This window comes from Flavobacterium sp. FlaQc-49 (genome assembly GCF_044005985.1).
Classification (GTDB): Bacteria; Bacteroidota; Bacteroidia; order Flavobacteriales; family Flavobacteriaceae; genus Flavobacterium; species Flavobacterium cupriresistens.
This window is the reverse complement of sequence record NZ_JBIPCS010000003.1, coordinates 173,015-230,685: the sequence shown is the minus strand read 5'-3', so window position 1 is coordinate 230,685 and position 57,671 is coordinate 173,015. Positions and strand designations below refer to the sequence as shown.

The 57,671-nt window shown below is 35.6% G+C and carries 57 protein-coding genes, 2 tRNA genes and 1 riboswitch (2 of these 60 running past the window's edge); of the genes, 28 read left to right on the top strand and 31 right to left on the bottom strand.

Annotation, left to right across the window (positions count from 1 at the left end):
* Positions 1-529 carry the beginning of a TAT-variant-translocated molybdopterin oxidoreductase gene (locus ACHRV3_RS07385; RefSeq protein ID WP_395433822.1) on the bottom strand. It extends 2,531 nt beyond the left edge of the window, so the window shows 529 of its 3,060 coding nt (coding positions 1-529); it begins with the start codon at positions 527-529; the stop codon falls past the left edge of the window.
* 32 nt (positions 530-561) lie between these two features.
* A complete protein-coding gene (locus ACHRV3_RS07380) occupies positions 562-1,887 on the bottom strand; it encodes a cytochrome c3 family protein (protein ID WP_395433821.1) in 1,326 nt (441 codons plus the stop codon).
* Positions 1,888-2,107: 220 nt separating this feature from the next.
* Here ACHRV3_RS07380 and ACHRV3_RS07375 point away from each other — a divergent pair, with 220 nt between their 5' ends.
* Entirely contained in the window at positions 2,108-2,497 is a 390-nt protein-coding gene (locus ACHRV3_RS07375; protein WP_047773085.1) for an SPOR domain-containing protein, read from the top strand.
* Between the two features lie 93 nt (positions 2,498-2,590).
* Here the strand turns inward: ACHRV3_RS07375 and ACHRV3_RS07370 are convergent, their stop codons facing one another.
* The 7 genes from ACHRV3_RS07370 to rimP form a co-directional block, all read right to left on the bottom strand.
* On the bottom strand, positions 2,591-2,767 hold the full coding sequence (locus ACHRV3_RS07370) for a hypothetical protein (protein ID WP_395433820.1): 177 nt from the start codon (positions 2,765-2,767) through the stop codon (positions 2,591-2,593).
* Between the two features lies 1 nt (position 2,768).
* Positions 2,769-3,011: a hypothetical protein gene (locus tag ACHRV3_RS07365; protein WP_395433819.1), complete on the bottom strand. Its 243-nt coding sequence runs from the start codon at positions 3,009-3,011 to the stop codon at positions 2,769-2,771.
* 637 nt (positions 3,012-3,648) lie between these two features.
* A complete protein-coding gene (locus ACHRV3_RS07360; protein ID WP_395433818.1) occupies positions 3,649-3,882 on the bottom strand; it encodes a hypothetical protein in 234 nt (77 codons plus the stop codon).
* Between the two features lie 176 nt (positions 3,883-4,058).
* Positions 4,059-4,568 carry a DUF4920 domain-containing protein gene (locus ACHRV3_RS07355; RefSeq protein ID WP_395433817.1) on the bottom strand — a complete coding sequence of 170 codons (510 nt, stop codon included), beginning with the start codon at positions 4,566-4,568 and terminating at the stop codon, positions 4,059-4,061.
* 156 nt (positions 4,569-4,724) lie between these two features.
* Positions 4,725-7,634: a translation initiation factor IF-2 gene (infB, locus tag ACHRV3_RS07350; protein ID WP_395433816.1), complete on the bottom strand. Its 2,910-nt coding sequence runs from the start codon at positions 7,632-7,634 to the stop codon at positions 4,725-4,727.
* A gap of 48 nt (positions 7,635-7,682) precedes the next feature.
* Positions 7,683-8,936, bottom strand: coding sequence for a transcription termination factor NusA (gene nusA / locus ACHRV3_RS07345; RefSeq protein WP_017498147.1), 1,254 nt, complete (start codon positions 8,934-8,936; stop codon positions 7,683-7,685).
* Between the two features lie 13 nt (positions 8,937-8,949).
* Positions 8,950-9,414, bottom strand: coding sequence for a ribosome assembly cofactor RimP (rimP, locus tag ACHRV3_RS07340; RefSeq protein ID WP_230004514.1), 465 nt, complete (start codon positions 9,412-9,414; stop codon positions 8,950-8,952).
* 176 nt (positions 9,415-9,590) lie between these two features.
* Between rimP and ACHRV3_RS07335 the strand changes: the two genes are divergently transcribed.
* Positions 9,591-10,415 (top strand): universal stress protein, encoded by an 825-nt coding sequence (locus tag ACHRV3_RS07335; RefSeq protein WP_395433814.1) that lies wholly within the window; start codon positions 9,591-9,593, stop codon positions 10,413-10,415.
* Positions 10,416-11,039: 624 nt separating this feature from the next.
* On the opposite strand, the gene ACHRV3_RS07330 is transcribed toward ACHRV3_RS07335, so the two are convergent.
* Positions 11,040-11,110 (bottom strand) — tRNA-Gln (locus tag ACHRV3_RS07330).
* A gap of 108 nt (positions 11,111-11,218) precedes the next feature.
* Positions 11,219-11,289 (bottom strand) — tRNA-Gln (locus ACHRV3_RS07325).
* A 245-nt stretch (positions 11,290-11,534) separates the two neighbouring features.
* Between ACHRV3_RS07325 and ACHRV3_RS07320 the strand changes: the two genes are divergently transcribed.
* A complete protein-coding gene (locus tag ACHRV3_RS07320; protein ID WP_395433813.1) occupies positions 11,535-14,816 on the top strand; it encodes a DUF2723 domain-containing protein in 3,282 nt (1,093 codons plus the stop codon).
* A 92-nt stretch (positions 14,817-14,908) separates the two neighbouring features.
* Positions 14,909-15,550 (top strand): polysaccharide deacetylase family protein, encoded by a 642-nt coding sequence (locus ACHRV3_RS07315; RefSeq protein ID WP_047773072.1) that lies wholly within the window; start codon positions 14,909-14,911, stop codon positions 15,548-15,550.
* 23 nt (positions 15,551-15,573) lie between these two features.
* Here ACHRV3_RS07315 and ACHRV3_RS07310 read toward each other — a convergent pair whose 3' ends face one another.
* The 7 genes from ACHRV3_RS07310 to ACHRV3_RS07280 all read right to left on the bottom strand — a co-directional run bounded on the left by ACHRV3_RS07310 (position 15,574) and on the right by ACHRV3_RS07280 (position 21,792).
* Entirely contained in the window at positions 15,574-15,876 is a 303-nt protein-coding gene (locus ACHRV3_RS07310) for a co-chaperone YbbN (protein WP_047773070.1), read from the bottom strand.
* A 74-nt stretch (positions 15,877-15,950) separates the two neighbouring features.
* Complete coding sequence (locus ACHRV3_RS07305; protein ID WP_395433812.1) at positions 15,951-17,186, bottom strand: metallophosphoesterase; 1,236 nt, start codon at positions 17,184-17,186, stop codon at positions 15,951-15,953.
* A 194-nt stretch (positions 17,187-17,380) separates the two neighbouring features.
* Positions 17,381-17,566 (bottom strand): hypothetical protein, encoded by a 186-nt coding sequence (locus tag ACHRV3_RS07300; protein ID WP_047773068.1) that lies wholly within the window; start codon positions 17,564-17,566, stop codon positions 17,381-17,383.
* Positions 17,567-17,671: 105 nt separating this feature from the next.
* Positions 17,672-19,009 (bottom strand): sensor histidine kinase, encoded by a 1,338-nt coding sequence (locus ACHRV3_RS07295; RefSeq protein WP_395433811.1) that lies wholly within the window; start codon positions 19,007-19,009, stop codon positions 17,672-17,674.
* Positions 19,010-19,021: 12 nt separating this feature from the next.
* A complete protein-coding gene (locus ACHRV3_RS07290; RefSeq protein WP_047773066.1) occupies positions 19,022-19,696 on the bottom strand; it encodes a response regulator transcription factor in 675 nt (224 codons plus the stop codon).
* Positions 19,697-19,871: 175 nt separating this feature from the next.
* A complete protein-coding gene (locus ACHRV3_RS07285; protein ID WP_395433810.1) occupies positions 19,872-20,087 on the bottom strand; it encodes a hypothetical protein in 216 nt (71 codons plus the stop codon).
* Between the two features lie 169 nt (positions 20,088-20,256).
* Positions 20,257-21,792, bottom strand: coding sequence for a DUF4394 domain-containing protein (locus ACHRV3_RS07280; RefSeq protein WP_395433809.1), 1,536 nt, complete (start codon positions 21,790-21,792; stop codon positions 20,257-20,259).
* Between the two features lie 183 nt (positions 21,793-21,975).
* Here ACHRV3_RS07280 and polA point away from each other — a divergent pair, with 183 nt between their 5' ends.
* On the top strand, positions 21,976-24,813 hold the full coding sequence (gene polA, locus ACHRV3_RS07275; RefSeq protein WP_395433808.1) for a DNA polymerase I: 2,838 nt from the start codon (positions 21,976-21,978) through the stop codon (positions 24,811-24,813).
* A gap of 117 nt (positions 24,814-24,930) precedes the next feature.
* On the opposite strand, the gene ACHRV3_RS07270 is transcribed toward polA, so the two are convergent.
* Positions 24,931-25,956 carry a LacI family DNA-binding transcriptional regulator gene (locus ACHRV3_RS07270; protein ID WP_047773056.1) on the bottom strand — a complete coding sequence of 342 codons (1,026 nt, stop codon included), beginning with the start codon at positions 25,954-25,956 and terminating at the stop codon, positions 24,931-24,933.
* A gap of 232 nt (positions 25,957-26,188) precedes the next feature.
* On the opposite strand from ACHRV3_RS07270, the gene ACHRV3_RS07265 reads away from it, so the two are divergent.
* From ACHRV3_RS07265 to tsf, 6 genes are all read left to right on the top strand, one after another.
* Entirely contained in the window at positions 26,189-26,938 is a 750-nt protein-coding gene (locus ACHRV3_RS07265) for a ferritin-like domain-containing protein (RefSeq protein ID WP_047773054.1), read from the top strand.
* Positions 26,939-26,966: 28 nt separating this feature from the next.
* Positions 26,967-27,779 (top strand): ferritin-like domain-containing protein, encoded by an 813-nt coding sequence (locus tag ACHRV3_RS07260; RefSeq protein ID WP_395433807.1) that lies wholly within the window; start codon positions 26,967-26,969, stop codon positions 27,777-27,779.
* Between the two features lie 197 nt (positions 27,780-27,976).
* Positions 27,977-28,432: a 50S ribosomal protein L13 gene (rplM, locus tag ACHRV3_RS07255; RefSeq protein ID WP_047773051.1), complete on the top strand. Its 456-nt coding sequence runs from the start codon at positions 27,977-27,979 to the stop codon at positions 28,430-28,432.
* On the top strand, positions 28,432-28,818 hold the full coding sequence (gene rpsI / locus ACHRV3_RS07250; protein WP_007808909.1) for a 30S ribosomal protein S9: 387 nt from the start codon (positions 28,432-28,434) through the stop codon (positions 28,816-28,818). The genes rplM and rpsI overlap by 1 nt, the downstream gene beginning before the upstream one ends.
* Positions 28,819-28,994: 176 nt before the next feature.
* Positions 28,995-29,789: a 30S ribosomal protein S2 gene (gene rpsB, locus ACHRV3_RS07245; protein WP_047773049.1), complete on the top strand. Its 795-nt coding sequence runs from the start codon at positions 28,995-28,997 to the stop codon at positions 29,787-29,789.
* A 137-nt stretch (positions 29,790-29,926) separates the two neighbouring features.
* A complete protein-coding gene (gene tsf, locus ACHRV3_RS07240) occupies positions 29,927-30,889 on the top strand; it encodes a translation elongation factor Ts (RefSeq protein ID WP_047773047.1) in 963 nt (320 codons plus the stop codon).
* 181 nt (positions 30,890-31,070) lie between these two features.
* Here the strand turns inward: tsf and ACHRV3_RS07235 are convergent, their stop codons facing one another.
* On the bottom strand, positions 31,071-33,194 hold the full coding sequence (locus ACHRV3_RS07235; RefSeq protein WP_395433806.1) for a M3 family metallopeptidase: 2,124 nt from the start codon (positions 33,192-33,194) through the stop codon (positions 31,071-31,073).
* 174 nt (positions 33,195-33,368) lie between these two features.
* On the opposite strand from ACHRV3_RS07235, the gene ACHRV3_RS07230 reads away from it, so the two are divergent.
* The 11 genes from ACHRV3_RS07230 to ACHRV3_RS07180 all read left to right on the top strand — a co-directional run bounded on the left by ACHRV3_RS07230 (position 33,369) and on the right by ACHRV3_RS07180 (position 42,492).
* Complete coding sequence (locus ACHRV3_RS07230; protein ID WP_047773045.1) at positions 33,369-34,055, top strand: queuosine precursor transporter; 687 nt, start codon at positions 33,369-33,371, stop codon at positions 34,053-34,055.
* Between the two features lie 129 nt (positions 34,056-34,184).
* The gene (locus tag ACHRV3_RS07225) at positions 34,185-34,565 is read left to right on the top strand and encodes a hypothetical protein (protein WP_230004504.1); all 381 of its coding nucleotides are present in this window, start codon (positions 34,185-34,187) and stop codon (positions 34,563-34,565) included.
* Between the two features lie 70 nt (positions 34,566-34,635).
* Positions 34,636-35,193, top strand: coding sequence for a DNA-3-methyladenine glycosylase I (locus ACHRV3_RS07220; RefSeq protein WP_395433805.1), 558 nt, complete (start codon positions 34,636-34,638; stop codon positions 35,191-35,193).
* Positions 35,194-35,319: 126 nt separating this feature from the next.
* Positions 35,320-35,417, top strand: a riboswitch (TPP riboswitch).
* Positions 35,418-35,503: 86 nt separating this feature from the next.
* Positions 35,504-35,710, top strand: a complete 207-nt coding sequence (gene thiS, locus ACHRV3_RS07215) for a sulfur carrier protein ThiS (RefSeq protein WP_047773278.1) — start codon at positions 35,504-35,506, stop codon at positions 35,708-35,710.
* A gap of 162 nt (positions 35,711-35,872) precedes the next feature.
* Positions 35,873-37,696, top strand: coding sequence for a phosphomethylpyrimidine synthase ThiC (gene thiC, locus ACHRV3_RS07210; protein WP_047773040.1), 1,824 nt, complete (start codon positions 35,873-35,875; stop codon positions 37,694-37,696).
* A 128-nt stretch (positions 37,697-37,824) separates the two neighbouring features.
* The gene (locus ACHRV3_RS07205) at positions 37,825-38,415 is read left to right on the top strand and encodes a thiamine phosphate synthase (protein ID WP_395433804.1); all 591 of its coding nucleotides are present in this window, start codon (positions 37,825-37,827) and stop codon (positions 38,413-38,415) included.
* Positions 38,382-39,137, top strand: a complete 756-nt coding sequence (locus tag ACHRV3_RS07200; protein WP_395433803.1) for a bifunctional hydroxymethylpyrimidine kinase/phosphomethylpyrimidine kinase — start codon at positions 38,382-38,384, stop codon at positions 39,135-39,137. The genes ACHRV3_RS07205 and ACHRV3_RS07200 overlap by 34 nt, the downstream gene beginning before the upstream one ends.
* On the top strand, positions 39,127-39,765 hold the full coding sequence (locus ACHRV3_RS07195) for a thiamine phosphate synthase (protein WP_395433802.1): 639 nt from the start codon (positions 39,127-39,129) through the stop codon (positions 39,763-39,765). Before ACHRV3_RS07200 ends, ACHRV3_RS07195 begins: the two co-directional genes overlap by 11 nt.
* Entirely contained in the window at positions 39,746-40,522 is a 777-nt protein-coding gene (locus ACHRV3_RS07190) for a thiazole synthase (protein WP_047773034.1), read from the top strand. The genes ACHRV3_RS07195 and ACHRV3_RS07190 overlap by 20 nt, the downstream gene beginning before the upstream one ends.
* Positions 40,523-40,625: 103 nt before the next feature.
* Positions 40,626-41,747: a 2-iminoacetate synthase ThiH gene (gene thiH / locus ACHRV3_RS07185; RefSeq protein ID WP_395433801.1), complete on the top strand. Its 1,122-nt coding sequence runs from the start codon at positions 40,626-40,628 to the stop codon at positions 41,745-41,747.
* Positions 41,748-41,781: 34 nt separating this feature from the next.
* Positions 41,782-42,492 (top strand): HesA/MoeB/ThiF family protein, encoded by a 711-nt coding sequence (locus tag ACHRV3_RS07180; protein WP_395433800.1) that lies wholly within the window; start codon positions 41,782-41,784, stop codon positions 42,490-42,492.
* Here the strand turns inward: ACHRV3_RS07180 and aat are convergent.
* From aat to ACHRV3_RS07165, 3 genes are all read right to left on the bottom strand, one after another.
* Positions 42,476-43,120 (bottom strand): leucyl/phenylalanyl-tRNA--protein transferase, encoded by a 645-nt coding sequence (gene aat / locus ACHRV3_RS07175; protein WP_395433799.1) that lies wholly within the window; start codon positions 43,118-43,120, stop codon positions 42,476-42,478. The two genes, ACHRV3_RS07180 and aat, sit on opposite strands and share 17 nt — an antisense overlap.
* A 640-nt stretch (positions 43,121-43,760) precedes the next feature.
* Entirely contained in the window at positions 43,761-44,132 is a 372-nt protein-coding gene (locus tag ACHRV3_RS07170; protein WP_047773029.1) for a DUF3127 domain-containing protein, read from the bottom strand.
* Between the two features lie 30 nt (positions 44,133-44,162).
* Positions 44,163-45,038 (bottom strand): flavin reductase family protein, encoded by an 876-nt coding sequence (locus ACHRV3_RS07165; protein ID WP_047773028.1) that lies wholly within the window; start codon positions 45,036-45,038, stop codon positions 44,163-44,165.
* Between the two features lie 160 nt (positions 45,039-45,198).
* On the opposite strand from ACHRV3_RS07165, the gene ACHRV3_RS07160 reads away from it, so the two are divergent.
* Complete coding sequence (locus ACHRV3_RS07160) at positions 45,199-46,350, top strand: PAS domain-containing sensor histidine kinase (protein WP_047773026.1); 1,152 nt, start codon at positions 45,199-45,201, stop codon at positions 46,348-46,350.
* Between the two features lie 40 nt (positions 46,351-46,390).
* Here ACHRV3_RS07160 and ACHRV3_RS07155 read toward each other — a convergent pair whose 3' ends face one another.
* Together ACHRV3_RS07155 and greA are read right to left on the bottom strand one after the other, a co-directional pair.
* A complete protein-coding gene (locus tag ACHRV3_RS07155) occupies positions 46,391-46,777 on the bottom strand; it encodes an HIT family protein (protein ID WP_047773024.1) in 387 nt (128 codons plus the stop codon).
* Between the two features lie 66 nt (positions 46,778-46,843).
* On the bottom strand, positions 46,844-47,320 hold the full coding sequence (gene greA, locus ACHRV3_RS07150; RefSeq protein WP_029271926.1) for a transcription elongation factor GreA: 477 nt from the start codon (positions 47,318-47,320) through the stop codon (positions 46,844-46,846).
* Positions 47,321-47,475: 155 nt separating this feature from the next.
* Here greA and ACHRV3_RS07145 point away from each other — a divergent pair, with 155 nt between their 5' ends.
* Complete coding sequence (locus ACHRV3_RS07145; protein ID WP_047773023.1) at positions 47,476-47,892, top strand: hypothetical protein; 417 nt, start codon at positions 47,476-47,478, stop codon at positions 47,890-47,892.
* 56 nt (positions 47,893-47,948) lie between these two features.
* On the opposite strand, the gene ACHRV3_RS07140 is transcribed toward ACHRV3_RS07145, so the two are convergent.
* From ACHRV3_RS07140 to ACHRV3_RS07120, 5 genes are all read right to left on the bottom strand, one after another.
* Positions 47,949-50,198: a TonB-dependent receptor gene (locus tag ACHRV3_RS07140; protein WP_395433797.1), complete on the bottom strand. Its 2,250-nt coding sequence runs from the start codon at positions 50,196-50,198 to the stop codon at positions 47,949-47,951.
* 261 nt (positions 50,199-50,459) lie between these two features.
* Positions 50,460-50,864 carry an alternative ribosome rescue aminoacyl-tRNA hydrolase ArfB gene (gene arfB, locus ACHRV3_RS07135; RefSeq protein WP_395433796.1) on the bottom strand — a complete coding sequence of 135 codons (405 nt, stop codon included), beginning with the start codon at positions 50,862-50,864 and terminating at the stop codon, positions 50,460-50,462.
* Positions 50,864-52,978 carry a DUF4301 family protein gene (locus tag ACHRV3_RS07130; protein ID WP_395433795.1) on the bottom strand — a complete coding sequence of 705 codons (2,115 nt, stop codon included), beginning with the start codon at positions 52,976-52,978 and terminating at the stop codon, positions 50,864-50,866. Before ACHRV3_RS07130 ends, arfB begins: the two co-directional genes overlap by 1 nt.
* The gene (gene pnuC, locus ACHRV3_RS07125; protein WP_047773018.1) at positions 52,939-53,562 is read right to left on the bottom strand and encodes a nicotinamide riboside transporter PnuC; all 624 of its coding nucleotides are present in this window, start codon (positions 53,560-53,562) and stop codon (positions 52,939-52,941) included. Before pnuC ends, ACHRV3_RS07130 begins: the two co-directional genes overlap by 40 nt.
* Positions 53,563-53,598: 36 nt before the next feature.
* The gene (locus ACHRV3_RS07120) at positions 53,599-54,327 is read right to left on the bottom strand and encodes a geranylgeranylglyceryl/heptaprenylglyceryl phosphate synthase (RefSeq protein ID WP_395433794.1); all 729 of its coding nucleotides are present in this window, start codon (positions 54,325-54,327) and stop codon (positions 53,599-53,601) included.
* 94 nt (positions 54,328-54,421) lie between these two features.
* On the opposite strand from ACHRV3_RS07120, the gene ACHRV3_RS07115 reads away from it, so the two are divergent.
* The 3 genes from ACHRV3_RS07115 to ACHRV3_RS07105 all read left to right on the top strand — a co-directional run bounded on the left by ACHRV3_RS07115 (position 54,422) and on the right by ACHRV3_RS07105 (position 55,802).
* Positions 54,422-55,018, top strand: coding sequence for a Crp/Fnr family transcriptional regulator (locus ACHRV3_RS07115; protein WP_395433793.1), 597 nt, complete (start codon positions 54,422-54,424; stop codon positions 55,016-55,018).
* Between the two features lie 80 nt (positions 55,019-55,098).
* Complete coding sequence (locus tag ACHRV3_RS07110) at positions 55,099-55,386, top strand: hypothetical protein (protein ID WP_047773013.1); 288 nt, start codon at positions 55,099-55,101, stop codon at positions 55,384-55,386.
* Positions 55,383-55,802: a group III truncated hemoglobin gene (locus tag ACHRV3_RS07105; RefSeq protein ID WP_395433792.1), complete on the top strand. Its 420-nt coding sequence runs from the start codon at positions 55,383-55,385 to the stop codon at positions 55,800-55,802. The genes ACHRV3_RS07110 and ACHRV3_RS07105 overlap by 4 nt, the downstream gene beginning before the upstream one ends.
* Here the strand turns inward: ACHRV3_RS07105 and ACHRV3_RS07100 are convergent.
* Positions 55,784-56,434 carry a 4'-phosphopantetheinyl transferase family protein gene (locus ACHRV3_RS07100; protein WP_395433791.1) on the bottom strand — a complete coding sequence of 217 codons (651 nt, stop codon included), beginning with the start codon at positions 56,432-56,434 and terminating at the stop codon, positions 55,784-55,786. The genes ACHRV3_RS07105 and ACHRV3_RS07100 overlap by 19 nt on opposite strands.
* 345 nt (positions 56,435-56,779) lie before the next feature.
* Here ACHRV3_RS07100 and ahcY point away from each other — a divergent pair, with 345 nt between their 5' ends.
* Positions 56,780-57,671, top strand: the 5' portion of a protein-coding gene (ahcY, locus tag ACHRV3_RS07095; protein WP_047773007.1) for an adenosylhomocysteinase. Its footprint extends 425 nt past the window's final position; only the first 892 of its 1,317 coding nucleotides appear in the window; the start codon lies at positions 56,780-56,782; its stop codon lies beyond the right edge, outside the window.

Here is a 57,671-nt window from a genome sequence, read left to right as displayed (position 1 = left end):
CTTTCGCAGCAGCAATCCCTGATTTGATTCTTAAATCAACAGCAGACCAGCTACTATTTTTTCCATCCAATTTAGGTTCTTTCAAACGCATACTGTCATATAATGACAAGATAGACGCGTGAATTCTTGCATTGGCTGAAAACTTAGCTCCGGAAATAGTATTGTTTTCAATTTTAATTGGACGACCTTCACGAGTTTTCACTAAAAGGTTAGCAAAATCAAAACCATCAAAAACAGTAGTTGCATAATAATCTGCAACACCAGGAATGATTTGTTCTGGTTGTAACACATAAGGTATAGACTTGTGAACAGGGCCTTCGCAAGCTGCTAGCGTTACGGCTGCAGTACTAAACCCTACGTACTTTAAAAAGTCACGACGTGAAGTTCCAGATGAAGCTAATGCATCAGCATTACCTAAGAATTCATCTGTTGGAATTTCTTCAACAAATTCGTTATTTCTAAGCGCCTCAACAATAGAACTATTTTCTAGTTCCTCAACACTTTTCCAGTATTTTTTGTTTGATGACATTGTATATAAATATTAAAATCTTAATAATTCGATTAATAGTGGCATTTACCGCATTCTAAACCTCCCATTTGCGCTGCAGTCAATTTCTCTACACCGTATTTTTTAGAAAGTTCAGCATGAATTTTATCATAGTAAGCATTTCCTTCCATCTTAACATCAGTTTTTCTATGGCAATCAACGCACCATCCCATTGTTAATTTAGAGTATTGCTTCATGATTTCAAATTCTTGTACTGGTCCATGACAAGTTTGACACTCAACACCTGCAACAGAAACGTGCTGTGAGTGATTGAAATACACAAAATCAGGTAAATTATGAATACGAACCCATTTTACTGGTTGTGTTTTTCCGGTATAAGCTTGTTTTGCTTTATCCCATCCAACTGCATCATATAATTTTTGAATTTGAGCATCGTAGAAAGCCTTGCTGTACTCAGGAGTAGCAGTAGTTTCAGCAACTTCAGAAATGTTTTTATGACAGTTCATACAAACATTCAAAGAAGGAATACCAGCCGTTTTACTCACACGAGCAGCAGAGTGACAATATTTACAATTGATCTCATTATCACCTGCGTGAATTTTATGAGAATAATGTATTGGTTGAATTGGCTCATAATTCTGATCAACACCCACCTGCATCAGGTAACCGTATACAAAATAACCACTTGCCAATAGCAAAAATATAGAAGTTACTAAAACCAAAAATTGGTTTCTGGCAAATGCTTTCCAGATTGGAGTTCTTGCTTCTTTTGGAGCTACTACAATACCATTATTACTTGCTACTTTAGTTAAGACTTTATTCACCATGAACAACATCACAACCAAGATAGCCATTACAAGAGCAAGAGCACCTAAAATAATATTATTTGAAATTCCGCTTCCACCATCTTGAGGACCTGATGGCAATGCACCAGTAACCTTAACCGGCTCTGGTTTTACTTCAGAAGTATACGCTAAAATATTATCAATATCACCTTCTGATAATTGAGGAAAAGAAGTCATTACAGACTTGTTGTTTTCTTCAAAAAGTTTTACTGCTACAGCATCACCTGACTTAATCATGTCAGAACTGTTGTGCACCCACTTGTAAATCCAAGCTTTATCATGCTTATCGGCAACTCCCCTCAAAGCGGGACCTGTTGATTTGGCATCTAATTTGTGACATGCAGCGCAATTTGCATTAAAAAGTTCTTTCCCTTTTACTGGATCACCACCTGCAGTTGCAGCCGGAGCAGCAGCTTCAGGCGCTGCAGGAGCAGCAGCATCTTGAGCAAATGAAGTTAGGGAGAAAATCAGCGTTAGCGATAAGCTAAGCATTAATTTTCTTGAGATCGAATTATGGTTACCCACCTTTTTCATATAGTATAAAATTATCTACTAATTTTTTGGTATGATTTTTTCTGTAACAAAAACAGCAAAAACCGAACACCTTCTTTTAAAACTTGCACAAAAATACGACTTATGAACTATTCTCAAAACCTTAAAATACCCTTAAATACCAATTTATATCAATTCTAAATAAAATTAAAATTTTCCACACAAACATTAAATACTATTTTTGCATAAAAACTATCACATTATGAGAATTTTAACTCCCTCCAAAAGAGTCTACCTAACACTAACAATGATCACTTTAGCTTATAACATTAATGCTCAAGACCAAAATTTAACCTTAAATCAGGACCCGAAATTTGAGCAATTACTGAATGACAAACGCAAAATTAACACATCAATAAGTACAAACGACACCTATAGAATTCAAATTTTTAGTGGCAAAAGTGATGAGGCTAAAAAAACACTTACAGATTTCAAGAAGGAATACAACACTATTGACGGAACGATAATTTTCAACACGCCAAACTACAAGGTAATCGTTGGGAACTTCAAAACAAAAATTGAAGCCGAACGCAATTTGGCAGAGATCAAAAAACGATACAAAAGTGTCTTTTTAATCAAACCGGGAAGATAGTAACAGCTAAACAGAAAAAACAAAAACCACTTTTTAAGTGGTTTTTTCTTTATAATCAAAAAACGGATCTTATAGGCTATAGAATAGTCTCTTTTATTTCAAATTATTAAGTTCGTCTTGCATTCGATCATACATCACTTCTTTCCGCACACAATCAAATAGAGGCCTTAAATCCATAATTAAATAAAAATCTTTGATAGCTTCCTTTTTATTATATATATCAATGTAATCTGTTTGTACTGGTAAATAAGGAAAAACAACTGCTTCCATATTAAAAGAATTCTTTGGCAGATTTCGGGTCCTGTAAGAGTATTCCCCTTACATTTGTTGTATGAAATTTAAAACAACCATCTGTCGTCTGCGCATTACTTAATGACTTACCTGTTCTTACATCAAAAATATGCCCACGGATTGCAACACTCTTTGCTTCTTTCAGCAAAGTATCAACGGTTTCTCCTTTACTTTCCAATAGACCTTTAGTCACCGTATAAGCATCTTTGTTATTGGTCGACATAGTTTGTTTTTTGAAGAAGAAAATCCAACCAGAACCAAAATAAGCAACCTTAAAATAGTTTTACATTGCTTCATAATAAAAATAATCAACAACCTGCCTTTTTACCCTTTTGAGCTTTTGACTTTCCTTTCATATCTGTACCCTATAACCCGATGTTAACGGCATCGAAAATTCTTTTTCTTTCTACTTCAGGCAATGCCAAAAAAGACTGCCGTTTCTTCAAGACCATCCCAAGCCATACCTTGGCAAAACTGATTCTCTAATTCATATCCTACGAAGACCATAAAGTTTGTAAAGCAGCACCTACTAGACTTACAGCTTTAGTAGTTTCAGCATGTTTCCTTGGTTCAAAGAATGACATTTATCCCATATTTCTATCATTATTGGATAAGTTACATTTCGTATACAAACTATTGTCAAATGGGTGTGAATTGACTCCTGTTGCATTGTTTTTTACCCAAGACAACTCCGTAGCATTAGAAATAAAGAAACACCAAACACTGCTCTAATACCTCTCGTTTCGTTATAGAAACCAGCTAATGTATGTCCGGGAACATCAGGACTTGTCAATCCTTGCTCCATGGTCGAACTATTATTCTGCGATCTTACATATTGATAATTCATCCTTTGGTATAGATCATTTCCAAGAAACTGAACAGGTCTTACGACCGGGTTTGATAACCTCTCTTAATAGTATAGGATCTGTTGCACCAGCCTGCTCCAGATCATAGACTCCGGAAACAGTCCCTTCATCAATTTTAAAACCACTCAGCATCTCACCTTCCAGATTCGTAGTGGCATTGGCAATGTTTAATTTGGTAGTTGTATTCGTTAAATCAATTTGATCTAATAATATCAGATCAATTTTCAAATTACTACACAATAAGTATTTTCTGATAATCAATATATAAACGAGGGACAAAACATTATATGTATCACAAAATCGGCAAAATCAACACAATCATCATACAACATTAAGCAAAAAAAAGTCTCAATTTTCATTGAGACTTTAAAATATAAAAGATGCTTTTAAACCAAAAAACGAAATTAGTTGACTACCCTAATTCCATCAGCCAAAAAACGAATTTCCTCTTTTGGAGCCGTAATAGCATCTATTTCCGATTGTGCTTTTTTAGCATCTTTTGCATAATGTTTCAGTTCTTCCACCGAGGTTATTTTCTTCTCAGCAACACCTTCTAAAACAACATTTTTACCTTTCAGACTGGTTGGCACAAAAAAAGCATACTCTTTCATTTTTACAAAAAAGGGAGAGCCGTCTTCTGTTTTAATGGTCAACCAACATCCTCTTTTTTCGCAGACATCAGTCACCAACCCTTTCACAGCAATATTCTCAACCTTTTTCATATTCTTTAATCCGCTTTCGAGTTTCTCAACCGAGATAGCTTTGCCCTCAGACACTTTAGAAACATTAGCTCCATAATAATCCCCAACTAAAGCATTTCCTGCCGGTGGAGCTTTTTTTTCTACAGCTTCCTGCGAAAAGCACAAACTGGAAAGACACAAAGAAAGTAGTACTGAATATAGTAATGGTTTCATAGTTAAATAATTTTAGTTAAAAATAACACTAAAATCTGACATAAGGCAAGTATTATTTTAACTAAAAACCAACTTCAAAAACCGGATTTCTCTTCGGTAAACGCCAAAAAAAAAGTCCCAACAAAAGTTGGGACTTTAAACTATAAGTATTGAATTTTATTTCAATTTCTTTTTGATTGCTACCTCATGGTAAGCTTCAATAACATCTCTTTCTTCGATATCATTGTATCCTTTAATCTGGATACCACAATCGTAACCTTTAGAAACTTCTCTTACATCATCTTTGAAACGTTTCAATGCTACAAGTTCACCTGTATGCACTACTACACCTTCTCTGATAACTCTAATTTTAGAAGTTCTCATGATCTTACCATCCATCACCATACATCCTGCAATAGAACCAACTTTAGAAATTTTGAAAATCTCACGGATTTCTGCAGTTCCTAAAATCTCTTCTTTCATCTCAGGAGCTAACATTCCTTCCATCGCATCTTTCAAGTCATCGATAGCAGCGTAGATAATAGAGTAGTAACGGATATCGATTTCTTCTTTATCTGCAAGTTGTCTCGCATTTCCAGCAGGACGAACGTTAAATCCAATAATGATCGCATCAGAAGCAGAAGCCAACATAACGTCAGTCTCTGTAATGGCTCCAACACCTTTATGGATAATGTTAATTTGAATTTCTTCTGTAGAAAGTTTAGAGAACGAATCTGATAATGCTTCAACAGATCCATCAACATCTCCTTTAAGGATTACGTTTAATTCTTTAAACTGACCAAGAGCAATACGACGACCAATCTCATCAAGAGTAATATGACGTTGTGTACGTACCGATTGTTCACGCATTAATTGAGAACGTTTAGAGGCAATTTGTTTTGCTTCTTTTTCGTCTTCAAAAACGTTGAATTTATCACCGGCCGTAGCTGCACCATCTAAACCTAAAACAGAAACCGGAGTTGAAGGACCTGCTTGTAAAACAATATGTCCTCTTTCATCATGCATTGCTTTAATCTTACCGTGGTGTTTACCAGCCAACATATAATCTCCTACTTTTAAAGTTCCGTGTTGAACTAAAATGGTAGAAACATATCCTTTTCCTTTATCTAAGAAAGCTTCTACTACAGTTCCCTGCGCTGCTTTGTTAGGATTAGATTTTAAATCTAAAATTTCTGCTTCTAATAAAACTTTTTCTAATAGTTCTTTTACTCCTGTTCCTACTTTTGCAGAAATATCATGTGATTGAATTTTTCCACCCCAGTCTTCAACAAGTAAATTCATACTAGCCAAACGTTCCTTGATCTTCTCAACGTTCGCATTTGGTTTATCAATTTTATTGATTGCAAATATAATTGGTACTCCCGCAGCTTGTGCGTGAGAAATTGCTTCTTTTGTTTGTGGCATGATATCATCATCTGCCGCCACTACGATAATCGCGATATCGGTAACTTGAGCTCCACGTGCACGCATCGCGGTAAACGCCTCGTGACCCGGTGTATCTAAGAATGCGATTTTCTGACCATTATCAAGAGTTACTCCATAAGCTCCAATGTGCTGTGTAATACCTCCCGACTCACCAGCGATAACATTTTCTTTACGGATATAATCCAGTAAAGAGGTTTTACCGTGATCGACGTGACCCATTACTGTAACAATCGGCGCTCTTGTAACTAAATCTTCTTCTTTATCTTCAACAACTTCTATAGCCTCTTCGATATCAACTGTGATAAACTCAACTTCGTAACCGAATTCATCAGCCACAATAGTTAATGTTTCAGCATCCAAACGTTGGTTCATGGTAACCATGATTCCAAGTGACATACAAGTTCCAATTACTTTGGTAATCGGCACATCCATCATGATTGCAATTTCACCTACTGTAACGAATTCTGTAACCTTAATTGTTTTACTTCCTTCGTCGATAGCTCTTTGCTCATCATCAGATTTCTGACGGTGCGTTTCTCTTTTATCTCTTCTGTATTTAGCAGCTTTCGATTTCCCACCTTTCCCTTGAAGTTTTTCAAGAGTCTCTCTAATTTGGTTTTTTACTTCCTCTTCAGTAGGCTCTACTTTAGCTACAATTGCAGGACGGTTTCCTTTTACGAAACCAGGTCTTGCACTTCTGTTAGCATTAAAACCTCCTCCACCGGTATTTGGTGTAATTTTATTAGGATTTGGTGTTCCCGGTGCATTACCTGTTGCAGGTTTTGGTGCTCCCGGTGTACCTGGCTTAGGTGCAATTCTTTTACGCTTATTTTTGTTAGCGTTATTTCCTGCACCCGGAGCTCCCGGTTTATTAGGTGTTATTTTCGGGTCTTCTTTCTTCTTCTTAGGTTTGTTAAATTGAGATAAATCAATTGTCTGACCTGTAAGTGTCGTTCCTGATAACTTTTGATATTGAGTAGTGATTGTCTCTTCTGCAGTAGAAGGATCCGTTGATATAATCGGCTCCTGAGCTACTTTCGGAGCTTCCACTTTCACTTCTTTCACTTCTTTTTTCTCTGTAATAATAGGTTTTTCAACTTTGTTCTCAGAAACTACAGGAGGAGCCACTACTACCGGCTCAGGCTGTACTATTTCTTTTTCTTTCTGAACAGGTTTTTCCTCTTGAGATGGAGTAGCAACAACAACTTTAGGTTCTTCAACTTTCACTGGTTCCTCTGAAGGAGCAGAAACAATTGCAGGTTTCTCAGGTTTTTTTGGATTCAAATCAATTTTACCCACTTGAACAGGTCCTGTCACAACAGCTCTCGCTTTAATGATCTCTTGTTGTTTTTGACGCTCTTCGTCTTGTCTGCGTTTGTCTTCAATTTCTTTCTCACGCTCTACACGTAATGCTTCTTTCTCTTTTCTCTTCTCTTCTCCTACCTCTTTAGAAGCTTCCTTATTCCCCTTATCGCCCGCAAATTGGCTTTGTAGGATATTAAATTCGCTATCAGAAATTTTTGCATTCGGATTTGCGTCAATAGCAATTCCCTTATCTTTTAGATAATCAACAGCTCTTTCTAACGAAATATTTAATTCCCTTAAAACCTTGTTTATTCTTATTACTCTCTCTTCAGACATATAACCTTTTTATTATTACCTTTTTCGTTGTGTTGTTAGAGCAGATAACTAGCTATCAAACTCTTCTTTTAGTATTTTCATAACATCAAGAATAGTTTCCTCTTCAAGATCTGTTCTTCTTACTAAATCTTCTACTTCTTGTTTCAAAATACTTTTTGCAGTATCTAAACCTATTTTAGCAAATTCTTCAATTACCCAGCCTTCGATTTCATCTGAAAATTCTGTTAATTCAACATCATCTTCATCTGCTGTTGCACCTGCAACGTCTCCTTCACGAATAACATCCAATTCGTAACCTGTCAACTGACCCGCTAATTTTATATTATGACCACCTCTACCGATAGCTTTAGAAACTTCTTCTAATTTCAAGAAAACTTCAGCTCTTTTGTTTTCTTCATCAATTTTGATAGAAGAAACTTTTGCAGGGCTTAATGCTCTTGTAATAAACAATTGAATATTGTTTGTATAGTTGATTACGTCAATATTTTCGTTTCCTAATTCACGAACAATTCCGTGAATACGAGATCCTTTCATACCAACACAAGCTCCAACAGGATCGATTCTGTCATCATAAGAATCTACCGCTACTTTTGCTTTTTCACCAGGAATACGAACTACATTCTTAACTGTAATCAAACCGTCGAATACTTCCGGAATTTCTTGTTCAAATAATTTCTCTAAGAACTTTTCAGAAGTTCTTGACATGATAATTTGAGGTTTATTTCCTTTTAATTCAACGCTTTCAATAATTCCACGAACATTATCTCCTTTACGGAAAAAGTCAGATGGAATTTGTTTTTCCTTTGGAAGTACAATCTCATTTCCTTCATCATCCACCAAGATTACAACTCTTGGACGTACGTGATGTACTTCTGCGGTGTAAATATCGCCAATAATATCTTTAAATTGCTTATAAAGATTCGTATTATCGTGTTCGTGAATTTTAGAGATCAAGTTTTGACGCAAAGCCAAAATAGCTCTTCTCCCTAAATCAATCAATTTAACCTCTTCAGAAACTTCTTCACCAATTTCAAAATCCGCTTCGATCATTCTAGCTTCAGTCAAGGTAATTTCTTCGTTCTCAAAGTCCAGATCTTCATCAGCAACGATTACTCTTCTTCTCCAAATCTCCATATCTCCTTTGTCAGGATTAATGATAATATCGAAGTTATCATCAGAACCGTATTTTTTCTTTAATGCATTTCTAAACACGTCCTCTAAAATTGCCATAAGCGTTACACGATCAATAAGTTTATTATCTTTAAACTCTGAGAATGAATCGATTAATGCTAAATTTTCCATGCGAATTCTTTAATTAAAATGTTACTGTAACAATTGCCTCTTTAATTTCTGTATAAGGTATTTGTTGCTCTTTTTGAACTGTTTCTTTTCCTTTTCCTACTTTTTTCGGTTCTCTTGCTTCCCAAGACAAAATTATAAAAACATCGTTAGCTTCCACTAATTCTGCCTCAATTTTTTCATTATTTGTAGTAACAATCAACGTTCTACCAATATTTTTCTTGTATTGTCTTGTCATTTTCAAGGGTGATCCAACACCAACCGATGCTACTTCAAGAGAAAAATCCTGTTCTTCACGATCCAGATTATTCTCGATTGCACGACTAACATCAATACAATCCTGCAACGCTACTCCATTATCCCCGTCTAAACCTACACTAACCTTGAAAGAATCCGAAATAGACAAATCAATCAAAAAGATTGATGGCTTTTCCTGAAGAGCTTCTGAAATTAATGTGTTTACTTTTTCTTTAAATGTCATAATTTTATAAAAAGAGGGGACACTTAGTCCCCTCATTATTTAGATTTTAATAAATAACGGTGCAAATATAGTGTTTTTTTTATAAATCAAAATAAATAGATTGCTCTAAAAATATTTCTTATCTTTATGTAGCATAAAACACAAGAGATTATTCCTACTATCTAACCCAAAAAACTATGAAACGAATTTTAGTACCTACCGACTTCTCAGAACATGCAGAAGACGCTTTAAAAGTCGCTGCACAAATTGCCAAAAAAAACAATTCGGAAATCATTGTATTACACATGCTCGAGCTGCCGCATCAAATGAATGACGCAATTACAGGGGGCGCAAGCATTCCCGAAACCATGCTTTTCATGAAAAAAGCAAATCAAATGCTCGATGAAATCTCCAACAGATCCTACCTTGACGGAGTTAGTGTGACCGAAATTGTAAAAATGGACAGACCCATCCACGGCATCACACAAGTAAGCAAAGATCACGAAATAGACCTAATCATAATGGGATCACACGGCTCTTCAGGTGTCGAAGAATTACTAATAGGATCCAACACCGAAAAAGTAGTACGCAATTCCGAAATCCCTGTTTTAGTCATCAAAAAAGACATTTCAAATTTTAATGCAGCAAACATTGTCTTTGCTTCTGATTTTTCTGAAGAGACCAAAAAACCTTTTGAAAAATTCTTAAATTTCACCAAATTCTTTGACTCAACCATTCATTTAGTCACTATTTGTACTCCAAACAGCTTCAGACCAACTCATGTTATTCAAAAAGCGATGAACGAGTTTATCGCCGAATTTAATATGACCAATTACTCCACAAATATCTACAACGATACCAATATTGAAAAAGGAATTTTAAACTTTTCGAACACCAAAAACGCAGATGTTATTGCAATGTGCACACACGGAAGAACCGGATTTGCTCATTTTTTCAACGGAAGCATCAGCGAAGGACTAGTCAATCACGCTGTCAGACCTGTTATAACTTTCAAAATCTAAACAGCTCAAAAAAACTAAAGCTGACAGGTTTTAAAAACCTGTCAGCTTTGATCCATAATTTCTATTATGATTTATTTCGCCTATTCACTTTCGCTCGAATCTCCTTCATCAAGAGAACAAACGAAGCATCTAATCTTTTTTAAACTTTCCAGCTTTGCGACTTTGCGAGATTTCCACTAAATTTAAACACAACACTAAAAAACTTCTCACTTGAGCGTTTTTTTTTGAATAAAAACTACCTAAACACCTCAAAAACTAAAGCTGACAGGTTTTAAAAACCTGTCAGCTTTGACGTATAAAAATAATAGTAAACAATTTTGCCGTACAATATTATTTTCGGAAAGAGAAATCACACTGACGTCTCGACAAAAACTAGTGCCTTTCTACACAGAATTCCTAGTGTGATTTCTCCTTCGCCGAAAGGACAAACCGGGCGTGTATAGCACAAACAGTGCGTTTTTTTTAAACAGACTAGCCCCCCTCCTATTCCAGACTTGGAATTTGGAATTTGGAATTTCAAAAATTGGAATTTGAGAAAGATTTGGAATTTGGAATTTTGAGACTTGGAATTTTGAGAAATTTTGTTGCATAAAAAAAGCCTCTCAAATTGAGAGGCTTCTTATGTTGGTCTACAAGGACTCGAACCTTGAAAGACTGCACCAAAAACAGTTGTGTTACCATTACACCATAGACCAGCAGTGCTGTTAAGCGAGTGCAAATTTAAAACTTTTTTTAGTTTACACAAACTTTTTTTGAAAAAATTTATTCTATAAAAAAAGCCTCTCGATTGAGAGGCTTTTATGTTGGTCTACAAGGACTCGAACCTTGAAAGACTGCACCAAAAACAGTTGTGTTACCATTACACCATAGACCAGCAGTGCAGTTAAGCGAGTGCAAATTTAGAGCTTTATTTAGTTTGCACAAACTTTTTGGGCAAAAATTTTCATTTTTTTTCGTTTTTTCTCCTTTAAAACCGCTAATGTTTTCGCAAGTATTTCACCAACAACAGATTACTTTAACCAAATAGTTTTCTAGATTTTTTTGTTAATGCTCTATTCTTTACACAAAAAAACATTTTCTTTGTAGGATAGAAAACATCTAAAATTATAACACCTAAATATGGCACAATTCAATTTCAATAAATGGAATACAATTATTGGTTGGTTTGCATTTGCAATCGCTTTAATCACCTACACACTGACTGTCGAACCTACCATGAGTTTTTGGGATTGTGGCGAATATATCGCTACAGCAGCTAAACTAGAAGTTGGTCACCCACCCGGAGCTCCTTTATACCAAATGATGGGTGCATTTTTTGCCATGTTTGCAACAGATAACCAACATGTAGCCTTAATGGTCAATATGATGTCTGTTTTCTCCAGTGCATTCACGATTCTATTTTTATTTTGGTCTTCTTCTATGGTCTTGAAAAAAATCATAGCCCGTTTTTCCGAAATCAATCAAAATAATTCAATTGTTATTCTAGGAAGCTCTTTTATAGGAGCCCTGGCTTTTACTTTTTCAGATAGTTTTTGGTTTAATGCTGTTGAAGCCGAAGTTTATGCAATGGCCTCTTTGTTAATTGCCTTACTTTTTTGGCTTGGTCTGCGTTGGGAACAAGACATGGACAAACCTAAGGGAAACAAATGGTTATTGGTTATCTCTCTTGTTATTGGTCTTTCTTTTGGAGTCCACTTTATGGCTTTATTAACCATTCCGTCAATAGGATTTCTATACTATTTTAAACATTACGAAAAAGTCACCATCAAGAACTTCTTAATTGCCAATGTTGTAGTTATTGGAGTATTGTTGTTTATTTTCAAATTACTCCTTCCGCTAACCATGGCGTTCTTCGGTAAAACCGAAATATTCATGGTAAACAGCATGGGACTTCCTTTTAACTCCGGAACCATTTTTGTTGCTTTACTTTTAATTGCTTTCTTTTATTTTGGGTTAAAATTCACCAAACAAAAAGGCCTGATTTTCTATAACACTATCATTCTTTGCATCTTGTTTATTTTAATAGGATTCTCAACCTGGATGATGTTACCGGTTCGTGCTAACGCAAATACGGTAATCAATGAAAACAAACCATCAGATGCCACCGAAGTTTTGGCATACTACAATCGTGAACAATACGGTGTAAATCCGTTGTTCTACGGACCACAATACACAGAAGTTTTTGCAGGTTTAGACGCTAAAACACCTTATTTAGACAAAAAACCGAACTACGAAAGAGATTATAAAACTGGTAAATATATCATTACCAACAACTATAAAAACGCAGAACAAAATACGGACGATAATCAAAAAACCATACTACCAAGAATGTGGAGTACCGAACCGGGACACATTGAGAATTATATTGGTTTCACGCACCCTCCGGGCTTCAAGATAAACCCAAATTATCCTTACGAAGATGATTTGGCAAAATATGGCATAGACGCCAGTCAATTAAGCGAAGAGGAATACAACAAAGCCACTGCTCAATTGCGCAACGAAGTTGAAAAAACGATTTCTGAATTCAGAAAAGCATATGCTCAAAAACAAATTGACAACGAAGGTTATGTAAAATTCCTGAAAAGCTACGGCGATTACTTAATTATCGAGAAACCAACAGCTTCTGACAACTTCTTTTTTATGTTTGAATATCAATTCGGATATATGTACGGAAGATACCTGATGTGGAATTTTGCCGGACGCCAGAACGATGTTCAGGGGAAATACGACAATCTGGACGGAAACTGGATTAGCGGAATCAAAGCCCTTGACTCCATCCATCTTGGTTCTCAAGACAACTTACCTACAGATGTACTAAACAACAAAGGAAGAAATACGTACTTCTTCCTGCCTTTCATTCTGGGACTTATCGGACTTATGTATCATGCGAACAGAGACCTTAAAAGTTTTTACGTTCTTTTGGCCTTATTCTTATTTACAGGAATCGCATTAAAAATTTACTTAAACGAGAGACCTTTTGAGCCTCGTGAAAGAGATTATGCGCTGGTAGGATCCTTCTATGTGTTTGCCATTTGGATTGGCTTTGGAGTCTATTCGTTGTACGAGACGATTCAGAAATACATAGCTCCAAAAATCGCCGGACCGGTAATTATTGCTGCAACTTTCCTTGCTGCTCCTGTTTTAATGGCTTCTCAAAACTGGGACGATCATGACAGATCAGGTAAATATACTGCTGTAGCAATGGCAAAAGCTTATTTGACTTCCTGCGACAAGAACGCTATTTTATTTACAATTGGAGACAATGACACTTTCCCATTATGGTATGCTCAGGAAATCGAAGGCGTACGAACAGATGTGAAAATTGTCAATACAAGCCTTTTCATGACGGATTGGTACATTGATCAAATGAAAGCCAAATCGTATGAATCTGACCCATTACCAATCTCTTTTACACATGCTGAATATGTAGGTGATAAACTGGATTATGTGGCTCACATTCCAAAAATAGAAACGCGTTGGAATATTAATGACTTCATCAGCTTTATTAAAAATCCAAAATCAACTGTAGGTTTACAAAACGGGCAAACCATTCATTTTTACCCGACTAATAAAATCAGAGTTACTGTTGATAAAGACTTAATTATTAAAAATAAAGTCGTTAATCCAAAATACAATGATTCTATCGTTCCTTATATGGACATTGACATCAAAGGAAGCGCGTTATACAAAAATCGTTTGATGATGTTGGATATCCTGGCTAATAACAACTGGAAAAGACCAATCTACTTTAGCGGTGGTGCTTTTGACAGTGAAGATTACTTATGGCTAAAAGACTATCTACAATTAGACGGAATGGTTTATAAATTAGTTCCGATAAAAAATACTGCTTCAAAAGAAGGCGGACCATTAGACATGGGACAAATTGATGCTGACAAAATGTATGATATTGTAATGAAATGGGATTGGGGCAACAGCGAAAGCGACAAAATCTATCACGATCCTGAAACAAGAAAAAACAGCATCACATACCGCACAAACTTATCTCGTTTAATGAACCAATTGATCGCTGAAGGCAAAATTGACAAAGCGAAAAAAGTCATTAATTTAGCTATGACAAAAATGCCGATCGATAAATTTGGTTATTATTCCTTAGTTGAACCTTTTGCCGGTGGCTATTATAAAGTTGGTGAAACAGCAAAAGCACATGATTTGCTGAATAAGCTAGTACAGAAATACAAAGAAGATCTGAACTATTATGCCACATTAAGCGCTTCTGACCAAACGGACTTAGCTATTGATATTATCACTGATATCGAGCGTTACAGAAGCTTATTGGAGGTTATGAAAAACAACAACGACATCACTTTCTACGAGAAACATAAAGTAACTTTTAACACTTACGTAAATGTTTTCGAACGTTTCGGAAGAGAAAAAGAATAATATACGAAAAATTTAGCAATTAAAAAAATGCAGTGCTGTTTGATAAATAGCACTGCATTTTTTAATTTTACATATCTCTAAATCATTTTACGATGAGCTTTTATTGGGTAAAAACAAATTCATTTATAAAAAGGGTATTTTCTAAATATTGCTGGGACATTCCCAACAACGAAAAGAAGATATACCTCACCTTTGATGACGGCCCTACTCCGGAGATTACGGATTGGGTTTTATCTGAATTGAAAAAGTTTGATGCCAAAGCCACTTTTTTCTGTATCGGAAAAAACATAAAAGCGAATTTGTCGCTATTTGAGAAATTAATCACAGAAGGACACTCCATTGGAAATCACACGATGAACCACGTAAACGGATGGAAAATTCACACGAATGATTATATCGAAAATGTTAAAAATTGTGCACACGTATTAGAAGAACAAGAAAAAACAGGTAGTCGTCTGCTTTTTCGTCCTCCTTACGGGAAAATCAAAAAAGCGCAATCTAAAATTCTACGCAAACTAGGCTATAAAATAGTAATGTGGGATGTTCTGAGTGCTGATTTTGACCGTTCTATTACTCCTCAAAAATGCTTGGAGAATGTTACGAAAAATGTAAAGTCAGGAAGTGTAATTGTATTTCATGACAGCATAAAGGCTTCACCGAATTTAAAATTCGCCTTGCCTAAAACCTTGCATTTTTTAAAAGAAAATGGATATACGTTTGATATTATTCACTAAATAACAGCAAACCGTGTGTAGTATTACATATCGAATTGTTCCTGCACAATACCAATGATAGTATTTGCATCAAGCTCCCCTGACTGCCTCCAAATCATCTGACCTTCTTTATAGATCATCAAAGTCGGAAGTCCCTTTATACGAAGTGCCTCCGCCAGTTCCTGATTTTTATCTACATCAATTTTGATTACTTTGGCCTTATCACCAAGCGCAGCAGCAACATCCTTAATAACAGGATGCATAGAAACTGACGATTCATTCCAATCTGTGTAAAAATCGATTAACACAGGGACCTGAGCATTTATTAGTTCTCCAAATTTTGACATAAAACCAAAAATTTAATTTTTTTAAATCTACTAAAAAGAGATAAATATTTTACAAATGTAGCATTTTTACTTAACTAAGCGACATTGTTACCTTTTTTTAGTTCAATGACCGTTATTTCCGGCATGATACCCACTCTTCCGGGATAAGCATGAAAACCAAAACCGCGGTTCACATAAACATACCTGCCTACCTCTTCATATAAGCCAGCCCATTGTTTATAAATGTACTGTGCTAAACTCCATTTAAAATATCCCGGTATTTCAATACCAAACTGCATGCCATGTGTATGACCTGACAGCGTTAAATGAAAGTTTTTCGGATGATTCTTTATTTCATATTCCCAATGGCTTGGATCATGACTCATCAGGACTTTAAAATCGTTTTGATCTACGTGCTGTGAAGCTTTGTTTAAATCGCCTGCTTTTTTAAAATTCTTTCCCCAATTCTCAACACCAACTAAAGCAATCCTATCTTCCCCTTTCTGAATAAAAGTGTGCTCATTCAGTAAAAGTTTAAATCCGATCTGGTTGTATAATTCTTTTATCGCGTGAAAATTATCCTCCTTTTCTTTTTCGGAAGGCCAAGTCACGTACTCGCCGTAATCATGATTTCCTAAAACCGAAAATTTCCCGTATTTGTAACTTTTTATTTTATTAAAAGTCTCCAGCCACGGATGCATTTCTGTTGCATGGGTGTTCACAATATCACCTGTAAACAAAATCATATCTGCTTCTTGCTCATTGACCAGATCAACCGCATAGCTGATTTTCTCAGGATTGTCAAAACTTCCGCTGTGTACATCTGAAATCTGAGTGATCTTGAAACCATCAAAAGCCTCCGGAAGATCCGGAAAAAAGATCGTCTGTTTGATTACTTTATAATTATACTTTCCTTCGAAAATTCCATAAATCAAAGACAGAAAAGGAACTGCTGCCAGCCCTAAACCAATCTGACTGATGAATTTTCGCCTCGAAGGAAGAATGTTTGTGTCATTTGAATTTTCTACAAAATAATTAACGGCTCCTGCACCTAATCTAAAAACGTCTTCTCCTAATAAAACCAACGTAATTACAATTTTAGGCACATAAATCAACAACATCAGACCTGTTGTAAACATGAATTGCTTCGTTTGTCCAACGGAACGATCTACTTGCGAAAAAGAGTAAATGATAAAAATTAAAAGCAGTAAACTTATAATTTGATAACTAACCAAAACCCATCTTAATTTAATTAAAGTACGGATGGCTTGGTAAGAATAGAACTCAATAAATAAAAAAAGAGCGCAAAGAATTACAAAACGAATGATCATTAGTTATAGTTTTAAGCAAAGTAACAAAGAATGGATTTTTTATTGCTTTTTATTATCAAAAATTTAACTCAAATATAAATCAAAAGGCCGACAAATTTCTTTGTCAGCCTTTTAATCTACTTAAAATTTATCCCTATTAACCATTTCATTAACCAAACCAAAAGCCATGAAACTACAATAAAAACGACTTATTATTATTTCATTTCTGTTTTAGACGCTGCTGGTTTAGCTTCTGTTTTTTTCGCTTTTTTATCTGCTTTTTTGTCTTTTTTAGGCGCTTTTGCTTCTTTTACCGGAGCTGTTTGAGCCGGGGCTGTTTGAGCGTTTACCATTCCTACTGTTCCTAAAACTGCTACTGCTAAAATTGCTAATTTTCTCATGACTTTAAATTTATAGATTATTATTATTTGATTATTTATAGACCAAAGATATAATCACTAAATGAAGTTTAAATGAAGATTTGTAGTGTTAAAAAAAATTAACTTTTAATTAAGTTTTGCAGCCTCAGGCAGTAAAAGCTTAAAAGTTGTTCCGGTATTAATTTCTGAAACAACATCGATTTCTATATGATGAAAAGAAGCAATACTTTTTGCAATAGCAAGCCCCAACCCTTGCCCATCTTGATCTGAACTGATTCGGGTAAATCTGTTAAATACTTTTTCAATCTGAGAAGCATCCATACCAATGCCGGAATCTTTGATGGAGATAAAATACTGCCCATTCAAGAATCCGTCGGAAACAATGATTTCTCCTTTTTCTTTATTGTATTTAATTGCGTTCGTTATTAAATTGTAGATCAGAATATGAATCAGGGTTTTATTTCCTTTAAAACTAAAATCATGCTGCATTTCATTCGAAAAACGAATCTCTTTGTCTTCAATTCTGTCTTGAAGATCTTCCTGCATATCATTTACAATTTCACCAAAATGAATTGCTTCGTCTGTCGCATACTGATTGTTTTCTATTCGGGAAATCAGCAACAGATTATTGATGATTTTTTTGAGCATATCTAAAGTTCTGAGCGAACCCGCAATTTTATCAACCGCCAGATCATCTAAAGACTCATTCTGCAATAGGTTTTCGAACTTATTTTTGAGCAGTGCAATGGGCGTAAGTAACTCGTGGGAAACATTAGAAATAAATTGTTTTTCTTTTTTAAAGAGTTCCGCAATACGATCCATCATTTGATTCAGAACAAAATCAAGCTCTCTGAAATCACGCGAAGTTGCTTTTATCGGGGTATGATCAAAAGCTTCGGGCTCATTGACCCGCCTGATTTTGGTATCTATAATTTTATAAAAAGGCTTCAATAAATATTCAATAAAAAAAGTATCCGCCAAAAAAGTAATTAAAAGAATGATCACAAACACAATAATAATAAAGAACCGGATGATAAAAGTAAGGTCTTTTATTTCGGCAAGACTGCTTCCTATCTCCAGTTTATAATTTTCATTGGCATAAGTAAAATGATGCTGTAGAATTCGATATTCATTTTCTTCGCCTTCGATAACCCTGTAAGCATTGCTAAAAGTCGTTTTCTTTTGATGGGATTTCGTTGTGGTTCTTGAAAGCACCAGAAATTCGCTGTGCAAAGTTGAAAACTGCGAATACGTATCTGTGGTATCGCCCGTATTCTGAATAAAATTATTGATTTCTTCCTTGTCCAAATGATCCAGGAATTTTTTCTCTTTTTCAACTAAACTATTGTTGATATGTCTGTAAACTACTTTCTCGACCAAAATAGGCAACATTAACCACAAAATAAAGATCAGCAATAATCTTGACAGCGCGTTAAAAATAGCCAATTGGTGTTTTATTTTCAAAGTCGTTACTTTTTAAACATTAATTCGATATCCGACATTTCTAACGGTTTCAAACCAGCTAATATCGGTATGTTTGTCTAATTTTTTTCTAAGATTCCGAACATGGACATCAATAAAATTCGAGTCTGAATTTACTTCCAGTATATCTCCCCAAATGTGCTCCGTTAATTGCAATCTGGTAATGACCCGATTTTTATTCAAAACCAAATACTGAAAAATATCAAATTCTTTTTTGGTCAGATTGATCGGAATGGCGTCATAACTTACTTTATAATCCTGCAGTTGCAGTGAGAAACCGTGTACTACTAAATCGTTTAAAGTAAAACCATGCATTCTCCTGATCACCGCATAAAGACGCGCACTCAGTTCTGTTAAAGCAAAAGGTTTGGTCAGATAATCATCGGCACCCAAATGCAAACCATTTATTCTGTCGTCTAATTCTCCACGAGCCGTAATGACGATAACTGCCATTTTGGATTTCGTTTTTCGCACCGCTGTCAGAATTTCGAAGCCATCTCCATCCGGTAAACCAAGATCCAACAGCATCGCATCGTACTCATTACAGCCGATTTCCTCTAATGCATCCGCACAATTATGAACCACTTTACAGACATAACCACCATTGCATAAAAAATCATAGACCTCTACGGCAAGTTCTTTATTATCCTCAACAATTAAAATATTCATAGTTCAAAGTTCTAAAAGCAACTAAATTTAAGCAATTATGAAAAAATTAGCTCCTTATTATTTAAAAAATTATTGAATAAAAAAAGCTGACAAATTTCTTCATCAGCTTTCTCCATAATTATCCTTTCTGTTTTGCCTCCCTTACAATCCTTAAAAAGCAAAACAAAAACAACTTTTATTTTTTCACGTTTGCTGTTTCTGATTTCGGAGCTTCTTTTTTAGTAGATTTCGCTTTTTTATCCGTTTTGTGTTTTGGATGTTTGGTTGCTTTTGTCTCTTTTGTCGGAGTTGCTTTAATTTCTTTAGCGGGTCCCACTTTTACAGGAGGAAAAGCATTTACCATTGCTGTTGTACCTAAAATTGCTACGAGTAACATTAAAAAATTTCTCATGATTTCTATAATTTTGAATTAATAACCTTTTTAATTACAGATCAAATTTACTTCGAGAAAATGAAGAGAAAATGAAGAAACGAGACCACTAAAAAATTTTAACTTTAATTTATAAAAAAGCGGCTGAAATACTCCAGCCGCTTCTTATATATCAATTTTCGCTATCCTTTTAAAAACCTAATCCTAAAGTCATTGAAGTGATGGCCGGAGAAAAATCAACCGTTTTTGTTGCGGCACCGGTTGTCAGGTTTATTTTGTAAATAGATTGCGTAGTACTAACCGTTAATATAGCAAACGCTTCACCGCTATTTCCTCCTATATCAAAACCATTCATTCCTGTAGTCGTTACCCCCAAAGCTCCCACTGGCACCAAAGTCCCATTATTTGGAGGGGTTTGTAGGTACAAATTATTATTTCCTGAATCAATTACAAACAACTGTGTCGAGGAGGCTTGTGCAAAATTATTGGTGTAAGCTGCTGCCGAAACAGAGGGTGTACCCGGATTCAGAAAACTATCTGTACCCACAACTGCTCCTGTATCTGGATGTAAACGAAGATTTTGTCCCAAATTACTCACCAATCTTATTCGGTCTACGGTTGGATTAAAATCAAATCCGAAATTCTGTCCTGACAATATCGGCGATAATACGGAGCCAACCGCTGTTACCTGACCGTTTGAAGTATTAACCGTTAGCAACCTGTTTTGATTGGTCACCGCATAAAGAGCTCCGTTTGAAGGTCTGAAATCCAACCCTACTACTTCCTCACTACTATTCATCCCCATCAAAGCAATCGAATTGGAAGTTCCTGTAACGGGATTTAATCGATACAAGGAATTTGTTGCGCTTGTGGCATAAGCAATAGGTTTTGATTTAAATGCAACTTCAACAATTTGTTGTGTAAAAGTACCAACCCATACAGCTTCTCCATTCGTTAAATTAATCGTATAAAGTCTGGATTCACTGCTTTTATTGTTAACCGCGATTCCTAAATTAGAATCCGGCTGTATATCAAACCCTCCAGTTCCTGAAAAATCTACTTTTAAACTTCCTACTTCCTGAAGTTTCCCATCGTTTGGCGGATTCTGCAGATATAATTTGTCCGTCGTGTAATCAATATCAAATAATTGGGTTGTTGTACTTCCGGAGAAACTATTCGTGTAAGCAATGGCATCAACCTGAGTGCTTGCAACTCCATTGAGATTTCCGTCTGTTGACACAACAGTTCCGAGTTCGGGATGTAATCTCAGATTTTTTCCATTATTAGAAATCAGACGCACACGATCAACCGTTGGATTAAAATCTATAGAAGAGGACGTTCCTTCGATCGCAGGAGAAAAAGAAGCCGCCCCAAGTGGTGTCGCTAATCCTGAATTTTCATTTATACTATACAATCTGCTTGTAGACCCTAAACCATACAACTGTCCCGTTGCCGGTCTGTAGTCAATACTCAGGATACTTTCGCCTGACTGCAATCCTGTTATCGTATAGGAACGAATGGGCATTTTTAAATCTTTAGCATTAAAATAAAAAACTTTATTATCATTGGACAAGGCAGTAAAATCTACCGGAGGTGCTGTACTAGGCATTGGCACGGGTTCTGGTTGCTGCACTGGAGTTCTATCGTCATCATTAGAACAGGCTCCAAAAAATGACATTAATCCCATCAATAAAAAGGATCTCGGCGTAAGTAAGGTATCTTTCATAATGTAGTGTTTTAATTAATTATCTACGACAAAAAAAACCTTTTGGTTTTCAAGCCTTTAAAGTTTTCGAAAACCAACAATCCTTGCTTCAATTATTTTGGATTAACAAATAACAAAGCAATTTCTAACTTAATATTATAGTGATATTCGTAACTTTGAAAATTGAATTGATAAATTGTACTTATGTCGTCACAAAAACGCCTTTTTTTACTTGATGCTTACGCTTTAATATTCCGTGGTTATTATGCCTTCATAAAAAACCCAAGAATCAACTCCAAAGGAATGGATACGTCCGCCATTATGGGCTTCATGAATTCCCTTTTGGATGTTATTAGAAGAGAAAAACCGGACCATCTGGCTGTTGCTTTCGATAAAGGAGGAAGTGCACTTCGTAACGAGATATTTCCGGAATACAAAGCCAATCGCGATGTAACACCGGAAGCTATAAAAATTGCAGTGCCTTATATCTGCGAATTACTAAAAGCCATGCACATTCCTATTATTGAAGTGGCAGGTTTTGAAGCCGATGATTTAATTGGAACGATTGCCAAACAAGCCGAAAAACAGAATTACAAAGTTTTCATGGTAACTCCCGATAAGGATTTTGCTCAATTGGTTTCTGAAAACATCTTCATGTACAAACCGGCCCGAATGGGTAACGGAATTGAAATTTGGGGTGTTCCGGAAGTCTTGGCAAAATTTGAAATCGAAAGACCGGAACAGGTAATTGATTTCCTTGGAATGATGGGTGATGCTGCCGATAACATCCCGGGACTTCCGGGTGTTGGTGAAGTAACGGCTAAAAAGTTTTTAAAAGAATTTGGTACAATGGAAAACCTTTTGGCTAATACCGACAAGCTGAAAGGAAAAATGAAAGAAAACATCGAGGCCAACAAAGAAAAGGGATTACTCTCTAAAACTTTAGCCACTATTTTATTGGATTGCCCGGTTACTTTTGACGAAAATGATTACGAGCTAACACGTCCCGATATCGAAAAAACAGATGCTATTTTTCAGGAATTAGAATTCCGAAGAATGGCGGAACAATTTGATAATTTGTTTAAAACAGGTGGAGCACAAATTACGGAGACAGCCCCTGACGCCAAATTATACAAAAAAGCACAACCTAAAAACGAAGACCAGTTTGATCTTTTCGGAGCCGGTGATACCGCCGAAAATCCGGAAGCTGCAAGAACTTCTTTTTATACTACTTTAGAAAACACACCGCACTCCTATCAGGCAATTGAAGGCGATTTAGGTATTAAATTACTTTTACAAAATTTACAAAAACAGACTGCTGTTTGTTTTGATACTGAAACTACCGGTTTAGATGCTTTGCATGCGGAACTGGTTGGTATTTCGTTTTCTTATGAAAAAGGAAAAGGGCTTTATGTTCCGTTTCCGGAAAATCAGGAAGAAGCAAAAGCTCTGATTGCCAAGTTTATTCCGTTTTTTGAAAATGATAATATTGAAAAAATCGGTCAGAATTTAAAATACGATTTAAAAATTCTTTCTAATTATGGTGTTACGGTAAAAGGAAAACTTTTTGACACGATGATTGCACATTATCTGATCAATCCGGATATGCGTCATAATATGGATATTCTAGCAGAAACATATTTGAAATATTCCCCAAAACCAATTGAAGATTTAATTGGTAAAAAGGGTAAAAATCAAATCTCAATGCGTGATGTTGCTTTGGAAGACATCAAAGAATATGCTGCTGAGGATGCTGATGTAACCTTACAGTTGAAAGAAATCTTCACCACTGAATTAGACAAAACGGAAACCAAAAAACTGTTTGACGAAATCGAAATTCCGTTAGTAAGTGTTTTGGCTGCTATGGAAACAGAAGGTATTCGTCTTGATGTTGAGTTTTTAAAAGCAATGTCTAAAGAAATGGATGTTGAAATTAAAACTTTGGAGCAAAATATTTACGAAACTGCAGGCGAGAAATTCAATTTGGCTTCTCCAAAACAGTTGGGTGATATTTTATTTGATAAAATGAAAATTGGTGGTGCCAAACAAAAGAAAACCAAAACTGGTCAGTACGCTACCGGTGAGGAAGTATTAACTTATTTAGCCAACGACAATCCGATTGTAAAAGAGATTCTGGATTGGCGTCAAATGGTAAAATTACAGAGTACTTATATTCTGGCTTTACCGGAACAAGTAGACAAAAAAACACAAAGAGTTCATACCGATTATATGCAGACTGTTGCTGCAACAGGCCGTTTGAGTTCTAATAATCCAAACTTACAGAATATCCCGATTCGTACCGAAAGAGGTCGTCAGATTCGTAAAGCATTTGTAGCCCGTGACGAAAACCACACTTTGATTTCTGCGGATTATTCTCAAATTGAATTGCGAATTATTGCCGCTCTGAGTGGTGAAGAAAACATGATCAAGGCCTTCCAAAACGGAGAAGACATTCACAAAGCAACAGCTGCTAAAGTTTTTGATGTTCCTTTGGATGAAGTGAGCCGCGAACAAAGAAGTAATGCTAAAACAGTAAATTTCGGAATTATCTACGGTGTTTCTGCTTTTGGATTGAGTAATCAGACTTCCTTATCAAGAAGCGAAAGTGCTGCTTTGATTGAAGCCTATTACAAAACATACCCAAAATTGAGATCTTATATTTCAGAGCAAATTGAATTTGCACGTGAAAAAGGATACGTACAAACCATTTTAGGACGTCGTCGTTACTTAAAAGATATTAATTCTGCCAACGCCGTTGTAAGAAGCGCTGCAGAACGAAATGCCGTGAATGCCCCTATTCAGGGAAGTGCTGCAGATGTGATTAAAATTGCAATGATCAACATTCATAAAAAATTAAAAGAAGAAAACTGGAAATCAAAAATGTTACTTCAGGTACATGATGAGCTTGTGTTCGATGTTCACAATGACGAACTCGAAAAAATCCAGCCTATGATCAAACACGAAATGGAAAACGCTTTTATAATGGCGGTTCCGTTAGAAGTAGAATTAGGATTAGGTAAAGATTGGCTGGAAGCGCACTAAGATTATTGTAGATTTTAGATTAATGATTTTAGATTGTCTGCCGCCTATTACCTAAAGCTGAAACACATAAAAACTAAACAAAAAAAATCCATTCAAACGAATGGATTTTTTTTTGAACTATACTTTGCGGGTTGATTCCCGTTCTTTTAATACTGTTTTGATTACGATGGTTTCATAATCTGACGTTTCTTCTTCGTTTTCTTCGAGTCTTTTGATTAACCTTTTGGCAGCGACTTCACCAATTTCAATACCGTGTTGGCTTACTGTTGTCAAACTTGGCGATAAACGTCTTGAAGCTAAAATTCCATCTGCAAAACCAATAATCGAGATATCTTCCGGAACTCTGTATCCTTTTTTCAATCCTACGCGTAAAGCTGCAACGGAGTCATTTTCATCCAAAGCAAAAATTCCGTCAATTTTTTGTTCAAAAATAGCGTCAATTTTACTTTTCATATCCTCTTCAGAATCGGTTCTGAGGATGATTTTTTCGTTTATCGCAATGTTATTGTTCTCTAAAGCTTTCAAATAACCGTCAGCTCTCAATTTTCCAACACTTAAATTATCAACAGAAGAGATTAAGGCAATATTTTTACAACCTAAATTAATCAAATGTTGTGTCGAGTTTAAAGCAGAATCGTAATCGTCTACAACTACTTTATCACATTCTACACCTTCCGCAATTCGATCAAACATTACGATTGGCGTTCCATCATTTATAATTGCCGAAAAATGGTTGTATTCCTGTAATTTTTGCGCTTCTTCTGAAACTGATAATATAAAACCATCGATGGTTCCGTTACTCAACATTTCCAGTGTATGAATTTCTTTTTCTAAAGATTCATTAGAAATACAGGTAATTACATTATATCCTTTTTTGTCTGCTACTTTTTCGATACCACTAAAAACCTTCGCAAAAAACGAGTTCAATATATTAGGTATAATAACTCCAATTGTTTTTGTTTTACGATTTTTCAAATTCAAACCAATCACATTCGGTTTGTAATTTTTCAATTTCGCGTATTCTTTAATCTTAATTTTTGTTTGCTCACTAATTTCAGGACTATCATTAAGCGCTTTAGAAACTGTTGATACAGAAACATTGAGTTCTTTTGCGATTTGTTTTAAAGTTGCTTTAGCTTTCATTCTATCATGTTTTATGGAATTAATACAAATATAGTAGAATTACTGAAATTACAACAAAAATCATCGCAGACTACATCAAAATCTTATCATGTTTTCCCTTATGTCTTAAGAGAATTATAAAAAAAATAAAAAATAAATCTAATTTCTAAAACTACTCTGTAAGAAAGCCCGTAAGTAACCTAATACGCAAAAATGCAATTCCTATTAATAACCATTTAAAAAAGTAATAATTATGAAAAACGAAGTACGAGTTCAAGAGGTAGACACTTCATTGAACAACAGAAGGAATTTTCTCAAACTAAGCGGACTAACTATTGCCAGTGCCGGATTACTTATGGCCGGATGTAGTGACAACAATGATAATGATGATCCTATAATAGATAATATGTTACCAGGAGTCAAAAACGGAAAATTCGATTTAGGAGCCGGAGATTTTGGCGTTCTGACCTACGCATATGCCTTAGAACAATTAGAGGCTGACTTTTATACCAAAGTGGTAAACGCTTCCAATTTCAACACCACCTTCAATGCTATTGAAAAACAAGTCCTTACCGACTTATATTACCACGAAGTAGTACACAGAGATTTCTTTAAAGCTGCTTTAACTGGTGGACTACCGGATCCGAGTTCTCAACTACTCCCTACATTAGCATTTAATTACGGCGCTTTAAACTTTAATAGTCGCAACGATGTTCTGGCTACAGCCAAAGCACTTGAAGATACCGGTGTAGCCGCATACAACGGGGCAGGAAAACTGATCAAAAATCCGGATTACTTATTGTTGGCCGGGAAAATTGTTTCTGTAGAAGCAAGACACGCCTCTGCCATCAGAAGTTTAATTAATCCGAATTCTAAAGATTTTGCCGGAGATGATATCATCAATATGACAACCGGATTGGATGACGCAAAAGATCCTTCGAAAATTTTAGCCATTGCAGGCGGATTTATCACAACTCAATTTACTGCTAAATATTTACCTTAATAATAACCCAATTTAAAAATTAGAAATTATGAATATACTAAAATTTATAGAGTCTTTTACCAATGAGGGTATTATGACTAGCACAGGTTCAAGAAGAGACAGTTTTACACAATTTGGAAATCTTGGAAAAAATTTAGCATTTGCATCCATTCCATTCGGACTATCCGCATTGGCTAACAAAGCAATGGCAAAAGATATAACCCCTACTCCTGCAACACCAATCGGAGCGTTGCAGTTTGCATTAACTTTAGAATATCTTGAAAATGAATTTTATGCTATGGCATTAGATTCAGGAGTAATTCCCGCATCAGAAAATAGCGGTCGCGATTTGAAAGTATTTCAGCAAATTGCTGATCATGAAGCCGATCACGTAAAATTTCTAATTGCAGGTTTAGGTGGAACAATGAGTCCCAATTTTGTCCCTAAACCTACTTTTGACTTTACAGTTGGAGGCGCTTTTAATCCTTTTGGAGATTATCCGACCTTCTTAGCCTTAGCTCAGGCATTTGAAGATACGGGCGTAAGAGCCTATAAAGGACAGGCTGCAAATCTGATTTCTACACCTGATTTATTAACCGCAGCACTTCAAATCCACTCTGTTGAAGCACGACATGCGTCTGAAGTAAGACGACTGCGTGGTTTAAAAGGATGGATTTCCAATAGTGAAAGAGGTGCAGGAATGCCGGCCGCAACACAAGCTGTCTATGATGGCGAAGGCCTTACGATACAGGCAGGATTTAATACATCAACCTTATTTGGTGCCGCAGCAGGATCTGAAGCTTATGACGAACCACTTACTACACAGCAAGTTGTAGATATAGCCAACCTCTTTATAGTATAATTTACTTTTTTATCTGCCTTACTTGAAACCATCTTTACGTACTTTTGTAAAGATGGTTTTTTTATTGTTTTAGATAAAAAAATAGCTCCTGAAAATCAGGAGTTAAAATAATCTTTTCAGGTATTTGGTTTTAAAATAATTAATTGTACTTTTGCATCCCCTTTATTGGGGATGGAATGTTTAATTAAAATAATATTATGGACGCATTAAGCTACAAAACAGTTTCAGCTAGCAAAGCCACTGTAACTAAAGAGTGGATTGTTGTTGACGCTGAGGGTCATAACTTAGGACGTCTTGCTTCAAAGGTTGCAATGATCTTAAGAGGTAAGTACAAACCAAGTTACACACCGCACGTTGACTGTGGAGATAACGTAATTGTTATCAACTCAGAAAAAATTAACCTTACAGGTACAAAAATGAATGACAAAATTTACATGCGTCATACAGGTTACCCAGGAGGACAAAGAACTTTAACTGCTAAAGTATTGCAATCTAAAAACCCTGCATTATTAGTAGAGAAAGCTGTAAAAGGAATGTTACCTAAGAACAAATTAGGAGCTGAACTTTTTAGAAATCTAAATGTTGTTGTAGGAGCTGAGCACAAACAAGGAGCTCAAAAACCTAGAACTGTTAACCTAAACGATCTTAAGTAATGGGAGTTATTCACAAAATCGGTAGAAGAAAAACCGCTGTTGCACGTGTATATGTTTCTGAAGGAACAGGAAAAATCACTGTAAACAAAAAAGAATTCGCAACTTACTTTCCAACGGCAACTTTACAATACAAAGTTTTACAACCAATGTCTATGACAGAAAATGTAAACAACTTTGATGTAAAAGTAAACGTTTACGGAGGTGGTTCAACTGGTCAGGCAGAAGCTGTAAGAATGGCATTAGCACGCGTTATGTGTGAAGTAAATGCTGAAAACAGAGCTATCCTTAAACCAGAAGGTTTATTAACAAGAGATCCAAGAATGGTTGAACGTAAGAAATTCGGTCAGAAGAAAGCTCGTAAGAGATTCCAATTCTCTAAACGTTAATATTACCTGTCTTGTTCATTTGGGACAAGACATGATCAATTATTTATTGAAATTAAAAAACACAGTTGTTGTTGCTCTCCTACCGAGGTAGGAAATAGTTTAGCATCTAAATGTATAAAGCCTGGGAAACCGCCATTTATGCATTGCTAATCAACAGAACGTAAACTAGTACAAAAATGGCAAACAAAATAGAAGTAAAAGACTTACTAGAAGCAGGTGTTCACTTCGGACACATGACTAGAAAATGGGATCCAAATATGGCTCCTTACATTTATATGGAGCGTAATGGTATTCACATTATCAATCTATATAAAACTGCAGCTAAAATTGAAGAAGCTAACGAAGCTTTGAAAAAAATCGCTGCATCAGGTAGAAAAATCTTATTCGTAGCTACCAAAAAACAAGCAAAAGACATCGTTGCTGAAAAAGCAAAAGCTGCAAACATGCCTTACATCACTGAAAGATGGCCTGGTGGAATGCTAACTAACTTTGTAACTATCAGAAAGGCAGTTAAAAAAATGTCTTCTATTGATAAAATGAAGAAAGACGGTACTTTCATGACACTTTCTAAGAAAGAGCGTTTACAAGTTGATCGTCTACGTGCTAAATTAGAGAAAAACTTAGGTTCAATCGCTGATATGTCTAGACTACCTGCAGCATTGTTCGTAGTAGATATCAAAGCAGAACATATCGCAATAAAAGAAGCACAAAAATTAAACATTCCAGTTTTCGCAATGGTTGATACGAATTCTGACCCAAGAGAGGTTGATTACGTTATTCCTGCAAATGATGATGCTTCTAAATCAATTGACAAAATTTTATCTTTAGTAACTGCTGCTGTAATCGACGGTCTTTCTGACAGAGGTTCTGACAAAGAAACTGAAGCTACAACAGAAGATGCTACTGCTGCACCTGCTGCTGTAGAAGCTGCACCAGCTGTTGAAGCTGCTGCTCCTGCTACTGAAGAATAAATCAAATTTTAAATTCCAAATTTTAAATTCCAAAATCCAAATAAAAATTAAAAACATTATGTTGATAATTTAATAAAATTGGAATTTGGGATTTAAAAGCTGGAATTTTTACTTTTAACATTAAAATTCAAAATATTATGGCAACAATTACTGCTGCAGACGTAAATAAATTAAGACAAACTACAGGTGCCGGAATGATGGACTGTAAAAAAGCTTTAGTTGAAGCTGAAGGAGATTTCGATAAAGCGATACAAAACCTTAGAGAAAAAGGACAAAAAGTTGCTGCTAATCGTTCTGACCGTGAGTCTTCTGAAGGAGCTGCTGTTTCTTTTGTTAATGCTGATAAAACTAAAGGAGCGATCATCACTTTAAACTGCGAAACTGATTTCGTAGGTAAAAATGAAGCTTTCGTAACTTTAGCTAAAGAATTAGTAGAAAGAGCTATTAACTTTTCTTCTAAAGAAGATTTCTTAGCTTCAGATTTCAACGGAATTACTGTTGCTGAAAAACTAATTGAGCAAACTGGTGTTATTGGTGAAAAAATCGAAATCGGTGGTTTTGAAATTTTAGAAGGTGCTTTCGTTGGATCTTATGTTCACGTTAACAAAATTGCTGCATTAACAGCAATCTCTCAATCAGTTGACAACGCTGAAGTTTTAACTAAAGACATCTCTATGCAAGTTGCTTCTATGGGAGCTGATACATTATCTTACAAAGATTTTGATCCTGCTTTCGTTGAATCTGAACTTGCTGCTCGTATTGCTGTAATCGAAAAAGATAATGAAGAAGCAAAACGTTTAGGAAAAACTTTAAAAAATGTTCCTAAATATATTTCTTTCTCTCAATTAACTGAAGAAGTTATTAAACAAGCGGAAGAAGATGCTAAAGCTGAATTAAAAGCTGAAGGTAAACCAGAGCAAATTTGGGACAAAATTATCCCAGGAAAAGTACAACGTTTCATCTCTGACAATACTACTTTAGATCAAGAAAAAGCTTTATTAGATCAAAACTTTATCAAAGACGATAGTAAAAAAGTTAGTGATTATGTTAAAGGATTCAACGTTGAAATCACAGGTTTCAAAAGAGTTACTTTAGGTTAATATATTATTTTTTCAATACAAAAAGCCCGAATATTAATTTATTCGGGCTTTTTTATTGCTTATGCTACTGGTTCTTTTAACCGCAAATATTTTATGTGAATTGTAAAATGTAAAATGCGAAAAATCAAATCTATTTTATCCTTAGACGAACTAAATCATTTCACAATTCGCATTTCACATCTTACTTCTTATCCGTAATCGGAAAATTTCTCGCTCTCATCAAAGCATCTGACTTAGGCGCTCTTCCTCTGAAGTTTTCATATGCTTTTTCCTGATCAATCGTATTTCCGGTACTAAAAACATTGTCATAAAGTCGTTTGGCAACCTCTTTATCGTAAGGTCCTTTTCCCTCTAAGAAAGCCTCATACGCATCTGCATTTATAACATCTGCCCACAAGTAACTGTAATATCCTGCCGCATAACCGTCACTTGAAAAAATATGCCCAAACTGTGGGATTCTGTGACGCATTACAATCTCTGACGGCATATTTAGCGCATCTAAGGTTTCTTTTTCAAATTTATGAGGATCAATAGCCTCTGTTGCTAAGTGAAGCTTCATATCAATCAGTGAACTTGAAATCGTTTCAACTGTTGCAAAACCTTCGCCAAAATCGGCTGCTTTCTCTATTCGATCAACTAATGCCTGAGGCAGTGGCTCATTGGTTTTATAATGTAACGCAAATTTATTTAAGACCTCCGGAGTTGCCAACCAGTGCTCTAACAATTGAGAAGGAAACTCTACATAATCTCTTGCAACACTTGTTCCCGACAAACTTGGATAGGTAACATTTGAACATAAACCATGAAGTGCATGGCCAAATTCATGGAATAACGTAGTCGCATCCGACCACGAAATTAAAACCGGCTCGTTTGCAGTTCCTTTAATAAAATTACAATTATTAGATACGATTGTCAGAACATCTCCGTCTAATTTTTGCTGATCACGGTAAGAATTCATCCACGCACCGGAACGTTTTCCTGCACGCGCATAAGGATCAAAATACCATAATCCCACTACTTTACCTGTTATCTTATTACTCACTTCCCAAACACGTACATCCGGATGATAAACCGGAACATCTGTGATTTGTTTGAATTTTAAATTAAATAATTCCCCGGCAACCCAGAACATTCCTTCACGTAAATTCTCTAATTGCAGATAAGGTTTAACTTCATTTTGATCTAAATCATACTTTGCTTTTCTGACTTTTTCAGCATAATAACGATAATCCCAAGGTTCAATTTTAAATTTTCCACCTTCAGTATCAACAATTTTCTGCATTTCAGCCACATCCTGCTGCACTTTTTCTACCGCAGGTTTCCAAACCGACATCATTAAATCTAATGTTTTCTGTGGGTCTTTTGCCATTTTATTAGACAAACTCCAATGCGCAAAGGATGGAAAACCAAGTATTTTTGCTTTTTCAGTACGCAATTTCAAAATTTCAACTAAAGTCGAATTAGTGTCATTCTCATTTCCGTTATCTCCACGTTTCACAAAAATATCAAATGCTTTTTCTCTTAAATCCCTGCGCGTTGAGAACGTCAAAAAAGGCTCAATCGAAGAACGTGTATTGGCAACGCAGCCCATAACGTCTAATTTTCTTTCTTTTGCTTCTGCTATTGCGGCATTTTTTTCTTCAGCCGGAAGACCATCAAAATCAGCTTCTGTTTTTAAAGCCACGTACTGATTGTTTTCTTCTGCTAATAAATTTTGATTAAATCGGGTAAAAAGTGTCGCTAGTTCTTTATTGATTTTAGCTACTTTTTCTTTGTCGGCATTATTTAATTTTGCTCCTTCACGAACAAAATCAGTGTAATACAACCAAATCAATCTTTGTTGCTCGCTGGTAAGTTTTTTGCTTTCTTTTGAATTATATAGAGCCTCAATTCTTTCGAAAAGCTTTTTATTCTGATTGATTTTATCCGAAAACTCAGAAAATTTTGGAGACATTTCAGTATCCACAACATTAAATTCCGGACTACTTATGTTAGATCTGTAAATTCCATACACAGTAGAAATTCTTGTAATCGTTTTACCGGAGCGCTCTAAAGCCGCAATCGTATTATCAAAAGTTGGCGCTTTTGAATTATTTGCAATAGCATCAACTTCATCCAGTTTCTCCTGAATAGCAAACTGAAGTGCCGGTTTAAAATCTGAAACCTTGTACAGATTAAATGCAGGAACTCCGCCATACGGACCTGTCCATTTTTTAAGCAACGGATTTTCAGTATTGGTTTGTGCGTTCGACGCAAAAAAGGTTGTCCCCATAAGAATAATTCCAATTATTTTTTTTGTTATCATCACTTTGTTGTGGTATAAATGAATTTTGTAATTCCTTCAAAAATAACTAAAAACAGCATTGCAAAGAAAATTTTAACTTCTCGTCCATTTTAATGACCTTGGCCTAATTTAAATTCAAACTATCCCAACTTTTAAAGAAATAACTTAAATTTGACCCATCAATTATAAAAACACATGTTTAAAACCAGAAAAGAAATTGTCTTTGTTGTTCTTGCAGGAATTTTTATTACTAATGCAGTCGTCGCAGAACTAATTGGAGGAAAACTAATCCAGATTGGCCCATTTGTAATGAGTATCGGGATTCTACCTTGGCCAATTGTCTTTCTTACTACCGATTTGATCAATGAATATTTTGGAGAAAAAGGTGTTAAAAAACTTTCTTTTATAACAGCCTGCCTGATCGCTTATGCATTCCTGATCTTATTTATGGCTATTGTGGTTCCGGCCGCAAAAGGCATTAGCCCGGTAAATGACGAACAGTTTCAAGCTGTTTTTGGACAGAGTATGTGGATTATTGTCGGTAGTCTTATCGCTTTTATAATTTCTCAGCTAATTGATGTTTGGATCTTTTGGTTTTTTAAAAACAGAACAGGCGAAGGAAAAATATGGCTTAGAACCACGGGATCAACTGTAATCTCTCAATTATTTGATTCTTTTATTGTTCTTGGAATTGCTTTCTGGTTACCTGGAAAAATTGATTTTGACACCTTTATTTCATCGGGATTAACGGGCTACATTTTTAAACTTTCTGTTGCTATTTTACTGACGCCATTAATTTATCTTGGACATCACTTAATAAAGAAATATCTCGAGCAGGACCCTACTACTGAAGATAAAACCAAGACTATCGAAAAACAATAAGATCATCTTAAAATACTGACTCTTAAAATTTTGATGTGCTAATATTCTAAAAAATAGTTCGAATATCAGAGTTTTGAGAAGCAGAACCATTCCTATTTTATAACCAAAACCAATTAACAAAACCAAAACATGAAATCTAATGAAATTATTACTTTTTTACAAAACCACAATTACACCTACACTTCAAACAATAAAACAATAACAGTTAATCTTGAGCTATCACAAAATGTTCTGATTGATGTTTCAAATCCCGAAAAAATCATACTAAAAGACGAACTTGTCTTCTGGAATTTTTTAACCGGTGCCATCAAAATGAGTTTAAAAAACGCTATCGTATACAATTTTATATTAATTCTCTTTTTTGGCTTTTTATGTCATTATCTGGAATTTACAAATCAAAATTACACCAATTTATTTTTGATCCTTATCAGTTGGATTTTACTGTTCTCTACCTTTTATTTGATCAAATTAGAAAGTTTTAAATTGCAGCTTGCAACAGCGATAAAATAAAAAATCTTTTACAATACTTAAAATCTCAAACCTAAACTGCTTGAGATTTTTTTTTATATTTGAAATAAAAATGGATTTAATAAGATGTGGCTGGTGTACTTCCAGTGATTTATACAAAAAATACCATGATGAAGAATGGGGTGTTCCTGTTTATGACGACGCATCATTATTCGAATTCTTAATCCTTGAAACTTTTCAGGCCGGTTTAAGCTGGATTACTATATTGAATAAAAGAGAAAATTTCAGAGCTGCCTTTGATCATTTCGACTATAAAAAAATCGCCAATTATCCCGAAAATAAAATCGAATCTTTACTTGAAGATACGGGAATTATTCGCAATAAATTAAAAATTCGTTCCGCCGTTACCAATGCACAGGCCTTTATAAAAATACAGGAAGAATTTGGAAGTTTCTCCGATTATATCTGGAAATTCACCAACGGAAAACCTATAGACAATACCCCAAAAACCTTAAAAGACGTTCCTGCGACCACACCTCTATCTGACGAAATCAGCAAAGATTTAAAAAAAAGAGGCTTTAAATTTGTAGGTTCTACCGTGATTTACGCCCACATGCAAGCCACCGGAATGGTCAACGATCACGTCGGAGATTGCTGGACTCGAGCTTAGTTTGCAGTCGCAGTATTCAGTCTCAGTTTGCAGTCGCAGTCATAAAAACCGTGATTGAGAAATGAGACTGAAAACTGAGACCGAAAACTTTTTTCCCCTCCCCAAATAAAAATTTCTTACATTTGCTTCACACTTTAGGGGTGTCTGCAACATTGCAGGCTGAGATTTTACCCTCTGAACCTGATCTAGTTCATACTAGCGTAGGGAAAAGTAAGATGACTTTCTGATGCACTTTCATGTGCAATTGTAGCCATTCCTAGAGTAAAGAAACGCAGCAATGCCTTTCTTCAACACACTAAATCTAGAAGGAATGGAACTAAAAATCAACCAACAAATCAAACATTTCAATGCTGAAACACTTAGCGTTCAGTCATTGCTCGATCTCGAAATTCCGAACAAACAAAACGGAATTGCCATTGCTATAAACAGCACCGTAATTCCAAAACCTGAATGGGACTCTCATTTTATTCGGGAAACTGATGATATTCTGATTATTTCCGCCACCCAAGGGGGGTAGGAATTAAAATTCCAATTTTTATAATTGTTGTGGGGGTAAAATTCAAATTCCAACCTCCGTGGAGACGCACTGCTGTGCGTCTCTACAACACGTCTTTACGACGACAAACGTCTCATCAACAAATCATTTCACAACACACATATTACTAAAAAAATAAAAAAAATGACAAACGAAGAAAAAATATCCAGAACGCCATTTCCAAATTCCAAAAAAATATATGTGAATGGTGAAATACACCCAATAAAAGTCGCCATGCGCGAAGTGGCATTAAGCGACACGCGACTTTCTAATGGCGGAACTGAAAAGAATCCGGCGATAACTATCTATGACACCTCCGGTGCTTATACCGATCCGGATATCACCATTGACATCCGAAAAGGGCTGCCACGACTAAGAGAGGAATGGATTTTAGAACGAAATGATGTTGAAATCTTATCTGAAATAACATCCGATTACGGACAAATGCGATTAAAAGATGAAAACTTAAACCATTTAAGATTCGAATATTTACATCAACCTAAAAGAGCTAAAGAAGGAGCAAACGTAACCCAATTGTATTACGCCAAACAAGGAATCATCACTCCGGAAATGGAATATATTGCGATTCGTGAAAACCAACGTATCGAACTTTTAAACGAACAAACCAAAGCCATGCAATGCCAGCACGCAGGTCATAGTTTTGGAGCAAATACACCGAAAAGTAAAATTACACCGGAATTTGTTCGTAGTGAAGTGGCCATTGGACGCGCCATTATCCCAAACAACATCAACCACCCAGAAAGTGAACCGATGATTGTAGGCCGAAATTTCCTTGTGAAAATAAACGCTAACATCGGAAATAGCGCTGTGACTTCGACTATTGAAGAAGAAGTAGAAAAAGCCGTTTGGGCTTGCCGTTGGGGAGCAGATACGATAATGGACTTATCAACAGGAAAAAACATTCACGAAACCAGAGAATGGATCATTCGTAACTCTCCGGTGCCTATTGGAACGGTGCCTATTTATCAGGCCTTAGAAAAAGTAAAAGGAATTGCTGAAGATCTAACATGGGAAGTTTTCCGTGATACACTAATTGAGCAAGCTGAACAAGGAGTTTCGTATTTTACGATTCATGCCGGAGTTTTACTGCGCTACATTCACTTAACCGCAGAACGTGTGACCGGAATTGTTTCCCGCGGCGGATCTATAATGGCGAAATGGTGTTTGTTTCACCACAAAGAAAACTTTTTATACACCCATTTCGAAGAAATCTGCGAAATCATGAAACAGTATGATGTCGCTTTTTCTTTAGGAGATGGCTTACGTCCCGGTTCTATTGCCGATGCTAATGATGCTGCACAATTTGCCGAGTTAGAAACTTTGGGAGAACTGGCAAAAATAGCCTGGAAACATGATGTACAAGTCTTTATAGAAGGTCCTGGTCACGTGCCGATGCACATGATTAAAGAAAACATGGACAAACAATTAGAGCATTGTAACGAGGCTCCTTTTTATACTCTTGGACCTTTAACAACGGATATTGCACCTGGTTACGACCACATTACATCTGCCATTGGAGCGGCTATGATTGGCTGGTACGGTTGTGCGATGCTGTGTTATGTTACACCAAAAGAACATTTAGGTCTTCCTAATAAAAAAGACGTAAAAGACGGCGTAATTACCTATAAGATTTCAGCTCACGCTGCTGATTTAGCCAAAGGACATCCGGGAGCACAATATCGCGATAATGCCTTGAGTAAAGCCCGTTTTGAATTCCGTTGGGAAGATCAGTTTAATTTATCATTGGATCCGGACACAGCAAGAGAATTTCACGACGAAACACTTCCTGCCGAGGGTGCTAAAATTGCCCATTTCTGCTCGATGTGCGGACCAAAATTCTGCTCAATGAAAATATCACAGGAAATTCGTGATGTAGCTGCCGCAGAAAAAGGGATGCAGGAAAAATCAGAAGAGTTTATTGAACAAGGAAAAGAAATTTACATCTAAATGTTTATAGTGAAATGCAAAATGGGAGATGTAAAATGAGACAAGTTGTCGTCATTCCAAATCTCACAAAAAACATTTTACATTTCACAAAAAGCATCTCACAAAAGAACATTTCACATTTCACACTAATGATCGTTATATCAAATCCAGTTGCGGTAGCAAACGAAATCAGCCTAATCCATTCTCTTTTTGAGGAGGGATTAGCGCTATTTCATATCCGAAAGCCGGATTTTACTGAGATTGAAATGATGCAATTTATTGAGCAAATAAAACCTGAATTCAGGTCAAAATTGATCCTGCATACACAGCATCAAATTGCTGATGCTTTTGGTATTAGTAAAATTCATTTTTCTGAAAGAGAACGAAATCAGACGTTACTATTTCCCTTTAAAAGCAAAACGGTTTCTACTTCTTCCCACTCGATTGCTGATTTTAACGCTTTAGATCCAAACTTTGAATATGCTTTTTTAAGCCCTGTTTTTAAAAGCATTTCGAAAGAAAATTATGCTTCTGAAATTAATCTTTTTGAAGCAGTAAAATCAAGAAAAAACTTTAAGACAAAGATGATTGCTTTGGGCGGAATTTCTCCTGAAAATAGTAAAACAACGTTAGAAAATGGTTTCGATGGTATTGCCCTTCTGGGAGCGATATGGAATCATGAAAACCCTGTAAACCAATTTATATTATGTCAGAAAATCGTCCTTACGTACTCACTATAGCCGGTTTAGACCCCACTGGAGGGGCAGGTATTCTGGCAGATATTAAAACTTTCGAACAACATCAGGTTACGGGTTTTGCTATTTCAACGGCCAATACCATTCAAACCGAAAATCAATTCCATCACATTCAATGGACTGATTTAAGCTTTGTGCTTCGTTCTATTGAAACTTTGTTTGAAAACTATAAAATCAAAACCGTAAAAATCGGAATCACACCAAGCTTACCTTATTTAAATCGCATTCTTTCGACTATAAAACTGCTGTCTCCGACCACAAAAATTGTTTGGGATCCGGTTCTGAAATCAACAACAGCATTCGAGTTTATGAAAGTTACGGCTGATTTGGATTTTCATAAAATTCTATCCAAAATTGATTTGATTACACCTAATTACAATGAAATAGAACTTTTGTTCCCTGGGTTTTTATCAAACAATCTTTGGATAAAAAACGAAATTCCAACAACTATTTTACTCAAAGGAGGACACAACCCCACTAAAATCGGAACAGATTGTTTGTTTTTGAAAAATGAAATAGTTGAATTGTTGCCTTCTGAAAAAAAATGCTTCGAGAAACACGGCTCCGGCTGCATTCTTTCGGCAGCTATAGCCGCAAATCTCGCATTAAACCAAGATGAAAAAGAAGCTTGTATCAATGCCAAAGCCTACATAGAAACATACCTGAGTTCAACTTCAACATTAATCGGATATCATTATGTACAATAAATTACAATACATCTCGCAAGGAAATACAATCTCAAAACAATTGTATAACATTCACGAAGCACTTGATAGTGGTTGTGATTGGGTTCAAATGCGTTTCAAAAATCAAAATACTAAAAACTCTTTTGCACTGGCTGAGGCGGTAAAATTTTTATGCGAAGAATACCTGGCCAATTTTATTGTAAACGACAATGTATATCTGGCACAACAAATTGCTGCCGATGGTGTGCACTTAGGCCTATCAGATACCAAAATTGAAGAAGCAAGAGCCATTTTAGGAGATACTAAAATCATTGGAGCAACCGCTAATACATTTGAAGATATTCAAAATCACATTACAAACGGTTGTGATTATATTGGTTTGGGACCCCTCCGATTCACTACGACAAAGGAAAAATTAAGTCCGGTTCTTGGTTTTGAAGGTTATTCTGAAATTCTTCAAAAATTAAAAGACAACAATTCTGAAATTCCGGTTTATGCTATTGGCGGAGTTATTTCTACCGATATCGACAGATTAATGGAAATTGGTGTTCACGGCATCGCCGTCTCCGGACTCATCACAAAAAGTGATCAAAAAGAAAAACTCATTCAACAATTAAACGAAAAATTATATGCAAACGTCGTTATTTAATATTGGTGATAAAACCTTAACCTCACGCCTGTTTTTAGGAACAGGAAAGTTTGGTTCCAACCTCGAGATGGAACGTGCCATTTTAGCTTCAGAAAGCGAATTAGTAACCGTTGCCTTAAAACGAATTGATTTAGAAACCGATACGGAGACTATTTTAACGCATTTAAAACATCCCGGAATTAATTTGTTACCCAATACATCAGGGGCCAGAAATGCTAAAGAAGCCATATTTGCTGCGCAATTGGCCCGTGAAGCATTAGAAACAAACTGGCTAAAACTCGAAATACATCCGGATCCTAAATACCTGATGCCCGACGCGATTGAAACCTTAAAAGCCACAGAAGAACTGGCAAAATTAGGTTTTATCGTTCTCCCTTACATTCATGCTGATCCCGTTTTGTGCAAACATTTGGAAGATGCCGGAACCGCTGCTGTCATGCCGTTAGGTTCCCCAATTGGAAGCAATAAGGGTTTAAAAACTATAGATTTCTTAGAAATAATTATAGAGCAAAGTACCGTTCCGGTGATTGTAGATGCCGGTATTGGTGCGCCCTCTCATGCCGCAAAAGCAATGGAATTAGGTGCTGATGCTGTTTTAGTGAATACCGCTATTGCAGTCGCCGGAAATCCTGAATTAATGGCACAAGCTTTTAAAGAAGCCGTAATCGCAGGTAGAAAAGCTTTTGAAGCCAAACTCGGAAAACAATACAATCACGCAATTGCTTCCAGTCCTTTGACTTCTTTTTTATATGATTAACAATTATTCTAACCGCAAAGAGGACAAAGACTTAAGCAAGGCACACAAAGCTTAGCGAACCTAGCGTAAACCATTGCGCCCTTTGCGGTTAAAACCTAACAAAATGAAAACATTTAAATCGGTATTTAAAAACTACGATTGGGATACCATTCAATCCAGAATATACCAAACTTCAACTCGTGAAGTCGAACAAGCATTGGCCAAAACCAAACGCAATCTGGACGATTTTCTGGCGTTGATCTCACCCGCCGCATTGCCTTATTTGGAGACCATGGCGCAACAATGTCATGAACTCACCAAAAAACGTTTTGGGAAAACGATTCAGATGTATGCACCTTTGTATTTAAGTAACGAATGCCAAAATATCTGTACTTATTGCGGTTTTAGTTTAGACAACAAAATCAAACGAAAAACACTTTCAGACGCAGAAATTAAACTTGAAGTTGAAGCCTTAAAAAAAACCGGTTTTGATCATGTTTTATTGGTTACCGGTGAAGCCAATTATACGGTGAATATTAACTATTTTCTAAATGCCATCACCCAGATCAAAGAGCAATTTTCGATCATTTCAGCAGAAGTGCAACCACTTTCTACCGAAGAATACGAACGTTTACATGACGCAGGCGTTTACTCGATTTTAGTTTATCAGGAAACCTATCATCAGGAAGTTTATAAAAAATACCATACTAAAGGCAAAAAGTCAAATTTCGATTTCAGATTAGAGACTCCGGACAGAGTTGGAACAGCAGGAATTCATAAAATAGGATTAGGTGTACTATTAGGTTTGGAAGACTGGCGAACCGATAGTTTCTTTAATGCCTTACACATCAATTATCTTCAGAAAAAATACTGGCAGACAAAATACTCGGTTTCCTTCCCGAGATTGCGTCCTGCGGAAGGAATTATTGAACCTAATTTTATAATGGATGACAAAGACCTGACACAGCTGATCTGCGCTTACCGTTTGTGGAATGAGGATCTTGAAATCTCTATTTCAACGCGTGAAAATGAGAAATTCAGAAATAACATCATTCCGATTGGGACAACAAGCATGAGTGCCGGTTCTAAAACCAATCCGGGTGGTTACGTTGTTGATCCGCAATCCCTGGAACAATTTGAAATCAGTGACGAAAGATCAGCAGAAGAAATAGCGCAAGTCATAAAAAAATCAGGCTACGAACCGGTCTGGAAAGACTGGGACAGAACGTTTAGTCAGACGGTCTAAATACATCTCACATTTTACATTTCACACAAAAATAATGAGCATCATACAAGAATTTCTACGCTATAACAGACAAACTATACTCCCTGAAATCGGCGACGAAGGTCAGGAGAAAATCAAAAACGCAAAAGTATTGGTGATCGGTGCGGGTGGTTTAGGCTGTCCAATTTTACAATATATAGCTACCGCAGGAGTGGGAACAATTGGCATTGTCGATTTTGACACCATCGAGATACACAATTTGCATCGTCAGATTTTGTATACCGAAGATCAGGTTGGACAGGGTAAAGCCCTAACCGCTAAAAAGAAACTTGAGCAATTAAATCCCCTAATTACTGTTGTTGCTTTTGAAGAAAAACTTACTGCCGAAAATGTCATTTCACTCCTCTCCGATTTTGACATTATTGTGGATGGCTCCGATAATTTCACTACCCGTTATTTGGTCAACGATACTTGTGTAAGCTTAGGAAAAACATTGGTTTACGGCAGTATTTTAAAATTTGAAGGACAACTTGCCGTATTTAACCATATGGGGAGTAAAAACTTACGCGATTTATTCCCCGAAATGCCTGACCCTAAAGAAGTCCCAAATTGCAACCTGAATGGAGTTCTAGGAACATTACCGGGAATTATTGGTACCAAGATGGCCCACGAAACTTTAAAATTAATAATAGGACTACCTACATTAAAAAACGAATTGGTACTTTTTGATACCCTAAACTGGAACTTTACTAAACTGAGGTTTTGAGCAATATTTCCATAAACTCTTCCCTATCAATTTCCCTACAGCCTAAACTTTCTAAATGCGAATTATAAACCTGACAATCGAGAAGTTTGTAATTCGCTCTTTTTAAATATTCAACCAAAGCAATAAAAGCTACTTTGGATGCATTTGACACTTTCGAGAACATACTTTCTCCACAAAAAACATGGCCTAAATCAATTCCGTATAAACCACCTACCAAAACCTCATCCTGCCAAACCTCAATAGATTTTGCAATTCCCATTTCGTTTAACTTACAATAGGCATCAATCATTTCATTTGAAATCCAGGTTCCATTCTGACCGTCCCGTTTTATTTTCTGGCAGTTTGAAATAACGTCTTTAAAATTTTTATTAACGGTAACTTTAAACTGATTTCTATTCAAAACGTTGCGCATACTTTTAGACACGATCAGTTCATCGAGAAACAAAACCATTCGAGGATCGGGTGACCACCAAATAATAGGTTCTCCTTCATTAAACCAAGGGAAAATTCCACTTTTATAGGCCAATTGCAGGCGTTCCGGGCTTAAATCTCCTCCTATAGCGAGAATTCCTTCTTCGTCGGCTTCTGAAACTGGTGGGAAAAATAAATCTTTAGACATGTAGTACATCTTTTTTTTATAACTAAATATAATACTGAAATTCCAATACTGAAATTCCAAATTCCAAATTCCAAACTTTTGTGATTTTGATGCTTTCTGCGAAAGGCAAATTTTATTCCTTCCAAAATGCTAATTTAAATATTGGAAGTGCTCTTCTTATGTCATTTCGAGCGAAGTCGAGAAATCGCACAAGAAACTCCGTACAGTTTGTCATCCTGAGGAACGAAGGATCTACGTTTGCTGAATCGATACCACTGAACTTCACTTTACGGATTATCTTGTGAAGATACTTCGTTCCTCAGTATGACAAAATTGCTGATAATAGAAACGGAGCAGCTGGTGTGATTTCTCGACTTCGCTCGAAATGACAAAAAATAATAAATAACAATACTGAAATTCCAAATTCCAAACTTTTGTGATTTTGATGCTTTCTGCGAAAGGTCAAGTTTATTCCTGCTTAAATACTGAATTGAATATTGGACGTGCTCTTCTTGTGTGATTTCTCATACTTCGAAATGACAAAAAAAGGCATTTAATTTAAATATCAATACAAAAAACAAATTCCAAATTCCAATTGTACGAACGAATTGGAATTTGGAATTTTTCCCGACAACAATCGGGATTGGAATTTAACCTTTTGGATTAACTCTTAGAAAGGTAAATCGTCCGGTTCGTTTTCGTTTATGCTTGTAGCCGGAGCAAAAGTTTCCGCGCTAGGCATTGGTGGCGCTTGTGAAGGTGCTTCGTTACCTACTCTTTCGATTCTCCAACCTTGAATACTATTGAAATATTTAGCTTCTCCTTGTGGATTAACCCATTCTCTTCCTCTTAAATTGATAGAAACTTTTACTGCCTCTCCTTGCTTATAGCTACTTAACAAATCGCATTTATCTTGCGTAAATTCGATTAAAATATGTTGTGGATATTGTTCATCAGTAGTAACAACTAATTCTCTTTTTTTAAATGAGGCACTAACTTGTTGCTCTGGGTTAACCACTTTTACTTTTCCTGTAACTTCCATCTTCGTTTATATTAATTATTGTTTCTTTTCTTATTTCTTAGCCAAAAGCACTTTCCAGGCAGATGTTATATCATCTTCATTTAGGTATTTTTTAGCTTCTAAATGCACTTTTTCCACATCATCAGAGCTTAAAACTCCTTTCACAGAAAAGTTTTCTTTTACAAATATACTAACTTCTTCTGTTGTAGGCAAGGTTTCTATATTTCCGAGTTTACCCAGATCATTTCCGTCAAAAACATTGCTTTCTTTGATAAAATCCGGAATCATATCTACTCCAATCCCTAGAGTTGTTAGCGGTTTTGGCACTTCAAAAAGTCCTTGGTTTGATCTTGAATACCAATTACTTCCCAATCTTGAAACCAAGTCAATTTTATGTTGATCGATTGCTCCGTTTTCGTCCAAAATAGCTTCGTGAATATGAATTTTCACTACTTCACACAGGATTAGATTTCCCGCCCCACCTTCGGTTCCTAATGGAATAATCTGCGTGACTTTGCACTCAAATTGCACCGGAGATTCTTTTACACGATATGGTTTTACTAAATCTGACGGAATTTGTGTCAATCCGGCCTTTATAAATTCATTTACACCTTCTCCATATTCTGTACTGGACAGTGAAGTTTGTTGCACCAAATCATAATTCACCACATTGATTACCACCTCACGAGTTGCTTCGGCATTGATTAAAGTATGTTTAATCGTATTGTCGCGCACGCGTCTTGAGGGTGAAAAAACCAAAATTGGCGGATTGGCACTAAACACATTAAAGAAACTAAACGGCGACAGATTCGGAATTCCTTTTTCGCTGATAGTACTTGCAAAGGCAATAGGTCTCGGCCCAACGGCACTCTGCAAATAGCCGTGCAATTTTGCTGTTGGAATCTCTTTTGGGTTAATGGTAATCATAATTTTTTGGTTTTAACCGAATCTCTTTTCCGGCGAGTACAAAAGTATAGAAATCGTTTCTGCCAAAGAAATACTTTAGACTTAAAAACAAAAAAACTTTTGAGCACCACAAAATTTAACTGTGTTTATTTCGTTATATTTATACCACAAAAATAAAAATATGTTTTTTTCTGAAAGAAGAAATACTACCCGTTGGGTTATTATCAGCATCTCCTTTTTAATCATTTCTCTGATTCTCTGGAACACTTATACTTTTTTTCAAATTTTTAAAAATGAAGAAAGGATAAAAATGAAACTATTAGCCAATGCTCAGATTGCATTGATTAATGCGGATGAAAATACGGATCTCGAACTTCCGCTTCAGATTTCCAGTAATAATAATTCTATTCCCGTAATTCTTACGATGTATGACAAAATTCTGACTACAAGAAATGTCCCTGAAACAGTCTTGCAGGACGAGAAAAAATCAATGGCTTTTCTGAATGGTTTAAAAAATGAAAATGAGCCTATTGTCTTTGAATATGCTCCGGGAAAATATCAAAAACTCTATTATGGTAATTCGTCTTTACTGAATAAACTTAAATATTATCCGATTGCTTTATTGCTGATTATCTTTCTTTTTGGCGCTCTGATTTATAATTTTTACAGAAGTACCAAAATGGCCATTCAAAATAAATTGTGGGCAGGGATGGCTAAAGAAACAGCACATCAGATTGGTACCCCTTTATCTTCTTTAATTGGCTGGGTTGAAATTTTAAAAACAGAAGAAATAGACCAATCGATCACATCAGAAATCGAGAAAGATGTGGAACGTCTTCAAACCATTACAGATCGTTTTTCAAAAATTGGATCCGTTCCTGTTTTAGAAGTTCACGATATAGTGACAGAAACTTTAAACAGTTACGAATATTTACAATCTCGTTTCTCTAAACAGGTTGCTTTTTCGCATCAGGTACCGAAAGAGCCTATTTTGGTCTCCATAAACCCGATTCTGCACAGTTGGACTATCGAAAATCTGGTAAAAAATGCCATTGATGCCATGAAAGGAAAAGGAACTTTAGAGCTTCAAATTGAGCAGGACGCCCATCATGTAAAAATAAATGTAAAAGATTCCGGAACAGGAATCCAGAAAAAACAATACAAAACCATCTTCGAACCCGGTTATACAACTAAAAAACGCGGCTGGGGATTGGGACTTTCTCTAACGAAAAGAATCGTAGAAGAATATCACAATGGTAAAATAAAAGTTTTACATTCCGAATTAGGAAAAGGAACTACTTTTCAAATTCAATTAAATAAAAAAGTGCAGTAAAATCTAATTTAACTGCACTTTGAATTATTTTTAAGGCTTATTATAAATTCGCCTGAATGCTTTTAGCTAAAGCTTCAAATTCTTCTTTAGAAAGCGATACTTTGTTTTGAAAACGCATCTCATCCATTTCATTCAAAGGAATTAAATGTACGTGGGCATGCGGAACTTCCAAGCCTACAACAGCGATACCGACTCTTTTGCACGGAACTGTTTTTTCTAAGGCAATGGCAATTTTCTTAGAGAACTTCATTAACCCTAAATACAATTCGTCTTCCATCTCAAAAATCTTGTCGATTTCTTGTTTTGGAATACAAAGCGTATGTCCTTTGGCGTTTGGATTTACATCTAAAAAAGCCAAATAATTATCGTCTTCAGCAATTTTATAAGCCGGAATTTCTCCGTTAACTATTTTGGTAAATATTGACATCGTTTAATTGTTTGTATGGTAAATCGTTTAACCGATTGCACGATTAAACCGTTAAACTTAAAAAAATTAGTCTCTTGAAATTTCAAGAATCTCAAATTTCAAAACACCATTAGGCACTGTGATTTCGGCAACTTCTCCAACCGATTTTCCAAGTAAACCTTTTCCAATAGGAGATGTTACTGAAATTTTTCCGGTTTTAAGATCTGCTTCACTTTCTGCAACTAATGTATATTTCATTTCCATTCCATTGCTTTGATTCTTGATTTTAACATTTGAAAGCACCAATGCTTTAGAAACATCTAATTGTGATTCATCTATTAATCTGGCGTTCGAATATACTTCTTCTAATTTGGCAATTCTCATTTCCAACAGTCCTTGCGCCTCTTTAGCGGCATCATATTCTGCGTTTTCAGATAAATCCCCTTTGTCTCTTGCTTCTGCTATATCCTGAGATGCCTTTGGACGCATTACACTTTTTAAGTGCTCCAATTCATCTTTTAGTTTTTTTAATCCTTCTGCTGTATAATAAGATACTTTACTCATAACTTCGTCGTTTATATAAATACAAAAAATCCCATCGGGACGGGATTTCTTATTACAAATATACTATTATTTTTTATAGTACATAATTATATGTTAATCATATGGAATTCAAATCTAAATAATTTATTTTTGTTTCACTAATTCAACTTTAAATAATGAAAAAAATCTGGCTATTAACCCTCTTTGTTTCTGTGCTTTTTTCTTGTAGCGACAGCGGTAAGAGCAACAAAAACCCGAACCTGCCGAATTATTCTGTTAATGCGTACCTGGACACTAATCTGCCTTTATACAGCAATCTGAAATTTATCAGTAATCCTGTATTTGTTCCCAATTTCGGTGCACAAGGATTAATCGTAATAAAAACGGGCGAAGGAACTTACAATGCTTTTGATGCCGCTTGTCCTAACGAAGCTGCAAATGCTTGTGCTCCATTGAAAATTGACGGATTAAATGCAGTTTGCTCCTGTGATAAAAGCGCTTATAATCTTTTCTCGGGACTTGGTAACAAAGAATACCCTTTGAAACAATATCGGGCTCAGTTAACCGGAACTGTACTTCATATATACAATTAAAATAAAAAAGCCTGAAAATGTAAAACTTTCAGGCTTTTTTGTTTTTGAATAACTTATTAGAATTTCAACGTTAATCCTACCAGGCAATTAATTCCCGCCTGAGGATAATAGCCCGGTACATCAAAAGTACTAACAGCAGAAGTAACAGGGTCTTTTATATCATACGTGTAAAAAAAACCATTACTCTCATACTTTAGATCAAAAATATTATTGACTAATGCTGATACTATAATTGATTTAAAAACTTTTTTAGGTTTAATTTCATAAGAAACATTCAAATCATTCACGAAATAACTATCTAGTTTTGAAACATCCGAATCAATATTTCCCATAAATTGCTCTCCTACAAATTTAGAAAGTAATGAAATTTGCAAGTCTTTAATTGGTATAAAAGTCAAACGATTACCTGCAATTACTTCAGGAGAAAAAGCGATATTGGTTGCACCCAGATTCTGTAAAACTCCATCTCTAGTAAAATGATAATCCTTGTTTTTGTTTTGACTCAACGTAATATTAGGTTGAATATACCATTGTTCTGACAACTTAAGCGTTGCGTCAACCTCAATACCTGCTCGGTAACTATCGCCGCTGTTGGCACGCAAAGGAGCACCTACATCATTTAACTGACCGGTTAAAACAAGTTGGTCTTTGTATCCCATAAAATAGAAATTGGTATTCAATTGAACGTTATCTGAATTAAATCTCCAACCCAACTCAAAGTCATTTAACTTCTCCGGTTTTACATTTCCACCTTCATAATCGCTTCTATTTGGTTCACGATTCGCTCTGGCGTATGAAAAGTATAAAATATTCTTATTGTTGATTTCAAAATTCAAACCCGCTTTTGGATTAAAAAAATTAAAATGATCATCAACCAAACCTGTTTCAGCACTATTCGCTTTATAAGTCACTTTTCTGTATTGCAAATCACCATAGAAACTCAATTTATCCGTTAATTGATAATTGGCTTTCGCAAAAATATTTCCGTCCGTTTTTGTCGAAAAATCATCATAGTAACGGTCTCCTAATTCTGTTTGACCGGCATTTCTTGCCCAGATTACTTTTCCGTAATGACTTCCCTCGTACTTATTCCAACCACCACCAAAGATGATATCCAGCTTTTCGTCTTTATACTTTACAGAAAAAGTGGTTCCGTAGAAATCATTATCCAACCATTTTTGGCGAATTAAATCTGTTCCGGGAACTAAATCTCCATTATCATTTTCAACCATTTTTGTAGGCAGTATTCCTCCGTAACCCTCAACAGGCTCATTATATTTGTAATTCTCAAAATAGCCAAGTCCTTTGGTATAATGAAAAGCTAAATTAGTACTCCATTTATCTGAAACCGATTCACTCCAGTGTAATTGATAATGATCTTGTTTGTAATTATCCGTTTCATTGTCATAAAAGCGTGTATTTCCTGCTTCGTCCTCGAACTTTCCGGCAGAATTATACGTACGATGTTCGTCTAATTTTTTCGCACTAATTCCGTTCCATGACTGGTACGTCTTTTCTGTTCCTCCAAAAACTAAGGCTTTGATTAAAGTAGTTTTACCAACATAAGTACCTTGTAAAAAATAAGACTTCAAATCAGAACTTGCTCTGTCTACATATCCGTCAGATTTCAAAGCTGACAAACGTCCGGCGATTTCAAAATGATCATTAAGAAGCCCGGTACTGAATTTTACGGTATGTTTACGGGAATTAAAACTTCCAAAGGAATTTGAAATTTCTCCATTAGCTTTTGAAGCATATTTATCTGTCAACATATTTAAGCTGGCACCAAAAGCTCCCGAACCATTCGTCGAAGTTCCAACACCGCGCTGCAATTGCAAACTCTCAACTGACGAAGCAAAATCGGGCATATTTACCCAAAATGTCCCCTGACTTTCGGCATCATTGTACGGAATTCCGTTAATCGTAACGTTAACTCTTGTAGCATCACTACCACGTACTCTGATTCCGGTATATCCCATACCATTTCCTGCATCAGAAGTGGTCACGACAGAAGGTAAATAATTCATAAGAATTGGAATGTCCTGGCCCAGGTTTCTAAATTGGATTTCCTTTTTACTCATATTACTAAAAGATACCGGTGTTTTTGTGGTCACACGAACGGCCGAAACCAATACATCGTCAAGCTGATTGACTTTGGTCGAATCTTGTTGTTGCGAAAAAGAAACCAGAGAAGAAAATAAAAAAAACAGAATAAGGGAAAATGACTTGTAGTGGGTCATTTTAAAAAACTTTGAACTGCTGCTACTTTGAACCTTTGCAGCTGAAATACTTAAAATAGTTTTCATCCGTAAAAAAATTACGAATAAAAGGGGGAATTATTCTTTTGTTAAATTAATAAAATTGTTTCACGACAAAATAGAGTTTATACGCTAAAATTTGTCGTTTTTTCCCTTAGCGACATTACTCGCTCAGGTTCTTTGGGTATGATCTCAGCTCGTTATTTAGAGCACCCCTTTGAGACGGGGCAAAGGTAGGACTAAAAAGTTAAAATACAATCTTGAAAAATTAAATTCCAAAACTGAAAATTTAAATACCAAATTCCAAACTTAATCTAAATTTGGTTTTCGGCGGGATTGTTTTATTTCTGAGATGTTCTTTTTGTCTTTGATTCTTTTTTTGATAACGGCTTTAGGAATTTTAGTCGCCTTTCTGACTTTAGGAACGAATAATCCTTTTTTAATGATTTCAAAAAAGCGTTTTATAACGATCTCTTTATTCTTAATCTGACTTCGGTCTTCATCACAGTTTAAGATCAGCATCCCTTCTGATGTTAAACGGGAAGCCAGATTGGTCTTTAAAAGCATTTTTTCTTCTTCGGACAAAGAATCGGATGCATTCAAATCAAAAGTCAAAACTACCTTTGAAGATACTTTATTTACATTTTGTCCACCGGCACCACTACTTCTAACGGCTTTAAAATTTAATTCTGATTGTATTTTTTCGAGATTCATTACTGTGGTTGGTGTGCTGGTTTCAATAAATCATTTACGGTCTTTACAGGATTAAAAGTTATTAAGGGTACTGCAACAAAAATAGTCAGCCAATTTGCCATTGCACCATTCCATAAACCCGGTAACTCATAACTTTTTACAGCTTTTCCTTCAACACTTTTTTCAACTATAAAACCGGCTTTTGAGTCTACAAATTCACCCAGATTGAATTTTTCGTTTTTATAATTCTTTATTCCACAAACCAAATCAACCGGATTAAAGTGTGTTGCTTCGGCTAAGATTTCAAGTTGTTTTTTATTGGTTAAATCGACTTGAGATGCTTCAACAATCTGAAGAGAAATCTTCCCTTTACTGTTCATAACCCAAAATGGTCCGCCTCCGGGTTCCCCTTCATTTTTAACCATCCCGCAAACCCTGATGGGTCTGTTTAGCAAACTTTCAATTTTAATGATTTTGTTTTCAAAAGTAAATTTATCAAAATCTTTAGTCATCTGAATGTTGAGCTTTTGAGTTAGAAATACAACCATCTCCTCAAGCTCATTTTCTTTTATTTTCTGACTTTCAATCACTTCTAAATAACCAAAAACTTTCTGCTGAATTTCAATTAAAACTCCCGCCAAAGCCTTTTTATACAAGGTAATTTTATCAATATGGTTTTGAATTACGTTATCTATATTTTTTATAAAGATAATATCTGCATCCAATTCATTTAAATTTTCAATCAAAGCTCCATGCCCACCGGGTCTGAAAACCAGTGCGCCTTTACTGTCCCTGACGATCTTGTTTTTAACATCAACCGTAATAGAATCTGTACTTTTGTTTTGATAACTGTAACCGATCTTAATTTGAACTCCTGATGCCTTTTCTACTTTTTCCTTAACCGAAGCAACCGCTTTTTCAAACTGATTTTGATGGGCTTCCGAAACTGTAAAATGTAAATTTGAAATTTGATTTGCCGTAGCGTAGTGTAAACATTCGTTTAAATGTTCTTCTATCGGATTGGCAATATGGGTGGTATACTGGTGAAATGGCAAAACTGCTTTTGGTTTGTTTGCAAAATCAAAATAATCACTTGACAGTAATAGTTTTATAAAATAATAGTTTTTGTAATCTCTGTCTAAAGTTTCAAAATCCGGATAAATTTCCCGTAATTTTTTATCTAAAGCTTCAAAAAACGGAAACTTGTCCATTGCTACAATAAAAATAGACAGATTGCTGTCTTTTTTTCTATTTATGTAAGCATTTATAGTTTCTGTTTGTATATCAAAATCATTCAGAAAAGCGGTCAAAAATTTAAACATCCTGCTCGCAGCTCCTGAAGCCGGAACAAATTTCTTTAATTTCAGCGCTGCTTTTTGGAGATCAAAAAAATTAGCTTTCTCCTCAAAATCCCTTTCCGTAAGACTTAAAATCCCTTTGTTTACTGTTGCGGGACTTATTAAATTACTCTTTGCAATTCCGTTTTTGAAAATTTTCAGTTGTTTTAAAATCTTCTCAAAAGGAATTCCGTGCTCGTAAATCTCCACAAAATCAGCAGATGAAAAACCTTTTTCTTTAGCAATTGTCAGATTATCAATGATGGCTGTAGCTTTTGCTAAACGACTTTCTTTATCCCCTGAAAGCGTAATAAATGGTTTTTTAGCATCAATTAAGGTTTGTTTAAAAACAGAAAATACCGGTTCTCTTCCCTCGGGAGTATCTCTCAAATCGTCTTTTTCCCACGGAACATCAATATCCGTCAGGAAAAACAAATCGTAATCGTGCTCTAGTGCAGCTTCATTTAAAAGGGCATCACAAAAGCCGTAATACATCTCAGAAAAAACTTTAGTAACCATCAGATTTGTATCGCAAAACAAATATTTTTTAGCCACAGAAAGCTTTTGATTCTCTAGCGCTACCTGTCCGTAGGCAATAGGCATCATATCCTCAGCTACGCAAATATGCTGATTCTCTTCCCATTTTTCCTGCAAATAATCACGTGCAAACTCAGGAACCCACTCTGTTTCATAATACTGAGCAAGTTGTTTTGCCAAGGTTGTTTTTCCTGTACTTTCAGGACCAAACAAAGCAATCTTTATGATAGTTGTTTTTTGCTGTCTAAGATTTTTCTCCATTCTAAATAAGCTGAAATAGCTAAAATTGTAAAAATTAAATATTGAAGTGATAACATCCCTAAACCACGATAAGCGTAAAGAGGCACTACAATAATATCACCTATAATCCAAAGTGTCCAGTTTTCGATTTTTTTTCGGGCCATGTACCACATTCCTGAAAAAAATATTCCTGATGAAATTATATCAATATAGTTGTCATTTTTGATTTCGTAATCGAAATATTTATAAATTCCGAAAACTACAAAAACAGTTACAAAAAACAATATAACTCCTATTATTTTTTCATTAAAATTAGTTCGTGTAATAGGCAGATTATCCTCAACAGTTCCTCCTTTTGCCCAAACATACCAGCCATAAATACTCATCACAGAAAAATAACCGTTAATGATCATATCGCCGATATAACCTGCAATATATAAAAGATAAACAGAAATTACGGTTGCAATTAAACCTGTCGGATAGACCCAAATATTTTCTTTCTTGGCAAACCAAACGCTCAAAATTCCACACACAAAAACTAAAAACTCCAAAGCAATATGCCACTGCGGAACATTTTTATAACTCTCAAGAAAAAAATCAATCATTTTAGCAGGTTGTTTCCGGTTGTTACTTTTTACATTTTAGGCTTCAAAAAAGCGACTGTTATTCTCAAAAGCAGTTCCAATCACTACTAAATCTGCACCAGCGGTATACGCCTTTTGAATTCCTTGCAAATCTACAATTCCTCCGCCAACAATTACCGGAATTTCAACATTTTGAGCAACTAACGTTATCATTTCTAACGGAACAGCTTCTTTTGCTCCGCTTCCTGCTTCCAAATAAACTAATTTATTTCCTAACATTTCGCCAGCCTGTGCCGTTGCCAAAACTAAGTCTAAATCTTGACGATCCAAAGGTTGTGTTTTACTGACTCTTGCTACGGCAGTTTCATTACCACTTTCTATTAAGATATAACCTGTTGAAATAACCTCCAGATTTGTCTTTTTCAGAATTGGTGCGGCCTGAACTTGATACTCGATGAGATAATCCGCATTTCGTCCCGATAATAATGACAAAAACAAAATAGCATCGGCCTGAGAAGAAATCTGAGACGGATCACCCGGAAATATAACAACGGGCAAGTTTGTTTTTTGTTTTAACACTGTCATTAATTCTTCCAAAATAGTTGCCTGAACAATACTACCTCCAACAAAAATATGAGTTGCAGGAGATTGTTTAATTTTAAGTAAAAGGTGGTCCAAATTTTCCCAGACAATTTTATCGGGATCCAAAAGAACGGCAAGCAGTTTTTGCCCATCAATCTTGGCCTGAATAATTTGTTCGTAGATATTGGCTATTTTTTGTTTCATAATCGGGAGTAAAAGTAAAAGTTTTTTAATCCTGAAGAACTATTTTGAATAAATTATATTTGTGTAATCGCTTTTGAAACAAAAGAAACAACTTATGATTGCTAATAGTCTTTTAGAAAAATATGGTGCCTTAAAGAAATTCTACGAAAAAACTGCTACTGTTTTTGAAGAAGGAAAACTACCCACACACTATTATCAAATTGTTTCGGGGGAAATAAAAATGAACAATTACAATGATGATGGACGCGAATTTATTCAGGGTATCTTTTACAAAGACCAGTCTTTTGGTGAACCTCCTTTATTTTTAAATCAAAACTATCCTGCAAGTGCCGTTGCGGTTGCCGATACGGAAATCCTTTGTGTTCCTAAATCCGATTTCATGAAACTTCTGGAAGACAATCCATCCATCAGCCTTAAAATAATCGAGAATTTAGCACAGCGTTTGTATTACAAATCTGTTATGGCGGCAGAAATGTCAACTCAGGAACCCGAGCATCGAATTCTAAAACTAATAGATCACGGAATTGCTTATTTTAATTTTAAAAAAGACACCAATGGGTACTGTATCAATTTTACGAGACAACAGATTGGTGACTTAACAGGACTGCGCGTTGAAACCGTCATCAGAACGATTAAAACTTTAGAAAAAAAGGGACTTTTAAAGATCATTAACAGAAAAGTATACCGCTAAAAAAGTTCTTATTTTATGATTAAAGTCATAAAACCATGGTGTATAGTAGCCGTAAATTTGTTACTATAAAATTATACATCATGACACTTTATAACACAACATTCGAAAATTTCAACAAAAGTTACTTTGGTTCTGCTTCTATGGCAATAATTGGACAAAGCTGTCTTGGAGCAACCGCAGCCATGTTTGTTCTTGCAAACGGGACTTCTGTAACACAAATGATCCAACTGGCGATTATTGTATTTATCAATATATTTGCCAATACTTCTATCTTGGCTCAGATGAGTCACAAAACTGTTTTTAACTTAATTATTACAAGTGTATTCTTTAGCATCTTATTTATAATTATCAACAACATTATAGTATGAGAAAACGAATAGAAAACAGAGCAGATATAGCGATCCTGGTTCATACCTTCTACACTAAAATAAGGGCCGATGCTGAAATTGGTTTTTATTTTAATACAATGATCAAAGACTGGGACGCACATCTGGAGAAGTTGACTGACTTTTGGGAAACAAATCTATTTGCTGTTAAAAAATACAAAGGAAATCCCCATGCCGTACACAATGAAGTTGACACTCACTTTGACGGTAAAATCACTTCAAATGAATTTGGAATCTGGCTCAACTACTGGTTTCAGACTTTAGAAGAACTTTTTGAAGGCGAAAATGCAGAGACCCTGAAAAGACGCGCCAGAAAAATGGGAACGTTTCTTTTTATGAGCATGTTTGAACACCGGAAGAAATTAGCTGAGAATACGATCTACTGCTCAAAAGCATAAACGAGTGTGAATTTTTGCTCCGAAACCTCCGATTGGATCTCTTTATAATGTACTTCAAAATCTTTTATTAAATCATCAAAATGAAGGCTGGCTTGTGTTTGGCTTTCTTTTAAAGAGAAAGAATTAACCCGGATATGATCTTTGAAACTGATCCCTTTTTCGTCTCTGATTTTAAAGATTGCTTCTTTTGCTCCCCAAATTACCGTTAGCTTTTTAATATATTTCAGTGTTGAATCGGGTTTTAAATAACTGCATTCATAATCCGTAAATTTATCTGCAATGCGAAGGATTTTTTCGCGTTGCAGCTCCATATCAATCCCCACCGTTTCTTCGCTGATAATGATGGCAGCGAAGTTGTGCGAATGTGTGATCGAAATATAATTCTGACAATAAAAATAAGGCTTTCCAAATTCATCATAGTGTAAATCATGATCGGTAAAACCCATTTCCTGAATTAACATACGAACACTCAAAAATGCACGTTGATGCATTTGAGATTTCATTCCGTTCAACCTCAACTGTGTTTTTTCTTTTAACACGACTTTATCCAGCAGCTCCTCTAAAGATTCTGTTATTTCCCAAATTAAAATTTTGGTCGTTTCGTTGTGCTGTATGGTCTGAAATAAGGGCATTTTTTTTATTATGAATTATAATTTATAAATGTACGTGTTGCAATATTTTGAAATCACAGGATAAAAATTCATCAAATCTGTTAAAAAATCAAAAGTTTTTATAACCCTCCCGATAAGAACAACATCTTTCTGAGACATCCCGATACGTTATCGGGAGCAACAAAAGATACAATAGACAGCAGGATTAGCTTCTTACTTTGATGATGCTTAACAGGTCAACCAAATATTTATCTAAGGCACAAAAGATTAAGCAATTAAACATTTCACAAATCTTACAGAAATTAGTAAAAATTTAAAGTTATTCCGTAAATTTGCCAAAAATTTACAATTACAAATATACTATAAATGAGTACTACAACTACGCCTTTTGTGGCTTTCAAAGTAAAAGACATTTCTCTAGCGGCTTGGGGAAGAAAAGAAATTGAACTGGCTGAAGCTGAAATGCCAGGTTTAATGGCGCTTCGTGCTGAATATAAAGACGAGCAACCTCTTAAAGGTGCGCGTATTGCAGGATGTCTGCACATGACCATCCAAACTGCAGTTTTGATCGAGACTTTAATTGCTCTTGGTGCTGAAGTTACTTGGAGTTCTTGTAACATTTTCTCTACTCAGGATCAGGCTGCTGCTGCTATTGCTGCTGCCGGAATTCAAGTTTACGCTTGGAAAGGTCTTGACGAAGAGTCTTTTGACTGGTGTATTGAGCAAACTTTATTCTTTGGTGAAGACAGACAACCATTGAACATGATCTTAGATGATGGTGGAGATTTAACTAACATGGTTATTGACCGTTTCCCGGAATTGGTTCCTGGAATCAAAGGTTTATCTGAAGAGACTACAACTGGTGTTCACAGACTTTACGAAAGAGTAAAAGCCGGAACTTTACCAATGCCTGCTATCAACATTAATGACTCTGTTACTAAATCTAAATTTGATAACAAATACGGATGTAAAGAATCTGCTGTAGATGCTGTACGTCGTGCTACTGACTTAATGTTGGCTGGAAAAAGAGTTATCGTTTGTGGATACGGTGATGTTGGAAAAGGAACTGCTGCTTCTTTCAGAGGTGCAGGATCTATTGTAACAGTTACTGAAATTGACCCAATTTGTGCTTTACAAGCTGCAATGGACGGTTATGAAGTTAAAAAATTAAACACTGTAATTGCTAATGCTGATATCATCATTACTACTACAGGAAATAAAGATATCGTTCTTGGAAGTCATTTCGAGCAAATGAAAG

What these genes read in the sequence shown, in the direction of transcription:
- ACHRV3_RS07380 (WP_395433821.1), bottom strand. Translation starts at nt 1,887, where the DNA reads ATGAAAAAGGTGGGTAACCATAATTCGATCTCAAGAAAATTAATGCTT.
- ACHRV3_RS07375 (WP_047773085.1), top strand. Translation starts at nt 2,108, where the DNA reads ATGAGAATTTTAACTCCCTCCAAAAGAGTCTACCTAACACTAACAATG.
- ACHRV3_RS07370 (WP_395433820.1), bottom strand. Translation starts at nt 2,767, where the DNA reads ATGGAAGCAGTTGTTTTTCCTTATTTACCAGTACAAACAGATTACATT.
- ACHRV3_RS07365 (WP_395433819.1), bottom strand. Translation starts at nt 3,011, where the DNA reads ATGTCGACCAATAACAAAGATGCTTATACGGTGACTAAAGGTCTATTG.
- ACHRV3_RS07355 (WP_395433817.1), bottom strand. Translation starts at nt 4,568, where the DNA reads ATGAAACCATTACTATATTCAGTACTACTTTCTTTGTGTCTTTCCAGT.
- infB (WP_395433816.1), bottom strand. Translation starts at nt 7,634, where the DNA reads ATGTCTGAAGAGAGAGTAATAAGAATAAACAAGGTTTTAAGGGAATTA.
- nusA (WP_017498147.1), bottom strand. Translation starts at nt 8,936, where the DNA reads ATGGAAAATTTAGCATTAATCGATTCATTCTCAGAGTTTAAAGATAAT.
- rimP (WP_230004514.1), bottom strand. Translation starts at nt 9,414, where the DNA reads ATGACATTTAAAGAAAAAGTAAACACATTAATTTCAGAAGCTCTTCAG.
- ACHRV3_RS07335 (WP_395433814.1), top strand. Translation starts at nt 9,591, where the DNA reads ATGAAACGAATTTTAGTACCTACCGACTTCTCAGAACATGCAGAAGAC.
- ACHRV3_RS07320 (WP_395433813.1), top strand. Translation starts at nt 11,535, where the DNA reads ATGGCACAATTCAATTTCAATAAATGGAATACAATTATTGGTTGGTTT.
- ACHRV3_RS07315 (WP_047773072.1), top strand. Translation starts at nt 14,909, where the DNA reads ATGAGCTTTTATTGGGTAAAAACAAATTCATTTATAAAAAGGGTATTT.
- ACHRV3_RS07310 (WP_047773070.1), bottom strand. Translation starts at nt 15,876, where the DNA reads ATGTCAAAATTTGGAGAACTAATAAATGCTCAGGTCCCTGTGTTAATC.
- ACHRV3_RS07305 (WP_395433812.1), bottom strand. Translation starts at nt 17,186, where the DNA reads ATGATCATTCGTTTTGTAATTCTTTGCGCTCTTTTTTTATTTATTGAG.
- ACHRV3_RS07300 (WP_047773068.1), bottom strand. Translation starts at nt 17,566, where the DNA reads ATGAGAAAATTAGCAATTTTAGCAGTAGCAGTTTTAGGAACAGTAGGA.
- ACHRV3_RS07290 (WP_047773066.1), bottom strand. Translation starts at nt 19,696, where the DNA reads ATGAATATTTTAATTGTTGAGGATAATAAAGAACTTGCCGTAGAGGTC.
- ACHRV3_RS07285 (WP_395433810.1), bottom strand. Translation starts at nt 20,087, where the DNA reads ATGAGAAATTTTTTAATGTTACTCGTAGCAATTTTAGGTACAACAGCA.
- ACHRV3_RS07280 (WP_395433809.1), bottom strand. Translation starts at nt 21,792, where the DNA reads ATGAAAGATACCTTACTTACGCCGAGATCCTTTTTATTGATGGGATTA.
- polA (WP_395433808.1), top strand. Translation starts at nt 21,976, where the DNA reads ATGTCGTCACAAAAACGCCTTTTTTTACTTGATGCTTACGCTTTAATA.
- ACHRV3_RS07270 (WP_047773056.1), bottom strand. Translation starts at nt 25,956, where the DNA reads ATGAAAGCTAAAGCAACTTTAAAACAAATCGCAAAAGAACTCAATGTT.
- ACHRV3_RS07265 (WP_047773054.1), top strand. Translation starts at nt 26,189, where the DNA reads ATGAAAAACGAAGTACGAGTTCAAGAGGTAGACACTTCATTGAACAAC.
- ACHRV3_RS07260 (WP_395433807.1), top strand. Translation starts at nt 26,967, where the DNA reads ATGAATATACTAAAATTTATAGAGTCTTTTACCAATGAGGGTATTATG.
- rplM (WP_047773051.1), top strand. Translation starts at nt 27,977, where the DNA reads ATGGACGCATTAAGCTACAAAACAGTTTCAGCTAGCAAAGCCACTGTA.
- rpsI (WP_007808909.1), top strand. Translation starts at nt 28,432, where the DNA reads ATGGGAGTTATTCACAAAATCGGTAGAAGAAAAACCGCTGTTGCACGT.
- rpsB (WP_047773049.1), top strand. Translation starts at nt 28,995, where the DNA reads ATGGCAAACAAAATAGAAGTAAAAGACTTACTAGAAGCAGGTGTTCAC.
- tsf (WP_047773047.1), top strand. Translation starts at nt 29,927, where the DNA reads ATGGCAACAATTACTGCTGCAGACGTAAATAAATTAAGACAAACTACA.
- ACHRV3_RS07235 (WP_395433806.1), bottom strand. Translation starts at nt 33,194, where the DNA reads ATGATAACAAAAAAAATAATTGGAATTATTCTTATGGGGACAACCTTT.
- ACHRV3_RS07230 (WP_047773045.1), top strand. Translation starts at nt 33,369, where the DNA reads ATGTTTAAAACCAGAAAAGAAATTGTCTTTGTTGTTCTTGCAGGAATT.
- ACHRV3_RS07225 (WP_230004504.1), top strand. Translation starts at nt 34,185, where the DNA reads ATGAAATCTAATGAAATTATTACTTTTTTACAAAACCACAATTACACC.
- ACHRV3_RS07220 (WP_395433805.1), top strand. Translation starts at nt 34,636, where the DNA reads ATGGATTTAATAAGATGTGGCTGGTGTACTTCCAGTGATTTATACAAA.
- thiS (WP_047773278.1), top strand. Translation starts at nt 35,504, where the DNA reads ATGGAACTAAAAATCAACCAACAAATCAAACATTTCAATGCTGAAACA.
- thiC (WP_047773040.1), top strand. Translation starts at nt 35,873, where the DNA reads ATGACAAACGAAGAAAAAATATCCAGAACGCCATTTCCAAATTCCAAA.
- ACHRV3_RS07205 (WP_395433804.1), top strand. Translation starts at nt 37,825, where the DNA reads ATGATCGTTATATCAAATCCAGTTGCGGTAGCAAACGAAATCAGCCTA.
- ACHRV3_RS07200 (WP_395433803.1), top strand. Translation starts at nt 38,382, where the DNA reads ATGTCAGAAAATCGTCCTTACGTACTCACTATAGCCGGTTTAGACCCC.
- ACHRV3_RS07195 (WP_395433802.1), top strand. Translation starts at nt 39,127, where the DNA reads ATGTACAATAAATTACAATACATCTCGCAAGGAAATACAATCTCAAAA.
- ACHRV3_RS07190 (WP_047773034.1), top strand. Translation starts at nt 39,746, where the DNA reads ATGCAAACGTCGTTATTTAATATTGGTGATAAAACCTTAACCTCACGC.
- thiH (WP_395433801.1), top strand. Translation starts at nt 40,626, where the DNA reads ATGAAAACATTTAAATCGGTATTTAAAAACTACGATTGGGATACCATT.
- ACHRV3_RS07180 (WP_395433800.1), top strand. Translation starts at nt 41,782, where the DNA reads ATGAGCATCATACAAGAATTTCTACGCTATAACAGACAAACTATACTC.
- aat (WP_395433799.1), bottom strand. Translation starts at nt 43,120, where the DNA reads ATGTACTACATGTCTAAAGATTTATTTTTCCCACCAGTTTCAGAAGCC.
- ACHRV3_RS07170 (WP_047773029.1), bottom strand. Translation starts at nt 44,132, where the DNA reads ATGGAAGTTACAGGAAAAGTAAAAGTGGTTAACCCAGAGCAACAAGTT.
- ACHRV3_RS07165 (WP_047773028.1), bottom strand. Translation starts at nt 45,038, where the DNA reads ATGATTACCATTAACCCAAAAGAGATTCCAACAGCAAAATTGCACGGC.
- ACHRV3_RS07160 (WP_047773026.1), top strand. Translation starts at nt 45,199, where the DNA reads ATGTTTTTTTCTGAAAGAAGAAATACTACCCGTTGGGTTATTATCAGC.
- ACHRV3_RS07155 (WP_047773024.1), bottom strand. Translation starts at nt 46,777, where the DNA reads ATGTCAATATTTACCAAAATAGTTAACGGAGAAATTCCGGCTTATAAA.
- greA (WP_029271926.1), bottom strand. Translation starts at nt 47,320, where the DNA reads ATGAGTAAAGTATCTTATTATACAGCAGAAGGATTAAAAAAACTAAAA.
- ACHRV3_RS07145 (WP_047773023.1), top strand. Translation starts at nt 47,476, where the DNA reads ATGAAAAAAATCTGGCTATTAACCCTCTTTGTTTCTGTGCTTTTTTCT.
- ACHRV3_RS07140 (WP_395433797.1), bottom strand. Translation starts at nt 50,198, where the DNA reads ATGAAAACTATTTTAAGTATTTCAGCTGCAAAGGTTCAAAGTAGCAGC.
- arfB (WP_395433796.1), bottom strand. Translation starts at nt 50,864, where the DNA reads ATGAATCTCGAAAAAATACAATCAGAATTAAATTTTAAAGCCGTTAGA.
- ACHRV3_RS07130 (WP_395433795.1), bottom strand. Translation starts at nt 52,978, where the DNA reads ATGGAGAAAAATCTTAGACAGCAAAAAACAACTATCATAAAGATTGCT.
- pnuC (WP_047773018.1), bottom strand. Translation starts at nt 53,562, where the DNA reads ATGATTGATTTTTTTCTTGAGAGTTATAAAAATGTTCCGCAGTGGCAT.
- ACHRV3_RS07120 (WP_395433794.1), bottom strand. Translation starts at nt 54,327, where the DNA reads ATGAAACAAAAAATAGCCAATATCTACGAACAAATTATTCAGGCCAAG.
- ACHRV3_RS07115 (WP_395433793.1), top strand. Translation starts at nt 54,422, where the DNA reads ATGATTGCTAATAGTCTTTTAGAAAAATATGGTGCCTTAAAGAAATTC.
- ACHRV3_RS07110 (WP_047773013.1), top strand. Translation starts at nt 55,099, where the DNA reads ATGACACTTTATAACACAACATTCGAAAATTTCAACAAAAGTTACTTT.
- ACHRV3_RS07105 (WP_395433792.1), top strand. Translation starts at nt 55,383, where the DNA reads ATGAGAAAACGAATAGAAAACAGAGCAGATATAGCGATCCTGGTTCAT.
- ACHRV3_RS07100 (WP_395433791.1), bottom strand. Translation starts at nt 56,434, where the DNA reads ATGCCCTTATTTCAGACCATACAGCACAACGAAACGACCAAAATTTTA.